Origin of the sequence: Paenibacillus cellulositrophicus (assembly GCF_009363095.1) — a bacterium.
GTDB classification, from domain to species: Bacteria; Bacillota; Bacilli; order Paenibacillales; family Paenibacillaceae; genus Paenibacillus_AQ; species Paenibacillus_AQ favisporus.
Map to the genome: position 1 here is coordinate 4,555,001 of NZ_CP045295.1, position 54,761 is coordinate 4,609,761.

Genomic DNA, 54,761 nt, shown 5'->3' on the forward strand with positions numbered 1-54,761 from the left:
AATAGAGTCGTGGAGGTAGAGCACTGATTGGGTGCGGGGCCCGCAAGGGTTACCAAGCTCAGTCAAACTCCGAATGCCATAGACTTGTAACCGGGAGTCAGACAGTGAGTGCTAAGATCCATTGTCAAAAGGGAAACAGCCCAGACCATCAGCTAAGGTCCCCAAGTGTGTGTTAAGTGGGAAAGGATGTGGAGTTGCACAGACAACCAGGATGTTGGCTTAGAAGCAGCCACCATTGAAAGAGTGCGTAATAGCTCACTGGTCGAGTGACTCTGCGCCGAAAATGTAACGGGGCTAAACACACCACCGAAGCTATGGCTTGATGCGTATGCATCAGGGGTAGGGGAGCGTTGTATACAGCATTGAAGGTATACCGTAAGGAGTGCTGGAGCGTATACAAGTGAGAATGCCGGTATGAGTAACGAAAAGATCAGTGAGAATCTGATCCGCCGAAAGCCCAAGGTTTCCTGAGGAAGGCTCGTCCGCTCAGGGTAAGTCGGGACCTAAGGTGAGGCCGACAGGCGTAATCGAAGGACAACAGGTTGAAATTCCTGTACCACCGTAAACCGTTATGAGTGATGGGGTGACGCAGGAGGGTAGTGACGCGAGCTGATGGATGCTCGTCCAAGCAGTGAGGCTGGTGTGTAGGCAAATCCGCACACTATTAAGGCTGGGCTGTGATGGGGAGGGAAAATTACAGTACCGAAGGTCATGATCTCACACTGCCAAGAAAAGCCTCTAACCAGGTGAAGGTGCCCGTACCGCAAACCGACACAGGTAGGCGAGAAGAGAATTCTAAGGCGCGCGGAAGAACTCTCGTTAAGGAACTCGGCAAAATGACCCCGTAACTTCGGGAGAAGGGGTGCCCCGGTAGTGTGAATAGCACGAGGGGGCCGCAGTGAAAAGGCCCAAGCGACTGTTTAGCAAAAACACAGGTCTGTGCGAAGCCGCAAGGCGAAGTATACGGGCTGACGCCTGCCCGGTGCTGGAAGGTTAAGGGGAGCGGTTAGGGGTTAAACCCGAAGCTGTGAACCGAAGCCCCAGTAAACGGCGGCCGTAACTATAACGGTCCTAAGGTAGCGAAATTCCTTGTCAGGTAAATTCTGACCCGCACGAATGGCGTAACGACTTGGGCGCTGTCTCAACGAGAGATCCGGTGAAATTTTAATACCTGTGAAGATGCAGGTTACCCGCGACAAGACGGAAAGACCCCATGGAGCTTTACTGCAGCTTGATATTGGATTTGGGTACGATCTGTACAGGATAGGTGGGAGCCTTTGAAACCTGAGCGCCAGCTTGGGTGGAGGCGCCGTTGGGATACCACCCTGATCGTATCTAGGTTCTAACCTGGTACCGTAAACCGGTATGGGGACAGTGTCAGGTGGGCAGTTTGACTGGGGCGGTCGCCTCCTAAAGAGTAACGGAGGCGCCCCAAGGTTCCCTCAGAATGGTTGGAAATCATTCGAAGAGTGCAAAGGCAGAAGGGAGCTTGACTGCGAGACCTACAAGTCGAGCAGGGACGAAAGTCGGGCTTAGTGATCCGGTGGTACCGCATGGAAGGGCCATCGCTCAACGGATAAAAGCTACCCTGGGGATAACAGGCTTATCTCCCCCAAGAGTCCACATCGACGGGGAGGTTTGGCACCTCGATGTCGGCTCATCGCATCCTGGGGCTGAAGTAGGTCCCAAGGGTTGGGCTGTTCGCCCATTAAAGCGGTACGCGAGCTGGGTTCAGAACGTCGTGAGACAGTTCGGTCCCTATCTGTCGTGGGCGTAGGAAATTTGAGAGGAGCTGTCCTTAGTACGAGAGGACCGGGATGGACGTACCGCTGGTGCACCAGTTGTTCCGCCAGGAGCATGGCTGGGTAGCTACGTACGGACGGGATAAGCGCTGAAAGCATCTAAGCGTGAAGCCCCCCTCAAGATGAGATTTCCCAGTATGTAAGACCCCTTGTAGACGACGAGGTAGATAGGTTGGAGGTGGAAGTGCAGCAATGCATGGAGCTGACCAATACTAATCGGTCGAGGGCTTATCCTAAAAAGTACCCACCAAAGTGAAGAACAGCGTTGAAGCTGATTCCGAGTACTTTGGCGGGGACCCGATAATTCTTAAAGCGCAGATTCGTTTCGTATCTAGTTTTCAGGTGATCAAACACTTGAATTAAATATTGTTCCCTGATAGCTCAGTTGGTAGAGCACTCGACTGTTAATCGAGTTGTCACAGGTTCGAGTCCTGTTCGGGGAGCCATTATGGAGAGGTGTCCGAGTTGGCCGAAGGAGCACGATTGGAAATCGTGTAGGCGCCAAAAGCGTCTCGAGGGTTCGAATCCCTCTCTCTCCGCCATTATAGTTTGGCCCGTTGGTCAAGGGGTTAAGACACCTCCCTTTCACGGAGGTAACATGGGTTCGAATCCCATACGGGTCACCATTTTCATTGCTTGCATCAGGGATGAGAATCCAAAAAGGGTTCGTCGGAGCGTTACTTCGATAGCATATACATCGCAGTCTCGAACGAAGTGAGAGTATCCCATACGGGTCACCACTTACACTATTATCATTAGGGATGGGAATCCCAACGAAATAGTACTTGCATTTTTAGTGGTTTATCTGCTAAGATATTAAAAGTGTTTCTTATGGAGGCTTAGCTCAGCTGGGAGAGCATCTGCCTTACAAGCAGAGGGTCGGGGGTTCGATCCCCTCAGCCTCCACCATGTATACTCTAAAGAAAATAAATATTTTTTAATGACGCGGGGTGGAGCAGTCCGGTAGCTCGTCGGGCTCATAACCCGAAGGTCGCAGGTTCAAATCCTGCCCCCGCAATTTATCTCCTTACGTATGGAGATACATAATTGGCCGTGGAACCGTGGTGTAGAGGCCTAACATGCCTGCCTGTCACGCAGGAGATCGCGGGTTCGAATCCCGTCGGTTCCGCCATTTATTTTCTTGAGAGTTTAGTTTGTTGCAATCATGCTCTTAATAGAAACAAAATTAGGCTCGGTAGCTCAGTCGGTAGAGCAGAGGACTGAAAATCCTCGTGTCGGCGGTTCGATTCCGTCCCGAGCCACCATGAATTTAATAACAAGCAAAAAAGCCGGTGTAGCTCAATTGGTAGAGCAACTGACTTGTAATCAGTAGGTTGGGGGTTCAAGTCCTCTCGCCGGCACCATATGGAGGCTTAGCGAAGTGGCCAAACGCAGCAGACTGTAAATCTGTTCTCGTACGAGTTCGGTGGTTCGAATCCATCAGCCTCCACCAGTTTTATTATAGGGGCATAGTTTAAAGGTAGAACAGCGGTCTCCAAAACCGTTAGTGTGGGTTCAATTCCTGCTGCCCCTGCCATTCGAAATACAGCTTCATATCTTTTATTATGGCGGTCGTGGCGAAGGGGTTAACGCACCGGATTGTGGCTCCGGCATTCGTGGGTTCAAGTCCCATCGATCGCCCCATAACTTATAATGACAATCTTGTTGGGGATTAGCCAAGCGGTAAGGCAACGGACTTTGACTCCGTCATGCATAGGTTCGAATCCTATATCCCCAGCCAGTTTAAGCGGACGTGGCTCAGCGGTAGAGCATCGCCTTGCCAAGGCGAGGGTCGCGGGTTCGATTCCCGTCGTCCGCTCCATTTGATTTCGGCGCCATAGCCAAGTGGTAAGGCACAGCTCTGCAAAAGCTTTATCCCCAGTTCGAATCTGGGTGGCGCCTCCATTAATTTCATATGCGCCCTTAGCTCAGCTGGATAGAGCGTTTGACTACGAATCAAAAGGTCAGGAGTTCGAATCTCTTAGGGCGCGCCATTTTTTTTAACTGAATATGCCGGTGTGGCGGAATTGGCAGACGCGCGCGACTCAAAATCGTGAGGGAAACCGTGGGGGTTCGAGTCCCTTCACCGGCATCATAGAGAAAAGCCTTGGATATCTTTCCAAGGCTTTTTCTTGTATAGACTAACATTGTAAACCGAGCCATCACTCGTCGTTCGTTAATCTCACTTCCCGCTATATTGCACTTGCACTTCTCCTTCCAATCAGCCACCTGATGATATCCCGCAGAAAGACGGCCATTTTAATTCGTATTGCGTTTATTTGTATGGCTGTATGTCGTTTAATTCGTATCATGCTGTTTTATGTAGGTCCTATCTGCATAGATGTTCTCTTTATATGACGTGCCCTCGTAAGTTGGGAGTAAGAGGGTGTACAACAGCCTTGAACAGGATCCTGAGATCAATCCGTTCGTTCTACCATTACTCCCTTTGAACGTTTTCCCCTCCTTGTTTAACGTTGATAAACCATTCCAGCCGGCTTTACCCGGGCTAAACAGGCTCAATGTTTATTTAGCTAAGTGCTAAATCCCTTGCTCAGAGCCTCCAACGATTCCTGTCCCAAGCTTTGTATGAATAGACTGCTCATTAAAGCTCACAGTGCGTGCCGTTCATGTTTTATTAGCGAGATATTGGAGCTGCCAGTGGGGGATGTGGCTGCCGAATTACATGCAGAAAAGGCTTGCTTCGTCTAAGGTCCGAGCCATCCCCCGACTTAGGTCTAGGATTAAAAACCGTCTGGGGTCCGTTTTGGAAAACCCGGATAGAACCTAAAATAGAGTCATAAGGTTGATACAAACGAAAGGCGGTGACAATGCATGAGAACAAATAAAACTTCTGGTTGGGCGATCGTATTGATCGCAATCGGTGCACTGATGCTCCTGGGAGTATTCGCTCCATTATTCGGCAGGCTGATCGGATTGATCTTCCCGATCCTGATGATCGTGCTCGGCTATTATGGAATTCGCAGAGGTAAGGTGGTCATCGGTACGATTATCCTCGCATTCGGTGTCATGGGACTTCTGGCGAAGCTGTCCTGGATCATCGGACCGCTGCTGGGAATTGCCCTGGTAGTGTTCGGGATTATGCTGCTGAAAGGTAAGAAGTCGTCGAAGTGGATGTAACGGTAACAAAGAATTACCTTCAATAAATACAATCAAACGAATAGGCGATCACAGCTTATAAGGAGGGAGCAAGAACAGATGAGCGTATTTCGCAGGGTACGGGATATCACTGTAGCGACATTAAATGAACGTTTGGAACAAAGTCAGGACCCGGTACGGTTGATCGATCAGTTTTTGGCATCAACGCGTGACGATATTATGGAAGCCGAGAAGCTCGTTCAGCAGTACTCCGCTCATGTGAGACAGCTGAAGCAGCAAGTGGATCAGGCATCTAACATGAAGGAAAAGCGTGAGGAGCAGGCGCTGCTGGCTCTGAAGGCCGGCGAGGATCATCTAGCCAAGCTCGCACTGCAGGAAAAAATCATCTATGAAGAAAAGCTCGAGCAATACGGAGGACTGCTGGATACAACCCGCCAGTCGCTCACCGAGCTGGAAAATCAGCTGAACGACCTGAAATTGGAGTACCAAACCGTGTACAGCAAACGTCAATACTACGCGGCACGAATGGAAACCCTCAGACTTCAGCAGCGGATGAATCAGCGCATGGAAGGTTTTGGCGGACAGGATGTTCCCAAGATGTTCAACCGTCTGGAAGACCGCATTTCCGATTGGGAATTTGAAGCACGCAGTCTGCGCGACCTGCGCCGCGGCGGTCAGGAACTGTTCGAGCAAGCCAGCGGAACGGTATCCAGCGTGCTGGAAAGGGAGCTGGCCCGCCTGAAGGAAAAGCTGAACAACAGCGGAAAGGAGTAACGTCATGAGCAAGCTATACCGATCGACCCGCGATAAAATGGTTACCGGTTTGTGCGGCGGTCTGTCCGATACCTTAGGCATCGATTCCACGCTGCTGCGGATCCTGTTCTTGATCAGTATCCCATTTACCGGCGGGACCACGCTGTTCATCTACTTTATCGCGGCTTTGGTCATCCCTAAAGAACCAACGACACCTTTTAATCCATATGGACCGGGGTCGGGGGTAGCTGGGGGCGGATACTACGGCAATAGTATGGGGTCCGGCAGCTACTACGGCAACGGTCAGCAAGGCAACGGCGCTTATGGTGCCCAATCTTTTGACCCTAGAGCCAAATACAACGGTTCGCCATACGGCGGAGGCAGACCGGGCGGATACAGCTCGTCCGCATCCGACCTGGACGCCATGATGGAAGATATCGAGAAGAAAGCCATGAAGAAAGAGCTTGAGGAATTGAAAAAAAAATTATCTAAGTACGAGAAGGGAGAAGTGTAAAACATGGGAGTATTTAAAAGAATTAAGGATATGACGAAAGCATCGGTGAACGAGGTATTGGATAAAGTTGAAGATCCGGTAATTATGCTGAACCAGTATCTGCGCGATATGGAGGCAGAAATCCATGACGCGGAAGTTACAGTAGCGAAGCAAATGGCCAATGAACGCCGCATGAAGCAACGCGTGGAAGAAGCCGTGAAGATGGCCGGCCAACGTGAGGCTCAAGCTGAACTGGCACTTCGTAACGGCCAGGAAGAAGTAGCGCGCAAGCTGCTCGAGGAAAAGATTTATTTTGACCAAAAACTGTCCGAGTACCAAGAACTGCACGCTCAATCCGAGGCGCAAGCCAAAGAACTGGTACAGCAGCTCCATGACATGAAAGACGAGTTCTACAAAATGCGCAACAAGCGCAATGAGCTCGTAGCCCGGGCGCAAATGGCGAAAGCCAAAAAGCAAATGTCTCAAATCAGCAGCCTGCATACGATCGAAAGCGGCAGCGCGTCCCTTGGATTCCACCGCATGGAAGAAAAGATCATGCAAATGGAAGCTGAAGCCGATGTGATGCGTGCCCCTTACCGTCCGGAAACATCCGCTTTCACCAGCCCGGTCGATGCGGAGAAGCAGCTGAAGGTGGAAGAACAGCTCAGCGCGCTGAAAAGCAAGCTGAACCCGACGGCTGCCGCTCCTTCCAAATCGAATAAAGAATAAGTATTCAATTCTGCGGACAATATGATATGCTAGGAAGAATGGAATAAGGGCGCGAGACCTCATTCACATCTTCCTGGATCCCGGTGAAGCCATAAGGAGTGTGCCCGTCACAACCCTATGGCTTTTCCGGTCTTACTTTTCCGATAAACCAAGACATCATAAGGAGGTGCGGCATGGAAAAAAGAAATCGCTTCATTGCGCTGATTCTCATCGGGATCGGCCTCCTCATGCTCTTCGGCAGGTGGGTCGGCTTTTTTACCATCGTCGCCCTCTTATTCATTCTTATGGGAATTTATACGATTCGCGGCGGAAAAGTGAAGAGAGGCTACCGTCTTGTTGCGGTGGGCGCCATCCTGCTGCTGATTGATCATTTGCTGATCGTGCTGGGGATTGCGCTGATCTCCCTGGGATGGTTTTTTGTAAAGGCAAGGAAGGTACAAAATCGGGACGGGTACCTGCAGAAGCAGGGATTTTCGGGGCATTACAATTGGGATCAGGTCCCTTGGGCTATGAGAAGCCAGAGCGTCTGGCATGTCATCAACGAAGCCGATCTGGATTTGTCGCTTGCGATCCCCGAGGAACACCGTACGGTTATGATGTTTCAAGGCATCATGGGGGATACGGACATCAAAATTCCGGAGTATTACGGGGTGGAGCTTGAAGTGTTCGTCCTGTTCGGCGCGATCGATTTCAGAGGGCACCGGGATAACGGGTTGATGAACCGTTTGAACTGGAAATCCCCTAATTATGAGACCAGCGAATACAAAGTTAAATTCCATATTTCCTACCTGGTAGGAGATGTTGATATTGATCTGTCATAGGAGGTGGGTTCCCTGATGAAAACCAGAAAACCGGCTAATATGGTCTCCCGGAGCATGGGCGAGGGGGCCCTTCTTTCTTTTGTTATGCTCCTGATCATTTTTTACGTACTTTATACATATGGTTATTTGGCCCCGTTTGATTCTTGGCAAAAAACGCTGCAGGCCGGTGCTACGCTGATCCTGGTTCCGATCGGTCTGGGCGCTATCTTCGGGTTCTATCAGAGTTACCGGGTAAAAATGAAGCTGGAACGGCTGCGGGAAACGCTGCTCTCCTGGGAAAAAGGGAACGTCGCCCGCTCCGTGCCGGAGCTTGGCGGCGACGAGGTCGGGCGCCTTGGCGAACAGCTTGGGCGCATCAGCAAAAAGTGGGAGGAGCAGGTGAACTCCCTTCAGCGCTTGTCCACGAACAATGCCCAGCTGGCCGAGCAGGCGCGGATATCGGCGATCATAGAGGAGCGCCAGCGTCTGGCGCGGGAGCTGCATGATGCGGTATCACAGCAGCTGTTTGCGATATCGATGACGGCGACGGCCGTGGGGAGGACGCTTGAGAAGGATTTTGACAAGGCCCAGCGCCAGGTGGCGCTCATCGAAGAAATGGCCGCTGTGGCCCAATCAGAAATGAGAGCGCTGCTGCTGCATCTCCGGCCGGTCTATCTGGAAGGCAAGCCGCTGGAGCAAGGCCTCGGCGAGCTGATCAAAGAGCTCAAAGTGAAGGTCCCGATGGAAATCGTGTTTGAAATGGACAAAGGCATCCACCTGGTAAAAGGAATCGAAAACCATCTGTTCCGCATCATCCAAGAGGCGATGTCTAACACGCTCCGGCATGCCAAAGCAGATAAGATGGAAATCCGGATTCACCAAAAGAAAGACATGGTCTGGGTCATGCTGCGTGACGACGGCCAGGGCTTTGAACTAAACGAGACAAAACAGGCCTCCTACGGCCTTTCAAATATGCAGGAACGCGTCAACGAAATCGGCGGATCGATCCAGATCATTACGGCGCCCGGCAAGGGTACGCGAATCGAAATTACCGTGCCGATTGTATCTGAAGACAAAGCAGGGAGTGAGGATCTTGGAAATGGAAACACCCATGATTAAAGTGCTGCTCGTCGATGACCACGAGATGGTGCGGATCGGTTTGGCGGCCGTGCTGGGGACTGAGGACGGCATCGAAGTCGTCGGCGAGGCAGGCAGCGGTGAGGAAGGCATCCGCCTTGCCCGGGAATACAAACCCGACGTCGTCCTGATGGACCTGGTGATGGAGGGCATGGACGGGATTGAGGCGACGCGGCAGCTGCTGAAGCTGTACCCGGACTGCAAGGTAATCGTGCTGACAAGCTATTTGGACGACGAGAAAATGTACCCGGTTATCGAGGCCGGTGCATTCAGCTACCTGCTGAAGACGTCGCGCGCAAGCGAAATCGCCGACGCCATCCGCGCCGCGGCGCGCGGCCAATCGGTCTTGGAATCGCAGGTCGCCTCCAAGATGATGAACCGGTTCCGCCATCCGGAGGTAGAGGCCCCGGCGCACAAGGAGCTGACTGACCGCGAAATGGATGTGCTCCGCCTATTGGCGCAGGGCAAGTCCAACCAGGAAATCGCCGATGACCTCATCATTGGAATCAAAACGGTCAAGTTTCATGTGACGAACATCCTGGCGAAGCTGGGCGTAGACGACCGCACGCAGGCGGCGATCTACGCTTACAAGAACGGTCTGGCGGAATAGTTGGATAGAATCCATAGCAAATTAATCCATAGCAGATGAAAAGCCCCTGAGGAGCGGATAGCTTCCAGGGGCTTTTTTAGATAATAATGTGTAAGTTTTGAAGACCGCTAAATCAAAAACAGCAGCCCGAGGGTAGCCAGACTTAGCGCCAGGCCAGCCCCATATCCAAACCCATAGCCATACGGATAATAAGGATAGAAGGCGCGGACGGTGGCTTTTTCCGGAGCTTTGGCTACAGGCCCCTTTGCGCGTTTTTTATGGCCGCCCTTTACTTTGGCGCCGTGCAGCTGAGTGCCTTCCGGCCCGTTCAGAATAATATGGCCGTCTTTGCACTCGGTCAGCTTTCCGGTATATACTCTGCCGTCATACATACAGGCGGCGACCATTTTGCCGCAGTGCTGCCGAATATTTTCTTCTGTTAATGGGTAAATAGGGATCATGGAAGTGTGCGAACCTCCCTTATCATTTTTATTAACCAGTGTATTCACCGCCTATGGACGCGGCTATGGTCATTCACCCAATTTCGCCTATCGTTCGGCTTTAGGTATAATCGCCCCGGAAACGGACATCCTTTTAGTAGATTGATAGATTTCCTGGTGAAGGGATGGTTGAGGGATGATGGCAGTCCGGAGATGGGCAGGTCTGGGTTTGGCGGTATGCATAGCGGCTTTGGTATGGATGGGGTATTTGTGGTACAGCGCGAATCAGACGTCGGCGCCGTCCCATCAGGATCCGGAAGAATTGCGCACCCTCTTGAAGCTGGGAAATGAAGTAGTAGACGTGCCGCAGCGTCTGGTTGTGAAGTGGCAGGGAGACTGGGAAGCCAACGGAAATCAGGATGCGTACGAGGCGGCCGAGGGGCTGTCCCAATCGCTGAATCTGCCGGGAGTACAGCAGCTGACGGAAGGCGGTCACTTGACATACCGGGTCGTGGATACGAAAAATGGCGTTAATGTGCGGTTTAACTGGCAGGAGATTTCAGAGGATCGCAGTTATATTATTATTCAACTGGAGGCGGCTGGTGATGAGCAGCTGAGCGCCTTGACCGAACTCCAGTCAGAATACGGACAGGCATTGCACAAAAACGGCATCGATGCTGAATGGAATGCTTCTTTGCAGGGAACGGTTAAAGGGGAGCATCCTGCCGGATCGACCATGAAAGCGGTAGAGGATGGCATTTTCAGACATATGGCGGCGACAAAAGCGGAATCCTACGAGGATGCGACTACGGTCAGCAACGCTTACGAGGTGCCTTCATTGCGGTCAGGCATCCAAAGCGGAGGAAAGGTTCTGAACATGCAGGTGGCGGTTCATGAGGATCAATCGACCGGCAGCAGCCGGGTGACGATCGGGCTTCCGGTCATTACGATTGAGTATTAGACCTGCCTAGCACGCAGAAAGAAATTTTTGATTTACCACCAAGTTAAACGGATAGCATCATGCTGATGAATGTGCTAAAATGACATCAATCATTTTATGCCACCAAATTATGGTGTAAAATCGGGATTTTGAAGAGACCAAAATACGACATAGAAAGAATGAGGAGCCATGACTGAAAATCAAAATCTTGAAGCACTCAAAACACCTGGTGCTGTATTTTTTATTTTCGGGGCAACCGGGGATTTGGCCAAACGCAAACTGTTTCCTGCCATTTATAGTTTGTACCGTGAAGGTAAATTAGCCGAGGATTTTGCGGTCATCGGCGTCGCGCGGCGTCCGCGTACCCAGGAGGAGTTCCGTGAGGACATCTTCCAGTCGATTCAGGAATTTTGCCGTTACAAGGCAGAGGACAACGACAATTGGAAGACGTTTGCGCAGCATTTTGAATATAAGTCCCTCGATATCAACAACGTCGACGGATTCCGTGAATTAAACGAACAGACGGTGAAGCTGGAGAAGCAGTTCGGCATTCCGGGCAACCGCCTGTTCTATCTGGCCCTGGCGCCGGAGCTGTTCGGCAGCGTATCGTTTAACCTGCAAAAGGGTGGCATGCTGGATGCCGAAGGCTGGAACCGCCTCGTCATCGAGAAGCCGTTCGGCTACGATCTGAAATCGGCTGAAGAGCTGAACAAACAGATTCGCCAGGTTTTTAAAGAAGAAGAGATTTACCGGATCGACCACTACCTGGGCAAGGAAATGGTGCAGAATATCGAAGTCATCCGGTTTGCCAACGCGTTCTTCGAGCCGCTGTGGAACAACAAGCATATTTCCAACGTTCAGATTACGCTGAGCGAAACCGTCGGTGTTGAAGAGCGCGGAGGGTACTACGACCATGCCGGCGCACTCCGGGATATGGGACAAAACCATATGCTGCAGATGCTGACGATGATTGCGATGGAGCCGCCTAGCCGCCTGCTGCCGGAGGATATCCGCGACGAGAAGGTGAAGGTGCTTCGTTCGCTCCGGCCTTACGAGACAGCGGAAGAAGTGAAGAAGAACGTCATCCGCGGCCAGTACATCAAGGGCTCTGCCCGCGGTAAGGACCTGCCGGCCTACCGTGAGGAGGACAAGGTCGACCCGAATTCCAATACGGAGACGTATTTTGCGGCGCGACTGTTCGTGGATAATTTCCGCTGGGCGGGCGTACCGTTCTATATCCGGACAGGCAAACGCCTCCCGGTCAAAACGACGGAAATTGTCGTGGAATTCAAGAGCATGCCGAACAACGTGTATTTGGGTAAAAAATACAAGCTCGAACCGAACCTGCTGGTCATCCGGGTGAACCCGATGGAAGGCATCTACGTAAAGATCAATGCGAAGAAGCCGGGCTCCGAAAATGAAATCGAGCCGCTAGCGATGGACTTCTGCCAGAGCTGCATGGTCGGCATCAACTCGCCTGAAGCGTATGAGCGCCTGCTGCATGATGCAGCCCGCGGCGAATCGACGTATTTCACCCGCTGGGATGAAGTGGCGTCGGCCTGGTCCTTCGTCGATAAGATCGCCGAAGCCTGGGCGCAAAACCAGGGCGATATCTCTTATTATCCTGCCGGGTCCTGGGGACCGAAGGAAACGGACGAACTGCTGAAAGCGGACGGCTTCCACTGGTGGCCGGTGAACGGCCAGGAAGAGGACAACGTCGTGTGGCAGATTGGCAAATAAAACCGTTGTACCGGTGCTTGCCTTATGTTTCACTAAAGACATAGCCTGAAATGAAATCATCCTCATGCAGCCTCTGCATGGGGGTGATTTGCGTAGAGAATGTGATACAATAATAGACATGACTTTAGTGATGAAGGGAATAGTGAAATGAGCAAAGCGATAGATGATACGCTGCAGCAGGAAGTGGAGAAGCGCCGGACGTTCGCGATTATCTCCCACCCGGACGCAGGTAAAACGACATTAACGGAGAAGCTGCTCCTGTTCGGCGGCGCGATCCGGCTGGCCGGTACAGTCAAAGCGCGCAAAGCGAGCAAGCACGCGACCAGTGACTGGATGGAAATCGAGAAGCAGCGGGGGATTTCGGTTACTTCGTCGGTGATGCAGTTCGATTATAACGGACACCGGATCAACATTCTGGACACCCCGGGTCACCAGGACTTCAGTGAAGATACGTACCGTACGCTGACCGCTGCCGACAGCGCCGTCATGCTGATCGACGTGGCCAAAGGGGTCGAGGCCCAGACGATCAAGCTGTTCCAGGTTTGCGCGAAGCGGGGCATTCCGATTTTTACGTTTATCAACAAGCTCGACCGGGAAGGCCGGAGTCCGTTCGACCTGATGGAGGAGCTGGAGCAGGTGCTTGGCATCCGCTCCGTGCCGATGAACTGGCCGATCGGGACCGGACGCGAGCTGTGCGGTGTCTACGACCGCATGAAGAATCAGGTCGAGCTCTTCCAGGGGAACGACCATTCGACCATTCAGGTACAGAAGGTGGAGGACTATAACGACCCGGTTATCCGTGAGATGGCGGGGGATTACCTGCACGATCAGCTGTGCCAGGACCTGGAGCTGCTGGACGTGGCGGGGGACCAATTTGACCTGGAAAAGGTACAGAAAGGCGAACTGACGCCGCTGTTCTTCGGCAGTGCGATCAACAACTTCGGGGTGCAGACGTTCCTGGAGAACTTCCTGCAGCTGGCCCCGCCGCCGGAGCCGCGCCGCAGCACGGCTGGGTTGATCGAGCCGACGAACGAGAAGTTCTCGGGATACATTTTCAAAATCCAGGCGAACATGAACCCGGCGCACCGGGACCGCATCGCCTTCATGCGGATCGTGTCCGGCAAGTTCCAGCGCGGCATGACCGTCAAGCATGTGCGGGTCGGCAAGGACATCAAGCTGTCGCAGCCGCAGCAGTTCCTGGCACAGGACCGCGACATCGTCGATGAGGCGTATCCTGGCGATATCATCGGGCTGTTTGACCCGGGCATTTTCCGGATCGGCGACTCGCTGAGCCAAGGCAGCGAAATTGTCTTTGACGAGCTGCCGACGTTTTCGCCGGAGATTTTCTCGAAGGTGACGGTCAAGAATGCCCTGAAGCACAAGCAGTACCAGAAGGGCATCGACCAGCTGACGGAGGAAGGGACCATTCAGGTGTTCCATACGGTCAGCTTCGACGATACGATTCTCGGCGTTGTCGGCCAGCTGCAGTTCGAAGTATTCGAATACCGGATGAAAGGCGAGTACGGTGTGGATGTGCAGCTGCAGCGGATGCCGTACCAGTTCGCCCGCTGGATCGTGGACGATCAGATCGATCCGAGCAAATTCCGCATCAACTCGACGCTGGTGAAGGATAAGAAGGGCAACTATGTCGTGCTGTTCGAAAACGAATATGCGATGCGGACCGCGATGGAAAAAAATCCGACCGCGAAGTTTTTGGAGACGGCTCCTTAAGACTGTTGAAGCTTTTGTAATATAGGAAATACCCCTCCGCTGTTTCCCAGCGGAGGGGTATTTGTCATTGCGGTAAAAGCACCGGCGTCTTTGTTAAGTCAATGGACCCGGCTTAATCGTCTTGAGGTGCTCATGAGCCACATGGACGAGCTCGTTCTGCTGCTTCGTGTCGATATTTTTCCACATCATCTCAAAGATCGCTCCCAAGCCGGGGAGTGCCTGCTCCGGACCGTCGACGGATCCTTCAATCATTTCACGAAGCTCGGCTTCATTGGAATCATGGACCTTATGGACAATAGCTTGGCGCAGGTCGAGAAGAATTGACATGATCGTTTTCCCTCCAGGCTAAAAAGTTTGAACCCTTCACATCAGAGCCGCCCGCTTCCATATAACGTGCGGACGCAGTTCTGCTTCCCAGGGCTCAGTCTGAATTGTAATGATATTCTTTAGTAATGTGCCCCGAGGCGGGTGGCAAAATTCAAGTTTTTCACCCGCTGTGATATAATAATCAGGATAGACTTCTTATAGTCGTGGAGGTTAACATATGGCGAAAAAGCAGTACGCCGTCATCGGTATGGGGCGCTTTGGCTCCAGTGTTGCAAACACACTGAGCGAGATGGGGTTTGACGTGCTTGCCATCGATTCGGATGAACAGCGCACCCAGGCGGTATCGAATATGGTTACGCATGCCGTATCAGCGGATTCAACGGATGAAGAGGCGCTTCGTGCCCTGGGCATCCGCAATTTTGACGTGGTGGTTGTCGCCATCGGCGAAGACATCCAATCCAGTATTTTGACGACGCTCATCCTGAAGGATCTTGGGGTCGGAACGATTATCGTCAAGGCGCAAAATGAGTTGCACGGCAAGGTTTTGCAAAAGATCGGCGCCGATAAAGTGATTTTTCCGGAGCGGGATATGGGTATGCGGGTCGCCCACCATCTCACTTCGCCGAATATTTTGGATTACATCGAGATTTCCGAAGACTACAGCATTTTGGAATTAAAGGCTTCGCAGGACATGGTCGGCAAAAACTTGAGGGAGCTCGACATTCGCGCCCGCTTCGGCTGCAACGTCATGGCGATCAAGCACGGTACAAAGATGGATATTTCGCCGTATGCCGACGCCCCGTTGGGCGAAGACGACGTACTCGTTATCGTCGGCGAAAAAAGCGATTTGACCAAGCTGGAGCTCGCTTATCCGAAGTGATCCGATCCTCAGCGCGAGAACCTCGTGCTGAGGCAGAGGAGCAGTTTGAAGATGAATCATGAGAAGGACGGTTAAGGATGGACATCATTTCACCGCAAAATCCCCGGGTCAAGGAATGGGCACAGCTGCTCGAGAAGAAGCACCGGGACAAGCAGCATAAATATATCATCGAGGGCATTCATCTCGTGCAGGAGGCGCTGACGGCCGGGGCAGACCTGGAGTGCGTCGCTTTTGACCTGGAGCAGGGGGTTCCGTCCGAGCTTGCCCACCTGGCTGGCGGGGAATCTGCGGAGTGGGTCGGCGTATCGCCTGCGGTAATCGCGAAGTGTACGGATACCAAAACGCCGCAGCCGGTTTTTGCCGTTGCCCGGAAGCCCAAGTCCGCGGCAGGGCTTGACGCCCTGATGAGCCGGGAAAGCAGCCTGGTCATCATCCTGGACGGCGTGCAGGACCCCGGCAATGTCGGGACGATCATCCGCAGTGCCGATGCGGCGGGGGCGGACGGGGTCATTCTGGGGCGCGGGTCGGCCGACCTGTACAATCCGAAGACGATCCGCTCGACCATGGGGTCGCTGTTCCATTTACCCGTGGTGGAGGGTGATTTGATGGAGATCCTGCCGGAGGCGAAGCGGAGCGGCGCGCGGGTGATCAGCACCAGCCTGCAGGCGCAGGACACGTGCTACAGCTACGATTTCCGGCAGGGCTCCTGCTGGCTGCTCGTCGGCAACGAAGCCAAAGGGGTATCGGAGCAGGCGCAGCAGCTGGTGGATGACGCGCTCATCATACCGATGCGGGGACAGGCCGAGTCGCTGAACGTGGCGATGGCTTCGACGCTGATGCTGTTCGAGGCGATGCGGCAGCGGCATTTTGCTTGAACCTGCCTGCTCGTGAATATCAAAATAAAAGGCAATTCCGATCGGTGTGCGATGCGGAGCTGCCTTTTTTGCGTTGCGTTACACGCCCGAATAGGCCATAAATCCGCCGTCAACGGGCACCACCGTGCCGGTGACAAAGCCCGAGGTGGTGTCGTCCACCAGCCAGAGCAGGGTACCCAGCAGGTCTTCTGGAACGCCGAACCGGCGCATCGGTGTGTGGCTGATGATTTTATGGGAACGTTCGGTCAGGGACCCGTCCTCGTTCGTCAGCAGTTTTCGGTTCTGTTCTGTCAGGAAAAAGCCGGGGGCAATGGCGTTGACCCGGATGCCCGATTCGGCAAGGTGAACCGCCAGCCACTGAGTAAAGTTGTTAATCGCTGCTTTGGCTGCGCTGTATGCGGGCACCTTGGTCATAGGACTCGGTGCGCTCATGGAGGATATGTTCAGCACAACCGCGCCGGGACGGCCGATCATCTGCCCGGCAAAGACCTGGGTCGGAATGAGGGTGCCGATCATATTGAGGCCGAGCACGTTCTGGAATCCCTGGATGCTGAGATCAAAAAACGTCGTGATCCCTGGCTGTCCAAGGTGCTCCGGCTTATAGATCTCTTCCGTCGTATTAGCACTGGGATGATTTCCGCCCGCTCCATTAATCAGGATGTCGCACGGGCCGAAGGCCTCGCGGACCTGGCGCTCCGCCGCCTGCACGCTGCCGGGCTCCATCACGTCGCAGGCCACGGCAAGCGCCTGACCGCCCGCCTCGCGGATTTGCCGGGCAACGGCTTCGCCCTTTTCCGCCGTCCGATTCAAAATCGCGACGTTCACCCCTTGGCGTCCGAGCTCCAGCGCCATCGCGCTGCAGAGAACCCCGGACCCGCCGGTGACAACGGCTGTTTTTCCGTGCAGGGCAGGGTGGTTAGGCAATGCTTTCATGCGTATCCCTCTTTTCTGCGGTAGGTTGAAGCTTCTGGTAGGCGTCCCACAGCCCCCAGAGATACATAATACCCATGGCGCGGTCATACAGGCCGTATCCCGGCCGGCACTGCTCGCCCCATAAATGTCTGCCGTGGTCCGGGCGGGCATAACCGGTAAAGCCGGTGTCATGATATGCCTTGACGATGCCCGCGATATCGACGGTGCCGTCCTGCGTCCGGTGCGAAGTCTCGATAAAGTCGCCGTTCTCATACACGCGCACATTGCGGATATGGGCAAAAGGAATCCGGTTCGCAAACTCATGGATCATGGCGATGATGTCGTTGTCCGGATTGGCCCCAAGGGAGCCGCTGCACAGCGTAATGCCATTGGACGGGCTGTCCACAAGGGAGAGCAGGCGCCGCAGGCTGTCCTGGCCGGTAATAATACGCGGCAGCCCGAAAATCGGCCATGGCGGATCGTCCGGGTGGATGGCCATCGTAATGCCGCAGCGCTCCGCGGTTGGAATGACTGCCTCCAGGAAATAGGCGAGATGGTCCCATAGGTCCTCTGACGTCACATTCCGATAGGCCTCAAACAGGGAGGTCAGATGCGCAAGACGTTCGGGTTCCCAGCCGGGCATCGTCAGGGAGCTGTTCTGGTTGATCGTCTGTACAAGGTCAAACGGGTCAATGCCGTGGATTTTGGATTTTTCAAAAAAGAGTGCCGTTGAGCCGTCCTCCAGCCGCTTGTAGAGTTCCGTCCGGGCCCAGTCGAACACCGGCATAAAGTTGTAACAAATCACTTTCACGCCGACCTGCGCCAGCTTTTCGATCGTTTTGACGTAATTGTCGATATACTTGTCCCGGGTCGGCAGGCCCAGCTTAATATCCTCGTGGACGTTAACGCTTTCCACCACGTCAATATGAAGGTTATGTGCTGCAGCTTGATCCCGAACAGCGATGATCTTCTCCATCGGCCATTCGTCTCCGGCCGGGACGTCATGAAGCGCCCACACGATCCCTTCGACACCGGGAATTTGTTTGATATGATCCAGCGAAACCGTGTCATTGCCTTCGCCGAACCAACGGAATACCATACGCAATCCCATACACCGCCTTGTCATTATGTTGTTTTGCAGAAAGAAGCTGCTGCCATTTCATCGGCACCATTGCCGGTACCGGTATGGCATGCTCCGGCGGCCTTGCTACACAGGCCAGCATGACTTACTTGAAATATTCCGGGTAGCGCTGTTTCAGGACCGGGAGGTTCGAAATGCTGAGGGTTAGATGCTCCTTCATGATCCGTTCGGCGAGGTCCGCATTCCGGCTGCGGATGGCTTGGATCATTTCCCGATGCTGCTCAAACAGGTTCCCCCAGTGCGGATCCAACGACAGCCATAACACGCGGGTGCGGTTCAGATGCGCGTTCATCTGCTGAATGACGTTCCATGTGCCCATTTTCCGGACGCCCTCAAACAGGATTCGGTGAAAAGCCTCGTCGAGCTCAAACATTCGCTTGCCGTCAAGCTGCTTCATGCTCTCCTGCTGCATCACGAGATTGTTCTCCATCTCCTGCAGCTTGTCTGCGGGAAAGGACTCGCAGGCGAGACGGACGACGGCCTTCTCCAGCTGCTCACGCATGAACCGGGCTTCCTCCACCATGTCCGGATCGATCAGCGAGACACGGGTTCCCCTTTGAGGCAGCACCAGCAGCAGGCCTTCCTGGGCCAGGCGTACGAAGCTCTCCCGAACCGGCGTCCGGCTGACGTGGAAGGTCAGGGACGTTTCTTTCTCGGACAGGGCCGTACCCGGGGGAAGCTCCAGACTGACAATTTGCTGCTTGAGCTGTTGGTACACGAGATTTCCGGCTGAACCGGATTGGAGCAGAGTTTCATCCATTTCATGGATACCTCCTGACACTTCCATACTACCATACAAGTATGGCAGACGAAATGAAAATTTGCAGCTGAACGACCTGGATATTTGAATGAAAAGCCAATAAAATGCAGGCCAATAGGATTCGGCAGGTTCTACAAGCTCTGAAAACCCGTCATGGAAAAGGGCCCACAGGGTTGAGAGCCAGGTTCAGGACAGAAAAAAGCCGGCGGACAAGTCCGTCGGCTTTTTAATCTGGCAGAGCGCTGCAACGATCGTGCGGGCATGAATCTTCTGTGTACATGGTGGTAGTTCGGATAGCCGCAGTTTTTCCGGGCTTACAGTGTTCGATTATTTTACCGGCTGCGTAATGATCCGGTCCACGATGCCGTATTCCAGCGCTTCCTGGGCGGTGAGGAAGAAGTCGCGATTGGTATCCTTCTCAATGCGTTCCAGCGGCTGTCCGGTTCTCTCCGCGATAAAATCGTTGATCTTGCTTCGCAGCTTCAAAATCCGGCGCGCCGTGATATCGATATCGGCTGCGGGACCTTGGGCACCGCCGAGCGGCTGATGCAGCATGAACTCGCTGTTGGGGAGGGCATAACGCATGCCCTTTTCCCCGGCAAGGAAGAGCACCGCACCCATGGATGCGGCAATACCCATGCAGATCGTGGTGACCTTCGGCTTGATGTAGTCCATTGTGTCCAAAATGGCATAGCCTGCCGAGGTAGAGCCCCCCGGGCTGTTGATATACAGGGATATATCCTTCTCCGGATCGTCGGCGGCCAGGAACAGCAGCTGTGCGATGATGCTGTTGGCCACCACGTCATTCACTTCGGAACCGAGAAAAATAATCCGGTCCTTCAAAAGGCGCGAATAAATATCATAGGAACGCTCGCCAAGCCGGCTTTGTTCCACAACGTAAGGAATCGTGTTCATGTTCATGGCCTCCTTTATATGGGAAGGCACAAGGATCTACGCCGCACAGCGCAGGGACATACCCGTTCCAGAGGACATCCGAGTCCGGCCGAAACCGACCACTGGGGCCTGGTCCGTTACCGGCTGCAGAGCTTCCATTAGCCGCTGGAGCAGCTCAGGCTTCTCCTGCCGGATGGCGGTCAGCAGGATATGGCGAAACTCCTCCTGCTCGACGTCCTTCCAGTGCGGGTCCGGTGAAATGGCTTCGCCGGTGTCTCCGCTGATGTTGCGGCGCGCCCTGTGCAGCAGTGATTTGACTGTCGTTTCATTCAGTTCCAGCATGCTGGCGATATCCGACACCCGGCTCTCAAACACGTCCTTCAGCACGAACACCAGCAGCTGCTTTGGCGTCAGCTTCTCCATCAAGGTGTCGAGCCCGGACAGAAGCGTATCGATCGGGTGATCGGTTGATTGCGGCTCAACCATCGGTTCGGCCGACTCACGCGACCTTTTACGGACGAGATCGATCCAATGGTTGCGGGCAATGGTCATCATAAGCGGCAAGCTGGGCTGCCGCGGAGATGACGGGTCTTTCAGGCAGAAGCGCAGCGTTTTATCGATGGTGTCATGTGCCAAATCTTCGGCATCCCAGCGGTTGCGGGTGACGCTCAGGCAGAATTTTTTCAAACTTGGGTACAGCTCCGAAATATCCTCGCGATGATATCCGGTGCCATGGGATTGACGGATTAACATGTTAATCACACTCCTGTAGAGGCCTCTATAGAGATAACGTTTGAACAGGGGGAAAAGGATACGGGATGCTCATTTTTTAAAAATATTATGTTACAAGGGGATAACGATCTTTCTCCAATATTGATACCAGTATAACAAAATACGAAAGTGGCTGCTCCCTGGCAGGAGTGGGGCTTGCTCTTCTTTTTTGCCAAGCCCGGGCATATGCTGATAAGGTAACCTACGGCTTCGAAGGAGGGGTTCCGGCATGAAAAGAAGGGCCAGATGGCGCAGCAGAGGGGCGAGCAGGCCCCGGAGCCGGCGGAGGGTATGGCTGATCGGTGCATTGGTTTTTCTCATTCTTATGCTCCAGGGCTTCGCCTATGTCGAAAATCATCTGAAACCGCCCATCATGTACCTGGCCAAAATCCGCATGAAGCAGATTGCAACCGACGCCATTAACGAAGCGGTGGCTGCGCAGGTGGCGGAGGGCGAGAACGCGGATGACCTGATCGATTGGAAAATGGATACGTCCGGCAAAGTGTCCGGCTTTATGCTGAATTACGCAGAGCATATGAAAATTACCTCCAGCACCTTTAAGGTGGTTCAGTCCACGCTGGAGGACAAACATAAGCTGGCCGAGAGCATTCCGCTGGGCCAGGCGCTCGGCAGCCCAATCATTGCATCCTTCGGCCCCAATATTCCGATTCGGGTCGAGCCTCAAGGTGCGGTCAAGGTAGATCTGAAAACGAGAGAAAAAGATGCGGGGATTAATATGGTGCTCGTGGAGATTTACATTCATGTAACGGTCGAAGTGGGAGTCGTCGTGCCGTTCGACATGGAGCCGGAAATCGTCGATACGGAAATCCCGGTCTCCTACCTGATGGTCGTCGGCAACGTTCCGATGTATTATTACGACAGTAAGGGCACGCCGGTCGGGGAAAACGGGGCCGCGGCGCCAAGCATCGCGCTGCCCGGAGCCGGAGCGCAAAGCCAGCAAGGCGGAAGCCCGGCGGCAGGAAACCCGCCCAGCATCCATCCGGGAGGGGAAAACCCCGGAACAACGGATTCGACGAGCGGGGTAACGGGGGAGGCAGGGAAGCACTAAACGGCCCCAGTATAGCCATAAAAAAAAGGGACCTCCCGAACACGCGGTTCAGGAGGATCCCTTTTTCTGTTTCAGCGCTTTGCGCTCTTCCATTTCCCAGCGCCGGAGGGATGGATAAGGGTCGAACGACCATTCGACCAGGCCGCTGTCACGGTAGATGCCGTAGTGCAGATGCGGAGGGAATTTACCTTGCGTGCCGGGTTTCCCGTAGCCGGAGCTGCCGACCCAGCCGATCGTTTGCCCTGGTGTGACGATATCTCCCTGTTTGATGGACTTTTCAAACCCTTGCAGATGAGCGTAGTAATGGTAATGGTTGTCCAAATCCCGGATGCCGATGCGCCAACCGCCGAACGGGTTCCACCCCTTGAGCTCAACTACGCCATAGCAGGTGCTTCGTACGGGAACGCCGTAGTTCGCAAAGATGTCCGTGCCTTCATGGATCCGGTAACCTCCCCAGCTCCGCCCGCTTCCCCAGGTGCTCCGGTACGAGTAGCTATTGCTGATGGGGAGAGGGAAGGCATGCCCTGATAAATCCAGCGTGCCGAATTTTTCATACAGCTTGGAGAATTGTTCGATCCGTTGAACCGAGCGGCTGTTATGGTAATATTCCCACATCGCGATGTTGAAATCTTCCTGTGATTTGCCGTACCGCTGCAAATAATCCGCCATGCTGTACAGCACGTCAAGGTCGTTGTCGGGATCTGCCCGCCCGTCGCCGGAGCCGTCGCGGCCGTATCCGTCGAAGATGGAAATGGACCGCGGGTTATGATCGTTCAATTCCGGATTGAACACTCCCGACCAGGCCGGTTCCGTAATGAGGATGCCGGTGAGGCGCTCCGGGTGCTTGCGATCCTTTGGATGGGCTTTGGTCAAGGTCCGTTCGTACTGGTCGATCGCGGCAATTCTGTACCAAGGGATGTTGGTGGCCTTGCTGATCTTCGCATAGAGTGCCTTTCTGGACTCCAGGATTTCTGTCCGGCTCAGCTGGTCCAGCGACTTGGCGGCTTGGTTGGGCTCCGGAGCCGCCGGCTCCGCGTCCACCTTGCCGGGAAGGTGAAAGCAGCCCAGCAGCAGCGCCGATGCGAGTACACCTGTCAGCGAACGTTTGAGCCACCGTGTGTGCGGAACAATGTATTTCATCGGTTCTCTACCTCCTGCCAGTTTGATGCAGTCCTCGCTCAATATTCGGACTGGACCGACATAGCCTTAGAGTGAATCAAGAACCTCGAATTTATCCGTGCTTGGAAATGGAAGTATTTTGGCCGATTTCATGATATAATATGGAACATGCAGCAGCTAACCATGATAGCGAAAGAAGGTCAGAACATTGCCTACGAATACCATCAAGGAGCCAAAGCCGGATTGGATTCGCATCAAACTGACAACCGGTGACAATTACCAGGAAATCAAGAGCATGATGCGCTCTAAGACCCTTCACACGGTATGTGAAGAAGCACGTTGCCCTAACATATATGAGTGCTGGGCCAATCGTACCGCCACGTTTATGATTCTCGGCGATATTTGTACGCGGGCCTGCCGTTTTTGTGCAGTAAATACAGGAAAACCGACGGAGCTGGATCTCCAGGAACCGGAACGTGTCGCTGAAGCGGCGGAGAACATGGGTCTACGCCACTGCGTCATCACCAGTGTGGCCCGGGACGATCTGTCCGACGGAGGTGCGTCTATTTTCGCAGAGTCGATCAAGGCTGTCCGCAAGCGTCTGCCGCTGTGCAGCGTGGAGGTGCTGATTCCGGACTTTATGGGCAATTGGGACGCCCTGAAGACCGTAATGGACGCGAAGCCGGATATTTTGAACCATAACATTGAAACGGTGGAACGCATGTCGAATCGTGTGCGCGCCAAAGCGAAGTATGACCGCTCCCTGGAGCTGCTGCGCAGAGCGAAGGAAATGCAGCCGAACATTCCGACGAAGTCCAGCATCATGCTGGGAGTCGGCGAAGAATGGGATGAAATTTTGCAGGCGATGGACGACCTTCGCGCCGTGGATTGCAACATTATGACAATCGGGCAATATTTGCAGCCTTCTCCGCAGCATTTAAATGTGGTTAAATATTATCATCCGGATGAGTTTGCCGCTCTGAAGGAAGAAGGCATGAAGCGGGGATTCAGCCACGTGGAATCCGGACCGCTTGTGCGCAGCTCCTACCATGCCCATGAGCAGGTACAATCCGCTGCGCAGCATAAATAGGCGCCATTATACGATAACCTCAGGCAGAAAGGCAGGGGTAGTTCATTGATTCTGATCGGCGGAAAAAATTATGAGGTGCTTAAAGATCATAAAGACGGTTGGAACCTTGAAGCCTTTCGTGAACGATACAGTGAAGTGCTGGACCGCTACGACTATATTGTCGGCGATTGGGGCTACAGTCAGCTCCGGCTTAAAGGGTTTTACCGGGATAAGCATCCCAAAGCAACCAAAGACACAGCCATTTCCGGTATGATGGATTACATTAACGAATACTGCAACTTCGGCTGCGCGTACTTTGTACTGCAGAAGAGCCGGGAGTCGCAGCCCAAAGAGAAAACAAAAAGCGGTTCCGTATAGGAGCCGCTTTTTGTTATGCAATTTGTCATGCACATAAAGTCTTGATGCTGATCTATCCCAAAAATGCTTCCCGCACCCGGTTCCAGAACGGGAACGGGCGGTATCTCGCAAAGCTGACCTTCTCCTTGGCGACCTGGCAGCGAACCGAGATGAGGTCGTCCACCTGCAGGTTGACATGATCGATGTAGAGTAAGAGCCGCTGCTCTTTGCGGGAGAAAATGTCGCAGTGATGGTGCTTGGGCAGCAGAAGGGGCGATCCCATCGTCCGGAAGACGCGGTTATTGATCGAGGCGATCTCCGCGATCTGCAGCGCCTCGATAGTCGGGTGCACCATGGCGCCTCCAAGACTTTTATTATATGCCGTGCTTCCGGATGGCGTGGAGACGCAGATCCCGTCGCCGCGGAACATTTCAAAGGTTTGGTCGTTGATGTCCACCTGGGCCACTACCGTTCCGTCGACGCCTTTCAGAGTGAACTCGTTCAAGGCGATATAGGAAGCGTTGCCCGATTTTCTATGAATTTCAAGTTCAAGCAGCGGATATTTGACGATTCGCGGACGAATGGAGCCCGAATTGGCCGCAGAGCTCATCAGTTCGATCAGCTGCGGCAGCTCGTCCGCTTTCCAGTCCGCATAGAATCCCAGATGTCCGGTGTGAACCCCTACGAAGGCAATGTCAGGAATATGGTCAATAAACGTATGAAAGGCATGAAGCATGGTGCCGTCCCCGCCGATGGAAATGACAATCTCTGGTGATTCGGCATCCAGCTGAAATCCCCGTTGCGCCGCAAGCTTATGGAACTGCTCGCTTAAATCCACGGATAACTGATCCCCGCGATCCAGAACATAGTATCTCAAGGGTGTAAGCTCCTTTGTAATGGGTTTATAAGAATCATAAACAATATCCGAGGATAACACAACGTCCATTTCATGTTCCGTGATCAGGAGGTCCGGCGAACGCCGCGCCACAAGGATTGAATCCAGCTGATCAGAAGGGAGAGCACCGTCATCCCGGCCAGCAGGATGCACAACAGGACGAGGCAGTCCCGGATGCCTTGGGCCGAGGCCAGAAAGCCGAAGTTTTGGCTTGCGAAGACAGGCGCATCGGTATAACGTCCCATCACTGGTTCCCATAAAAACAAAACGAGGAAAGCAGCCACAAAACCATGGATCAAGCGCGCCATCATGAACGGCAAATAGCGCAGATTGGTGGCGTGCAGAATGCTCGCGATCTGGGCATGCACGGAGAGCCCTCCCCAAGACAGGATAAAGGCCGCTGCAGCTGCCTTAAAGGGCAGCGGAACGGAGGAGGCGGCTTCACCCGCCGAACGGGCGCCCAGGGTAACCTCAAATAAGCCTCCAACGAGCGCTTCCGAGAGGGATGGAGGGAACTGGAGCGCCGTCAGGCCATTTTCCAGCAGACGATAGAAGAACGCCATTACCCCCGCTTCGGTAAGTATCTCTAAAAATACCGAGAAGAATACAACCAGTCCGCCCACGACAATAATAAGCTTCAGCGAAGATTCGACCGCCTGCTGGAGCAGCTCGCCCACGCTTCGGCCGTCGTTCATTCTGGCTTCATGCATGGCGTTGAACGCCCGCCGCAGCCGGCTGCCGCGAACCGGGGCTCCGGAAGCCGGAATTTCGGTCACCGAGCCCCGTTTGCCATGGAAACGCATGAGGAGGCCGATCAGAAAACCGCCGCCGTAATGGGAAAGCGCCAGAATGGTCGCGATTTTGGGATAATGAAAAAAACCGACCGATACGGCGCCGATCAGAAATATCGGGTCAGAAGAGGTTGTAAAGGCCACCAGCCGCTCGCCTTCCTCCCGGTTGAGCATTTTCTGTTCCCACAGCTTGGCCGTCAGCTTGGCCCCGATGGGATAGCCTGACACATACCCCATCGCGGCTACGAATCCTCCGCTTCCGGGAATGCGGAACAACGGCTTCATCAGCGGATCGAGCAGCGTGCCGAACAAGTGAACGATGCCGAAGCCCAGCATCATTTCGGAAATGATGAAGAAGGGAAATAACGACGGAAACAGGACGTCCCACCAAATGGCCAAGCCCCGCAGGGCAGATTCCAAATAAGGGCCGGGGTAACACAGCATCAGCACTAACAATCCGGCCATAGACGCAATCATGAGCGGTAAACCCAGCCTTTTTACGGACAAATTCGCAGCCTCCCTTCCGAATATGGGACATGAGAATCACACCTATGTTCCTAGATTTTATGAATGTCATCGGACAAACAGTACAAAAAAGTTGGGAAAGCGTTTACAATAAATGCTGTATTTTTGGTGGAGATATGGTAAAATATACAGTACAACAACTAACTTCATTTCAAGTTTAAAATATATGGATGGAGTGATGAGAACATGAGTATTGTCGCCGGTCTCCTTGTCTGCGCCTTCGTGTATGTCATTCGCGAATCACTGGTCCATCCCGGCGAAGAGGATTGGAGCAGTTACTGAAGATGTCCTAAGGTGCTAAACTTACGTTTAGCGCCTTTTTTTGTGCATTGGGACTTGTCCTTCCGCCAGGCAAATGCAGAGGATCTGCGACCCTGCTTTAAGCTCAGAGCCCACATTGTGGGGTTATTTTGTTTTTGGTTTTTGATATAATGGAAATCATATGTACTTTGCATGTTGATGATTCATTCGAGTAAGCAGCGTTGGAAGGCCCAGAAAGAGACAAGCAGCGATGAGGACACTGGGCATGAAAGGAATGTATGGATGTGGCATTGGAACCTCTTTACTCCATTAATGTAGTATGCTGTAATTGCGAGCATCAATTTTCCACGTCACGGGTGCGTCCGAGCTTTAAGAAGGCCGTGCGTACGGATGCGGATTTTTGTGCTTATTATAACAACGAGAATCCCGACTATTATGTGGTCAGGGTATGCCCGAAGTGCGGTTTTGCGTCTACGGAGCATTCAACGGAACGGCTGAGCGATGTGCAGAAAAAGCAGTTTGCCGAGAAAATCGGCAAGCGCTGGATCGAGCGGGACTACAGCGGACACCGGGATTGGGAAATTGCGCTTGAGACCTACAAGCTCGCCTTGCTGTGCGCGCAGACGATCGGAGAGAAGGATCGGATTATCGCAAGCCTTCTGCACCATATTGCCTGGCTCTACCGGTATAAGGGCGACGAGGAGCAGGAGCAGCGCTTTCTGAAATACTGCCTGGATTCTTATATCCGGGTGTATGAGCTGGAAGGCGTAGGAGCGAACAACGCGCGCTTGCTTTATTTGATTGGGGAACTGAACCGCCGGACAGGCGATTTCCATCAGGCGGTCAAGTGGTTCTCCAGAGTCATCAATGATAAACATATCGTGGATTCAGCCATGATTCACGCTTCACGCGAGCAGTGGGGCGTGCTGCGGCAAGAGATGCTGGACAAGCGAATGGAGCTGCCGGGCGAGATGAATCCCGCCTGAACGTAAAAACACGCCAAGGAGACCGTGTCCATCACGGTATGCCTTTGCGTGTTTTCTTTCCGGAGCAGATCAGCCGGTTCGATCAGCGAATATCCTGGTCGAACAGCAAATAATCGTTGTCCGTGTCAATGATATGGAGTCTGTTGTTGCAGCAGGGAAAGACGAGCAGCTTTTTCTTTCCTTCATGAATGCTGCGAAGCTCAGCCGGCTTAAGGGGCAGCCTCACATTGTTCGTTCCGCAGAACGGACATTCATGTACATAGATATCGCCCATCACTTTGTCGTAAGGCCAGGTTCTGGAGAACGGAATCATGATTTGGTTCCTTCATCGCCGTCCTGCTTGCCGGCTTCTTCCTTGGCGAGCTCCGCCAGCTTCTGCAGCAGGATATGCTGCGGCATGTGCATCAGGTGTTCCAGGGGAACCCCCAGCTTCTCGGATAGTTTCACGGCGGTCTCCGGTGAAATTTGCAATGGTCTCATGGTGAGTATCCCTCCTCTGTATGAATAAGCCTGTTTTGCCGGGCAGAAACATAAGGGTTTCGTCTTTATAGTTATACACCTTACCATGAGGCCAATCAAATAAAATAAAAATGATGATGAGAAAGGTGATTCGAACATGAACAAAGACCTGAAATTAACTTGGAATCTTGAATCCGTATTTCCAGGCGGCTCCGCTTCCGCCGAGTTCGATACCTTCCTTCACTCCCTGGAGCAGGACCTGAAGAGCCTTCAGGGCGAAATCAAGGCAGCCAAGGCGCCGGCGAGCCCAAAAGAGACCGAGTCGTTTGACGGGTTTATTGAAGCGCTGCAGGGCACTATTGCCCGCTTCTCCGAAGCCAGCGCGTTCGTCAGCTGCCTGCAGGCACAGAACCAGCAGGATAAGAAGGCCGTTCAGCTGGGCGGCCGCCTGGCGACCCTTCGGGCGCTCATTAGTGGAATCATGACCGACTTTGACCACATTCTCCGCTCGACCGATGACGAGACGTTCGCGCAGTGGATCGGCCGGGATCAGGTGCGGCAGCTGGCCTTCGTCCTTAGTGAGAGCCGCGATCAAGCCCGCGAAATGATGAGCCCGGACATGGAGAGCCTCGCGCTCGATTTGGCCATCGACGGTTATCATGGCTGGAGCAGCATGTATGATACGATCGTCAGCCATATTCAAATTCCGTTTGAGGAAAACGGCGAGACCGTGTCGCTGTCGGCTGGACAGGCGGCCAATAAGCTGGACAGTCCGGACAAGGAGACCCGCGAGTCGATGTTCGTGAAGTGGGAACAGGCATGGTCGGACAAAGCCGACTTCTGCGGGGATACGCTGAATCACCTCGGCGGATTCCGCCTGAAGCTGTACGGACGCCGCGGCTGGGACGAAGTGCTGAAGGAGCCGCTTGAAATCAACCGCATGTCGCGTGAGACGCTGGATGCCATGTGGAATGTCATTCAGGACAACAAGCAGATGCTGCTGCAGTATATGGAGCGCAAGGCCAAGCTGCTCGGCCAGGACCGTCTGAGCTGGGTGGATGTAGAAGCGCCGATCAGCAAATCCACGGGCAAGATTTCTTACCAGGAAGCGGCGGAAACGATCGTGGAGCAGTTCCGCAAGTTCAGCCCGCGCCTGGCCGACTTTGCCGAGATGGCCTTCGACAAGTCTTGGATCGAGGCGGAAGACCGGCCGGGCAAGCGTCCAGGCGGCTTCTGCACCTCGCTGAAGCTCAGCAAGGAGACGCGGATCTTCATGACGTTTAGCGGAACCGCTTCGAACGTCTCGACGCTGGCGCATGAGCTCGGACACGGCTATCACCAGCACCTGATGAACGAGCTGCCGATCTTGAACCAGCGGTATGCAATGAATGTTGCGGAGACGGCTTCTACCTTCGCGGAGATGATCGTATCGGACGCGATGGTAAAATCGGCTGCTGATGAGCAGGAGCAGCTGGCGCTGCTTGAAGACAAAATCCAGCGGAGCGTCGCATTCTACATGAACATCCATGCGCGCTTCCTGTTCGAGACCCGGTTCTATGAGAAACGGAAGAGCGGTCTGCTCAGTGTTCAGGAGCTGAACACGCTGATGGAAGAAGCGCAGAAGGAAGCGTACTGCGACGCCCTGTCGTCTTACCATCCGCATTTCTGGGCGTCGAAGCTGCATTTTTATATTACGGGTGTGCCGTTCTATAACTTCCCGTATACTTTCGGCTACATGTTCAGCACGGGCATCTACGCACGCGCGCTGCAGGAAGGCGCAGGCTTTGCCGATAAGTACGACGCCCTGCTGCGCGATACCGGCGTCATGACGGTGGAGGAGCTGGCCAAGAAGCACCTGAATGCCGACCTGACGGGCCGCGATTTCTGGCAGAGCGCGGCGGATCTGACGGCAGAGGATGTCAAGCAGTTCCTGGCCATGACCGACCATCTGGTGTAATCCAGACGGACGGTTCGGATAAGTGGAATAGATCACACCACACAAAAAGCAGTCCCTAGGGGTTCATTACGCCTCAAAGGGACTGCTTTTTTGATGATACATTAGCTTGGGAGACACAGACTTGTTATATCGCATCGCAAGAAGACGACCGCTAAATGCACTCTTGTGGGACTGGATAGCAACATGGAATCGCTTTGTCAGATGCCCGCCCTCCGCAAAGTGCATCAAGCGGGGCATAGGTTAGGAACGTCCGCGGATTTCCTGACGCAGGAACATGACGTACGAGATCGCAAAGCAGACCAGCGTCAGGGCGATCAGCCCGGTGACCTGCGGCCAGATCAGCAGCAGGCTCTGCCCGAAGGGGAGCGGGCTGTCAATCGCGCCGTAGGCCTGCTCCGTCGTGAGCGGACCCAGTGTACGCACCGTCGGCATCAGCAGCGTCGAGGTCGCCTCATTGAACAGCGTATACGGTGAAATCCGGCTCAGCCCGAGCATAAAGCTGACATGGTGGACCATGTCGTCCACCGAAGCCGTGTCACTGTTAGGCGCAAGGCCCGAGGAGATCAAATTCAGGATCATATCGTAAAAGAAGCTGAAGAATAGCCAGACGGCGATGCCCGACAGCGCCGATGTGGCAGGCTGGCGGAACTTAACCGAGAACAGGATGGATAAGTTCAGCCAGAATCCGATATAGACGATCGTGACGACCAGGAAGCTGAGGATTCTCAGCAGCTCCTCGAATGACGGCGGCAGTCCTACGATCAGAAAACCGAGGGCCAGAACGAGTAGCCCGAGGGAGAGAAACATGAAGCCGATGATGGTGAGCGATGCGATAAATTTGGCATTCAGCAAATCGTCACGGTGAATCGGCTGCGCCATGATGCGGCTCAGGGTGCCTTTGTTCCGCTCGCTGTTGACGGCGTCGAAGCCGAGGCCGATGCCAAGCAGCGGGCCCAGGAAGCCGATGAATCCGATAAACGACGGCAGGGTGCCGTCGGAGGTGGTGAACAGCTTCAGGATGACGAAATCGCTGTAGCCGTCCGTGGATTTGATAGCGTCCTGCAGGCTGTTCAGCGCCGTATACAGCGAGGCGACGCAAGTCAGGAAGATGATCGCCAGGAGCAGCAGGAAGCGCCAGCTCCGGACATGATCGGAAATCTCCTTGCGCACCAGGACACGGAATGCCGCCGGGTTCGTATTCGCCCGGCTGAACCGCTCCCGGTCGGAGGGAACAGTGCCCCGCAGCCGGCCGATGCCGTCCTTAAATGGGGAGCGGACCGTGTCCCAGGCTTTATTTAGCTGCTCTTTTAGAACGCTTGCTTCCAAGTTCCTCACCTCCCGCAAAATATCGCCGGTAGATTTCATCCAGGCCGTATTCCTTGCGCTGCAGCCCGTAAAGGGCCGCTCCCGACGCGACGACCGTCCGGGCGATCTCCGGACTGCAGTCGGCGTTGACGCCGATCTCCAGGCGCGTCCGGTCCTCCACCGGTCTCATCGAGTCCTGATCCCCGCTCGCGATCCGGACAGAGCTGACCCCTTCCACGCTCTGAAGGTCAGCCAGCAGCTCATCATCCGCCCGGTTCACCTCGGCGGTGATCAAGAGCGGCGTGTCGGTCAGCAGGACGCGGGACAGCGTCTCCAGGTTTCCTTCGGCCAGCAGCCTGCCGCTGACGAACAGACCGACGCGGTCGCAGATTTGCTGTACCTGGTGAAGCTGGTGCGAGGAGAGGAGCACCGTCAAGCCCTGGTCCCGGCTGAGGCCGTGGATCAGGCCGAGGAGCTCATCGATCCCTTTGGGGTCGATGCCGAGCGTCGGCTCATCGAGGATGATGATTTCCGGCCGCTTGATCAGGACGTCCGCGAGTCCAAGCCGCTGCCGCATACCGCGGGAGTAATTCCCGGCCTTCTTATGGGCGGCATCCTGCAGCCCTACCTCCTTCAGCAGATAGAGCGAACGATCCTCCGCCTCTTTGTCGGAAATGCCGTTAAGGCGGGCGGTCAGCTTTAAGTTCTCGAGGCCGGTCCAGTCTTCGTAAAAACCGACGTCGTCCGGCAGGTAACCGACGCGGCGTTTGACTTCAATCGGCCGCCGCGTCGGATCCAGTCCCAGCACGTTGATGCTTCCGCCGTCCGGTTCGCTCAGGCCAAGAAGCATCAGAATGGTGGTCGATTTGCCTGCGCCGTTTGGGCCGAGCAGGCCGAAGATTTCCCCGCGGCGGATTTGAAGGGACAGATGGTCCACGGCTTTATGGGTGCCGTAGCTTTTGGTCAACTGCTGAATGTCGATGACTGTCTCCGCCAACGTTATCTCCTCCCGTATTTACGAATGAGTACATAGATGCCGCCCAAAATGAGCAGGATGATCAGCACGCCGATCCAGCCCCATAGGACGGAGCCTTTGACGGCGACCCGGAAAGAGGCGTTGGATGAAGATTCCGCGGCCTGAGCGGTAATATCGGTCACATAGTCCCCGGCGATGGCTTTGTCGCTTGCGGTCAATTTGGCTTCCACCGTGGTGGACTTGCCGGCGGCGAGCTTATCAACCGTTTTGGGATTAAAGCTGACTTCCCAGTTGGTTGGCGCCGTGGAGGTGAAGTTAATGTTGGTCAGGTCGGCGGTACCGGTATTTTTGACCAGCAGCTCTACGGTTTTATCTCCACCTGCCTTAATGTCGGTGCTTAACAATCCGCTTGGCGTCGTCAGTTCCATGCTGTACTTGCCGGTAATGACGGCTTCGAGCTCCAGCTCGGAATTCGTCGTCTGGTTGGAAGCGCGGATCGGTATTTTAAAGGTACCCTGCGTCACGTTTTCAGCCGGCTTTACATCAACGGTAATGGATTTGTCAGCCCCCGGGTCCACTTCGACAGAAGAGACCTGTTTGCTGTCGGCCGTAAATGTTACGTCCCATCCCTTCTCAGCCTGGGCGGTTAACGCATACGTCTGCTTTTCGGCGGTGCGGTTGGACAGGTTCACCGAATAGGTAAAGGTCGCGTCGGAGTGTCCCTCCAGGTTGGCCTGATCGGTCGTCAGTTCGGTTTGATACGTGCCCTTTTCCGTAATGTTGACCGAAAGTGGTAGAGACGCGAGGCTGCCCGCCGACAGCGTAAAGCGATAGGTTCCCTTGTCGATTTGCATCGGAACCGTCACGTCCAGGGAGATCGTTTGCGATGAATCCGGCATGACCGAAATTTCGTTCAGGTCCCAGCCGCCGCCCGAAATTTTGGCCGTCCAGCCTTCGGGCAGATCGGTAACGGATATCGGGGCTGTAATGACGCTGCCGGAGTTGTTTTTCAGCTCCACGCTGTAATTCAGTGATTCTCCGGGAGGCACGGAAATGGAAGTGTAGGTAGTGTACAGCGTCAGACCTCCGGCTGCATGAACCGGACTTCCCGTGCTGGCAATCAGGAAACCGATGCAGAGCATCAGCGCCAGGCCGGCATGTGTGATGATCCTCAAGAAACGTGTCATGAAACAGAACCCTCCTCAAGTGTGTTGGTGATCATCTGGAATACGAATGAAGGGCCGCCACCGGATTTACCGGAAGATTAAAAGAAGATAAAAATTTGCTTAAAAAGGGATAAAATCACGGAAGAGGGGAGTCCGAACGCCAAATTCTTTTGCTAGAATGTTGCTGTAAAAATGGCGGCCAGCGCTCTCTTCGGGACCCTGGGTGCAGGGGGCAGGCCGGATCAAGGGAATGAAGAGAATAAGGGGGGATACTCCATCATGCAGGACCGTCCTGAAGCGTGGTTGAAGGAAATTGCAGAGGGCTCGGCTCCGGCTTTCGACCGGTTCTATGATGCGTTTGCTCCGATGGTTTACCGGCTTGCGGAATACTGGATGAAGGACCGGGTGGAAGCGGAAGATGTCTGTCAGGAAATTTTTATCGAAGTGATGGAAAAAGCGGGGCACTACGATCCCGAAAGGGGCAGTGTGGAAGCGTGGCTGGCGGTTCGTGTCCGAAGCAGGGCGATGGACCGCCTCCGGCAAAAGCAGCGGATGGCCGCCCTGCAGCGGACACAGGAAGAGTCGGCCGTTATGCGCTGGCAGCGGACGTTGGAATCGGCGGAGCTCGAAGCGTTCCGGCATCTGGATCAGGAGCAGGTGAGGGCGGCGCTGCGCAGCATCCCGCCCATGCAGCGAATGGCGCTCTACGGGAGCTATATGATGGAGCTGACGCACCGCGAGCTGGCTGAGAAGATGCAGAAGCCGGTCGGAACTGTGAAGTCGCTGATCCGCTACGGCATCCGGAATTTGCGCAGCAGACTGGAGCAGGGCCAGGTTACACAGGCCGGCGAGGGAGGTGAACCGCATGCGGTTGTCCATTCGGGAAAATGGGAGCAATAATCCTGAAGGCTGTGCGGAGCTGCCCGAGGAAAAGCTGGTCGATTACGCGATGAAACAGCTGGAAGAGCCGGAGCGTCTCCTCGTCGAGGAGCATACCGCCGCCTGTCCCCACTGCAGGGAGCGCCTTGCCGAGTGGGAGACGGTGATGCAATCCGTTGAGCTGGTCGGCCCGGTAATGAGCGAGCCAGCCTCGTCTTTGGAGAGCCAGCCAACCGCTGCAGCGTTGAGCACGCCGCTGCCCGAGTCGCCGATACGGGCTGTGGGTACCGAAGAGAAAACCGCATCAGAGGCGGATTGGCAGGCCTCCAGCGACGTAGCTGACCCGTTCGCGGCCTCTTCCGCAGCTCCTGGCCCTTCCGCCCGTCTTGGCCGCAAAATGCGGCTTCTGGCCCGGCTCCGTTCCCTGGAAAAAGGATTTGTCCGCCGGCGGCGTTACCTTGTACCTGCCGCAGCGGCAGCGGTTGTTGCGGGCTGCGTCGTTGCAGGACTGTTTTCCTTCAAGCATCGGGAGATGCCGTCCGCCGATTCTATCGATCAAGCCTTTACATCCAAAATCGCTGTGATGCAGTCGGCCAATTACGATCAGTACCGGATTCCGCCGCTTCCGCCGCTCCACGGATCAGGCGGCGTGTGGATCGACCGGGATTCGGGTGAGATGCTGATCGTGATCGAAGGCCTTCAGCCACCGGAGGAAAAGGCTTACCAGGTATGGCTGCAGCATGAGCAGCGGTCGGTCAGTATGGGAATGCTGATGACGGGTATGGCCGAGGGTAAAGGTTATTATTACGGATACGGGAACATGGACCCGGACCAAATTGTGATCAGTCTGGAACCTAAGGGCGGAAGCCGGGTTCCGACCGGACCCGAAGCACTAAGGGTGTCTGTCGATGATAACAGGGAGTAGCGCCAGCCTGGGGGATCTCAAATGCCCTCGGGCTTTTTTTCTTTTCAGGTTTCGCGTTAGCCCGGGATAGTCGCTTTAAGCCGACTGTTTTTAGGGTGACGGGATCATCGAATTGGATTTGGGGTAGCGTTCATTGGAGTGGATTCGTGGTTTTTCGCGCACTTCTTGGAATATCCTTGGGGAAATCACATTTTGTCAAAATAACCAGAAATATAGCGATTTGTTGCCGAAAATAAAATTGCTTTAACGAAAATAATAGGAATTATTACCCAATTATGTTTGATGTTGTTGTATGATACTACATGCTGTCTTATAATGAGTCATAAGCCCTATGAGTTTTGGCGAATTTTGGAGAGGGGGAAAAAGATGATCAAAACCGAGCAGTTATCTTTGGCAAGGCAATTGGATTTAGTGTTTAAGGAACTGGAAGAAGAGCTGTCAGGACTATCATCCGGCACGGTGTTTGTGCAAATACGAAATAATGTCATTGGTAAATTTGGTATCCGGCATCATCCGCTGGAAGGACGGAACGGGGAAATTCATTCCCAGGATTCCGGACTGACTCCAGTACAGTACTCGTCTTTTCGTCTCATGGCTTTAGAAAGTTTAAAATACAAGCGCCACTGGACTCACGGTGAAATCAGCTACGAATTTACGATCCGGCAGGGGCTCATTGCGGTGGATGCCATCTTGGAATCCAACTATAACATGGCTAACCTGATGATCCGGTATCCGAGACATACATATCCTGAAACAGTAACAGAATTGTCGTAGTTCGTCGTGGACTTATTTTTATCATCCCTTCTTGCTTTTGTAGTATGACTTTATCCATGAATATCCGAATAGTTTGATTAGCACAGAAGACAGACCAGGCTTAGCGGAAGTTTTTCTTGCGATGATTGACTGGTTAGCTCCGCTGAAAATTTTATAAATTCGATAATTAGAAAAAGGCAGCCCTTGGAATAATCCAGAGGCTGCCTTTTGTAGGCGGGGACGGCTCGCGCCGGGCCCGGCATCATGATATCAACGTATACAAATGCAGATTATTGGCCGGAACGACCCGATAATTGCTGCTCTGCCAGTTGTACCAGACGTTTTGTGATGTAACCTCCCAAAGAACCAGTCTCACGGGAAGTGTAGTTGCCCATGTATCCGTCTTGTGGCATTTGAACGCCAAGCTCTTGTGCAGCTTCAAGTTTCAGTTGTTGAAGAGCAGCGTTAGCTTGTGGAACCACCAGGTTGTTCGAGCGGTTTCCGCGTCCTTGGTTTTGACCTTGACCCATACCCATGTTTGTCACCTCCTTTGAACTTTATGGTGTTATTATGGTGCGAAAGATTTGAAAACATGCAGCAAGAAGGGAGATATAAATTGGTAAATAGAGGATATCGCAAAAAGGGCCGCACGCTTCAAGCAGCATGCAGCCCTGTTATTTTGTAAATTTGAAAATCCGCGTTTTCCTATGCCTGATTCTAAGGAGTCGGCTTAATGGTCTTCAGAAGGATAGATCATGTCCAGCGTCAGGTCCATCTCGATCGATGCCTTCGGCTCGATCCTGATCAGACCCGTCAGGTCCGGTCCCGCGGCAAGATTGGGCGCATCCGGCAGCCAGGTATATGGCTCGATGCACAAAAATTCGTCCGCTTTGCCTTTCGTATAGAGAACCCAATGCTTATAGTACTTCGGATCCGCAGAATACTTCAGTCCGTACCCGTCACTGCGCATCAGCAGGGCTTCCGCAGGCTGTCCTTCCCCGATCCGGAGCGGAGTGTCGAAGTTGGTCCCGGCCAGATTGAGTCCTTGATTGAGCTGATCGAGCGGTCCAAGCGGGAGGAGCTCGCCGGTCGTAATTAAATCCTTATCCAGTGCATATTCTGCGCTTACAGGCAGGGTAAGCGTCCACTCTCCCGGCTGCCCGTCAAGCAAAAACCATGTATGAAAACCGATGCCGAAAGGTATCGGATGGTCCCCCAGGTGGGTAACCTTTAAATGTTGGGTCAGTTTGGACCCTTGAAGGCGAAGCGTCATTTCCAGCTTCAGCGGTGCGGGAAACTGCTCCATCCAGTGTGGATCGTCTGAGGTCAGGAACTCCGAGGTCACTGCACAGCCTTCTTCGTCTTCTTCGATATCGCTGACTCTCCAGGACTGCGTCCGGTGGAGACCGTGAATATGGTTGTCACCGGCGGTATTCCGGTCGAACTGATACGATCTGCCTTCGTATTCAAAATGGCCGCCGCGGATCCGTCCCGGGGGGATCAGCATAGGCATGCCAAAATGGTAAGGTTTTTGCAGGTAGAATTCCAGATCGTTGTCATCAGGTCTCCGAACGACCTGCCGATTTAGGGTATGGTCCAAAATGGAAATGACATTGTTTCCAAGCGATGGCAGCAGTGTGACTTCAAGCTCACGGCTATGCAGGATATAGGTATCGTATCCGTTCCATTGCCCTTTGGTCACTTGTTTCATATCGTTGCTCCTTTTTCCTCTAAATTCATTTAGCCTTCAAATATCTAACCCATATCATAACAGATTTGATGGCGTTTCGTAAAAAAAGGGGTTTGACAATTCGACGATCTGAGCTTTATCATAGGCATTGCAAAAGGCTTTCAATGATTATGTAAACACGATGACAGGGACAAGTAAGCAAAGACGGCCTAACCTTCAGAAAGCCGGTGGGTGATGTGAACCGGTGGAGCCGATTTTGCCGAATGGACCCTTGAGTGCCGCGTTGAACGGAAGCAACCATGACTTCCTGCGTAGACCGGCCGGCGATTCCACGTTACGGAAGCAGAAAGGCTGACAATTGTCGCTTCCACATGGGCGGCTTGCAGCAAATAAGGGTGGCACCACGGTCTCACGTCCCTTGCGGGCGTGGGGCCTTTTTTGTTTTTACCATTTTTAAAGTTGGAGGGATTGTTGATGAAAACCGTACTTTCCGGCATTCAACCCAGCGGCAAACTGACGCTCGGCAACTATATCGGAGCCATGAAAAATTTTGTGAAACTGCAGAACGACTATCAGTGCAACTTTATGGTCGTCGATCTTCACGCGATTACGGTACCCCAGGAACCCGAGGCGCTCCGGGAGCAGTCCGAGGCGGTAGCCGCCTTGTTTATCGCAGCGGGCATTGATCCAAATAAGGCGAACGTGTATATGCAATCGCATGTTCCGCCGCATGCCGAGCTGGGATGGCTGCTGACGACGCTCACCTCGATGGGCGAGCTCGAGCGTATGACCCAGTTTAAAGACAAATCGGCCGGCAAGGACTCCGTAGGCGCCGGATTGTTTGTCTATCCCGCGCTGATGGCGGCAGACATTCTGGTGTACAATGCGGATCTGGTTCCCGTAGGCGAAGACCAGAAGCAGCACTTGGAACTTGCCCGCGACCTGGCGGGACGTTTTAATCACCGCTTCGGCGACTATTTTACCATTCCGGAACCGTACATCCCCGAAGTGGGCGCGCGGATTATGTCGCTGGACGACGCTTCGAAAAAAATGAGCAAAAGCAATCCAAACCCGGGAAGCTATATCGCCCTCTTGGATCCGCCGGATGTCATCCGCAAAAAGATCAGCCGGGCCACGACCGATTCGGGAAAAGAAATCCGCTACGCACCGGATGAAAAACCGGAAATCAGCAATTTGATGAGTATTTACTCGCAATGCTCCGGCATGTCGCTGCAGGAAATTCAAGATAAATACGAAGGACAAATGTACGGCGGATTTAAAAAGGACCTGGGAGAAGTCATCGTAGCGACGCTCGAGCCGCTTCAGCAAAAATATGACGAAATCCGCAAGTCCGGTCAAATTCATGATATTTTGGCGCAGGGCGCAGAAAAAGCCATGGAGAAGGCATCCCGCACCGTGGCCGAAGTCAAGGAAAGAATGGGATTTCTCCCGGCCAAAAAATAACTTCCCCGGCGGCAGCAATGCCTAGCGCATTACTGGTTGCCGGGCTGCTGAAGCCGGTTCTTGCGGGCTTTGACCACAAAGCCCCACCCGATATTGAGAATTGCGAGAATGCCGAGCAGCACGGCTACCCAGCCGTTATAGCTGATGGAGACGGCGCATGCCATCAGAAGCAGGATAGACGAGGCAGCAAACCATAAAGACAAGCCTTTACTCATTGGCAAAAACCTCCATTTCATATATAGAAACTTTCTTGTATAACTGTGTCGCTGCGAGCCATACTAAGCTTGCAAGCTTGCATTTCAATAAGACGCAGAATTGAAGGGAGACTCTTATTATGGCTAGATCTCGTTCCAACAATCTGGTGGTACCTCAAGCAAACGCTGCACTGCAGCAATTGAAAATGGAAGCGGCTCAGGAGCTTGGCGTTCAAATGCCGCAAGACGGATACATGGGCAACTACACTTCCCGTGAAACCGGTTCTCTCGGGGGATACATTACGAAACGTCTGGTTCAATTGGCTGAGCAGCAACTTTCCGGCCAAGGCAGATAGTTCCATACAGGAAAGTATTTCGGGTCCGGAGCGCCGACAGGTGCTTCGGTCTTTGTCTTGCAACTACCGTGATTCTCTCTTATCCGGCAGCATCCGTCAAGAGGCAGGCTGTTTCCCGAACGGCGGGGCAGCTGAAAAACATGACGACGGAAGGATAAAAGGCGTTACGGTAAAAAAAGGGATCTGCGGAAAAATTCCGCAGATCCCTTTTTATTATGCATCCCCGCGGCACTCAGCCTGAATTGATGGAGAGCCGCTTGTTCATTTTCTTGGAGCTCAGCCAGCCAACGTAAGTATTGATCGGCTGATAATTTTTATCCATGACGAGCACAGCGACGAACGGATACTGTCTCCGGTGCCGGTAGCGCACATCTGCCCAGCGGACCACATAGCCCCAGGGCAGCGGCTCGACTTCGGCCACCGCGAAGGAGGAGAAGTACAGGAAGGCTTCCACATCGGGATGCTTCCGCGAATGCTCGACCGCCGGATGGGACTCCGTGACGGCATGCTTTCTCCATTCGAGGGCATGCCCGTTCAGTACGCCGATCTGATAGCTGCCGTCTGGATGAGACTTGACGACATGCCACTTATTATAGGAAATGGTCGGAATGACGAAGTAACGTTCTCCCGGCTTACGGCTCTCATCCAGCCGCATCACTTCCCGGGTGCGCATCGAATGGGCGCCGGTCCGCCAAATATAATAAAACACCGTCAGGATATATACGACAGTGAACAGAGGTGCAGGATGTACCGCTCCCGTACTCCAGAGCAGAACAGCCAGGGCGTGCAGCGCGAAAATAAACGGGTCAAAAATATGAATGATGTTCCACGAAATCCACTTTTCCGTCACGGGCCTGAAGGCCTGGGTTCCGTACGTGTTGAACAGATCGCTGAACACGTGCAGACAGACGGCGATGCCGGTCCAGAGCACGATATGCCCGGATGGGACACCGCTGAACAGAAGGGACAGGATTCCGCTGATCAGAGCGGTCCAGATGACGAGAAACGGCAGGGAATGAGTAATCCCCCGGTGATTTTTTACATAGAGGGCATTGCTCTTGAACCGCAGCAGGCCGTCGAAATCCGGAGCCTGCGAACCGATGACAGTGCCCAGCAGCACCGCGGCGGCAAGCGTGGGACTCGCGGCAACCGCCGGATCGACGTAGGCGAGACCGGCCAGGCTGAGTCCAATCACAAAATGTGTGGCAGTATCCATTTACCATGTCTCCTTCTTGTTGTTCTTTATTCTATTGTAACAAACCCGGAAGCTGATTTCCTTTCCGGCAGAATGCCTCAATATAGTTACTACCCAATATTGGATGAATTTATTAGTGTTTGACCATACTATTACGTGTCGCTAATACGTGTCACTAAATTGTCAAAATGGTGAATGATTTTGGAGAGGATTGTCAAACACTTTTACCTTTTGATATGATAAACTTTATAGCGGAGGGCAAGTTCCTCCATAATGACAGAACTAAGGAGGATCTTAAGGCGTGGATAATCACTTGACTTACCAAGCTCCTTCGGATTCCGCAGCGCTTTCCATCAATCAAACGCCACCCAATCCATCGGCAACTTGGAAAGATTTTATCACATTAACTAAACCCGGTATTCTCCGGTCTAACTTAATTGCTGCATTTGCAGGTTTCTGGGTCGCATCCCAATGGGATATTCATATAGGCAAGATGATTCTGACTCTATTGGGAACCATGCTGGTTATGGCTTCCGCCTGTGTCTATAACAATTATTATGATCGTGAACTGGATATGAAGATGGAACGGACGCGTAAACGTACGCTTCCGGCCGGCCGCATAAAGCCAGCAGTTGTACTCTGGTATGCCTTTATTCTAGGTGTGCTGGGACTCGCTGACCTTTTTATTTTTTCAGGGGTTATGGCCGGCATCTTCGGGGTTATCGGTATGTTCGTCTATGGAGTCGTTTATACGATGTGGCTGAAACGGACGTCCACCTGGAGTACTTCCGTCGGCGCGATTTCGGGGGCTATGCCGCCGGTAATCGGTTATGTTGCCGTAACGGGTACGGTAGATATGGGCGCTGTTCTGCTGTTTGCGATGCTGTTCTTGTGGCAGCCGCCTCACTTCTGGGCTCTCGCCATCCGGCGTGTCGAAGAATACAGAGTGGCGGGATTCCCGCTGCTGCCGGTCGTCAAAGGCGTTAAGCGTACCAAGATTCAATGTATTCCTTACCTGGTATTGCTTGTTCCGGTACCGGTATTAATGTATGCATACGGATATGTGGGCATTTACTTCATGATCATTTCGCTTTTGCTGTCCCTGATCTGGCTGTACTATGGCATGAAGGGATTTACCGCCAAAGACGATGAAGCATGGGCTAAGAAAACATTCTTCTTCTCGATAAACTACTTGACCTTGAGCTTGATCGCAATGATTTTGAACACAACTCACTAAGTTCTTACCCAGAATCCCATGGAATCATGGGATTCTTTTAAAAGGAAGAAATGAAAGCCTGTTCACCCGGGCACAAGCGGGTCACCCGGCCGTCAGGGCGGATGGTCCGCGTCGGTGTTACATAACAAACTACTGCCTGTAGTCCTGGGGAGGCAGGGCGGCATCTGAGATGTCCGCCGGCATAAGGGACAGCAGGAAGCGTGATTAGGGAGAGGGGAACGAATTTCGATGTTGAAGCGCTACAAATGGACATGGATTTTGCTGGTGGTGATCGTGATTGGAGCAGGGTACCTGGTATATAACGCCATGGGATTCGGCAAAGAGAAGCTGCCGGTCATCAGCCAGGTCGGAGATTTTTCGTTTGAAAATGTGGATGGCAAAACGGTAAGCCTGGACGATACCAAAGGCAAGGTCAGATTGTTCTACTTCTTCTACACCAGCTGCCCGGACGTATGCCCGGTAACGACCTTCATGCTGTCGCAGACGCAGAAGCAGCTCGTCAAGGACGGAACCTTCGGCAAAGACGCCGAGTTCGTCTCGATCTCCTTCGATCCGAAGGTAGATACCCGGGAGAAGATCAAAGAGTTCGGGGACAAGTTTAATGTCGATTACAACGGCTGGTACTTCCTGAGAGGCGAAGATCAGCAGATCCGCGATCTGGCCGAAAAGTCGTTCAAAATCGCCATTATGGGAGACAACAAGGACAACTTCTCCCATGCCAACATTATCGCTCTTGTCGACCGGGACAATCAGGTCCGCAAGCTGTATAACGCCAACAATACGGATGAAGTTACGGCAGAATCCCTTGCCAAGGACGTTGAGTCGTTGGCCAAGGAATAATCAAACAGGAAGGCGCCACGATCCCCGGCATGCTCCGGATGGGTAGGCGCCTTTTTTTAATCTTTGGACCATACGGTGTAGGAATCGGGATAAACGATAAATTCCTCAAGCCCCGCTTTTTCCAGCTGGGAAATGATATATTCATCCGGTGTGCCCTCAACGCCCCGGTATCCCCGTCTTGTGTAGATGTGGCCTGCATCCGGGAAGGCATCCCGGAGAACGCCGCGAATCCTTTTGCCGGAGCTGTCGTTGTCCATAAACAGATAAACCTCGCTGTCCTTAATTTCTTTGCGCAAAGACTCGAGCCTTGTCGTGTTTAACGTTCCGTATGTGCACACAATTTGAATTTCGGGATCCAGCAGGCGGCGGACCTTACTGCGGTCGTTTTTTCCCTCGACAATAATATAAATCGGCATGGTGGCTCACCTCGGACTAAGAGAAGGATGTTTGTCTCGAAATTCCCCGGGAAATGTTGAAGCTTAGGTCCGGGTAATTCTAGTGTAGCTTTTTTTCGGCAAGCCATGCAAAAAAAGTAAAACGATCTGTCCAGCAGGGTAGACAGACCGTTTAATATGGGAAGATCGCCGTTCTAGCACCAGAATGCACGCAAAATGATGACAAGCAGGATAAACAGTACCAGTACGATGCCTACGTTACTGTGAGGCACACACGGAGCTACCGCCACTGGAGCTACCTTGGTTGCAGGAGCGGCCACCGGTGCTACTACAGGACCACAGCCGCAGTGAGAATACAAACCCATCGAGATCACCCCTCTTTCTTCCTGGTCGGTTAACACAATCCATCTTATGTGGGTGAGTGCAGGAATTATTGTGCAGTGGCCTATCTCTCGATTTTTAGGCTTATGTCTACACCGGATTCTCGTTCATATGGGGATGAATCGCAGACCCCTTGCGGTTGATGGGGATCATCATAAGTCCCGCCATGAGGAGGACAAAAGCAATGTAGTACGGTGACACGGATCCTCTCAGCTGGCCGGCGGCGATCGGACCGATGAAGGAGCCGATGGACATGGCGATGGACTGGAGCGAAAAGATCCTCCCCAGCTTGCTGCCGCCGCTGAGCTGGATAAACATGGAGGCAAGTCCAGGGAAGATGATGCCTTTTGCCGAACCGAGAATAAACAGGATAACGACCAGCGGCACATGAGGAAACGCGGCCATGCCAAAGAAGCAAAGAGCCATCAATAGAACGCCTGCGATGACCCTTTTGTAGGGTGAATAGCGGTTGATAAACAGCATGCTCAGCGTAACCAGGGCGCCGATGCTCAGGACGGAAAACAGGATGCCGGTCGATTTGATGCCTTCCACCCCAGTATCGCGCAATGGCAGCTCGAAGAACAGGATCCCTTGGGAACAGGAAACGACAAAGGGGAGGATAAAATAGCGCCAGGATACGCTGGGGGCAGGGGACGACATTGCAGCTTCTTCATTACCGCCATGGGCATCCGTCATCGCCTTGACCGGTTTCGGGACGCTGAAGACCGCCATGACGCCGGTTGCAATCAGCAGCCACCCGAGACCCTGGAACGTTGTCGAATAACCGGTATGTGCCACGATAAAGGCTCCCGCAGCCGGCGACACGACCGAGGCCAGGGTATGCACGACGCCATGACCGGACATATACTTGCCCTGGGTCACTTCGTTTTTGGACAGGGATGCGAGCAGGGCAAGGCAGGCCGGCGACAAGAAGGCCAGCACAAAGCCGCTGATTGACCGCAGGACCAGCAGCTGCCAAGGGTACTGCACATGCGCCTGCAGCAGGAGGACGATGCCGGCCGATACGAGGCTGAAAATGATATAGCGCCGGCTGCCATGCTTGTCGATGACCGTACCTGCAATCAAATTGCCGGGCAAATGGGTGAGTGCGTAAATGCCCATCATCCACCCGATAAAGACCGGCGCTGCTCCCAAGGAGACCGCGAATGGCGTGAGTATGGGGTACTGGGCGTGAAGGTCGAAGAAGGCGAGAAACAAAAACATGTACAGCCAAATAGCAGTTTTCACGTGAGCAGCTCCTTTTTCGCAGATTCATCATCTGTACGTTCGGTGGAACGGGTTGGCCCGCGGATGAGACAACCATTCGTTCATCAATCTACGTGTACGTTTCTACTTGGCGGCTTAGACCCTCTTTTTTGGGACGGGCAAATCGATAGCTTGGCAGGTGACGTAAGACTGGACTGCTGTATGCCGGGCAGGTTGTGGATTTCTTAATATTGGAGGCACCTACTCCCCGGGAACGACGGAAAGCCCCGTCTAAGGGCTGGCTGACAGCCGATGTCCGGATCATGTATAATCGAATGGTAGTTTCTAAATCACTTGATAGGGTGGCTTAAGCCCTTCAGGTCGATGGGAGTGTGTTTTTGAAATGGATATGCAGGTATGGTCCGATTTTCTGCAGCAAAACTGGTTGGTGATCGTGATTGCCCTTGTCGTGCTGTTTATTGTCCTGAATCTGGTCAAGACGATGGTCAAATGGGCGCTCGTCATCATCATCGTGCTGGCGCTTGTCGTATACAGCGGCATCTCCTTGGAGCAGATCAATCAGGTCGTAACGACGGTGAAGGACGAGACCGTAGATACGCTGAAGAACGAGGCTATGGATGTCATGATGAAGGAAGCCAAGGATGCCAAGTATGCAGACAACGGGGACGGAACGTTTACGATCACGACGCCGAACCTGGAAATGAAGGGAACCAAAGGAAGCGACAAAGTGGATGTCACGTTCCGCGGCGTACCCCTCGGGCAGTGGAAGATCAACGACACGGTCAAATCGTTTATCTCCGAATCCCAGAGCCAGGCGGGCGGTTCAAATGGAAAATAAAGGACTTAATCCATGCACCAACGTGGAGGGGGTCATCTTATGCTGCAATCATGGATAGAAAGTCTTAAGGAATTTAACATCATCAGCATCCTGCTGCTGCTGATCCTGCTGGTGTCCCTGCTTCAGGGCTGGGGACGGGGCGCATCCCGCTCTGCGGGAAGGCTGCTGTCCCTGCTGAGGGAAAGCGTCTTTATTCTGCTGGGGCTGGTGCTTGCGGTTCCTTTTACCTTGTGGGTATCACCCAGAGTTCAGGAATGGCTTGCCGATTATGCCAGCCAGCTCCCGAACCGGGATTTGAAAATGTGGGAGCAGATTTACTATACGTTCATTACGGCGATGGCCGATTTTCCGCTGATGCGGTTTGCGGTCATCTTTATCGTGAGCTATAGCATCATCCGTATCCTGATCCGTTGGTTGACGGTGCTGATCTTCGGCGGGAGCAGCGCGCTCTTTAACCCGGGCGGGAAGTCCTCTGCTTCGCTGCTGAGCCGATTGGCCGGTGCGTGCATCGGCCTCTTGATCGGGGCAGGACGGTGTATCGTCGTCGTTGCGCTGCTGTTCGTGTACGTATCGCTGTATCCGCACACCTCGTTTACCCAATACGTGGAGGCGTCGCCGATCTATAAAGAAGGGGCGCAGCGGGTCATCGAGCCGTTGTCGGGTCACTTGGTAAAAGACAAGCTTCCGGTATTCACGAAAGCTGTCGAAAAAGAGCTGAACGGCATCATGCAGCGCAAATACGAGGTGATCGACCACGCGATTCCTTCGGATATCGAGGCGGCCGCCGCCGAGATCGTCAAGGGCGCGGATACCGACGAGGAAAAGGCGCGTAAATTGTATGATTGGGTCGGCACCCGGGTGCAGTACGATTACGGCAAGGTCGATGATTACGAGCAGCGGGGCATTTGGCATGAACAGACGCCGCAGGATACGTTCAACACGAAAAAGGGCGTCTGCATCGATTATGCCAGACTGTATGCAGTGATGGCCCGGTCCCAGGGCCTGCAGGTGAAGGTGGTCACCGGCCAAGGCTATGACGGCCAGGGCGGATATGGACCGCATGCCTGGAATGAAGTGTATTTGCCTGAAAAGAACAAGTGGGTGCCGCTGGATCCGACATGGGCGCAGAGCGGCGACTGGTTCAATCCTCCGAAGTTTGCGGAGACGCATATTAAGGAGCAGATGCTGTAATTCAAGCTGGTATATCTAATGGTATAGGATCATTGAAAAAAATCCCCTTGCCCGTTCTGGGCAAGGGGATTTTGTGCTTTGATAAGTGGTGCTTTGAAGCTGGATGCTGGGCTTCATTCCCGAGTTTCGCAGCTTCCTTAAGGTTGCCGTCAAGGTTACGCAGGCAGCTTGATTTGCTGGCCGGGATAAATCCGGTTGGCGTTCTTGATATGATTCAGGTCGCGCAGCGTCTGCCAGGTCGTGTCGTATTTCAGCGAGATGCTGTACAGCGTGTCGCCTTTCTTGACGATATAGACCTTCGCGGCTGGAGCAGGGGCCGGTTTGACTTCTGGCTGCGGCTTGGCTGGCGCTGCCGGCTTCGAAGGCGTCGACGTTTCCGGTTTGGCCGGCGTTGGCGCAGCTTCGGACGGTGCCGGCGCTGTCGTTGCCGCAGGGGCAGGGCCTTCGGTAATCCGACCGGCCGGTCCTTCCGGAATCAGCTTGCCCTGCTGGATATAGTTGATCAGGGCTTCGTCAAGGGCGCCGTACATGCCGGCTTGCGGATACTTCGTGAACATCGTGTATTCGTCGCCGCCGACAGCCATAAAGTCATTGGTCGCGAGCGAATACGTGGCGTCCGGATCGAGCGCTTTATCGCCGATCTTCACGGAGTGAACACGGCTTCCTTTCGGCTTGGACGTATCAATCTTAAACGTCACCCCGGAAACCTGGGAGAAGCCTCCCTTGGACTGCGGATAGTCGGATACGCCGTTCTCGAGGGCCGCCTTAATATCAGAGCCTTTAACCTTCAGCTGCACGATTTGGTTGCCGAATGGCAAAACCGTAACGATGTCGCCTTTGGTGATTGTGCCGGCTTCGATCGACGCGCGGATGCCTCCGCCGTTCGTGATCGCCACATCCGATTGGCTCACATCGCGCATCGCATCGGCTAGCAGGTCACCGAGGTTAGTTTCGCCGGTGCGCGCTTTCTCGCGGGAACCCTCCAGCTTCACAGGCGTCTCGCCGACTTTTTCCTTCAGAATCGGCTCCTGCTCCTTCTGAATGGATGCGACCAGATCGGCGACCTTCGGGTCGGCCTTGATATCGGCAGCTTCCTTCTCATCGATCAGCGTGGCTTCTTTCTTCACCACTTTATGGTTGTCGACCCACAGATCGACGACGCCGACATATTTCGTGTATTCGCCGGCGCTGGCGATCAGCGTGTTGTTGTCGGCCATCAGGCCGTTTTCCAGAACCGTATGGCTGTGTCCGTCGATGAAAATGTCGATGCCGGGCACTTCCTTAACGACCTTAAGGCTGGTGTCGACACTCGATTTGTCCTGACCGAGGTGGCCAACTACGACAACGACGTCGACCTGCCCGCGGATTTCGTTCACCCATTTCTTGGCTTCAGCCGATGGGGCGGCGAACTTCAGCCCGGTGACGTTGGTCGGGTTCGTCTTATATGCGGTCTCCGGCGTGCTGAGGCCGATAATGCCGAACTTGACGCCGTCGACTTCCTTGATTATGTAAGGCTTGAAGAGGGTAGTGCCGTCAGACTGGATGACGTTCGCGCTCAGCATCGGGAACTTTAACTCCTTGGAGAGTTCCACGAGATGCTTCCAGCCGTAGTTGAATTCGTGATTGCCCGGAACCATGGCGTCATAACCCATTTCGTTCATGACCTTCACGATGCTCTCGCCTTGAACGAGCGTGGCAAATGGCGTACCGTGTACGGCATCACCCGCATCAAGAACGAGCGTATCCGGATTTTTGCTGCGGTATTGGTTAAAGATTCCTGTGACCTTGGCAAATCCCATTTCAGGGGATGCTTCTACCGCACGGCCGTGCATATCATTCGTGTGCAAAATCGTAATATGCTTGCCGGACGGGGCGGATGGCTCCGGGGTATTCCCGGTTGTACCCTCTGCCGCTGCTGCCGCCTGGGCCGAACCAGCCAACAGCACCGCGCTGAACAGAAGGGAGGTGAACCATTTCCTTGTGATCATGAATCTCATAACCTCCTAAATCATATTGGATAAATTTTCCTTCCCTATTATTCTAATAAACTATCGGAATGGTGAAATAAGACTTATGAATCATTTATTGGCCTAAGGTTGAATATAAGTGTGCATTTCCGGCGGAATGCCGACACGCTTGCAGTAGGTTTCAGCCGTTTCGCCCTGCAGTATCGCCGTCCCAGCGGACAGAAGGCCGACGGCAAACCGGTTGGCCTGCCGCTCCAGCTTGCCGGGGGCAAAGTAGGAATGCTCCTCCAGAAAAAAACGGTTGATCCCCTTATGGAGCCGGTCATGGCCGAGCTCATGCGCGCAGACAAACCGCTGCCACTCGGGGGACAGCTCGCTGTGAATCACAATGAACCGCCGTCTCAGTTTCCGGTAATAGAGTCCCTTGGTGGATTTGCCGAGATCCAGGTAACGGATATGAATGCCAAGGGACCGGGAAAGTTCGAAAGGGCAGCTGGTCTTATATTTTCGGATTAGCTTTCGAATCATTTCATCCATAGGATTCACCTGCAAGTTGTGGATTGTTCGTCCCACCCATCACGAAGAAGAGGGGCTGTCCGGAGAACCTGGCTCCTTCTTCTTCCGTTTATTCATCTGCTTCGCTTCCCAGAACAGCCCGGTGAGGACATCCTTGATGCGCTGCTTGTCCTCGGCGTCCAGCGGAATTCCGTCGAACATCAGCTCTCCGTCTTCCTCCAGCATTTTCTTGAAATCCCGCTTGTCCTTATAGGTCGCCCATGCCGGCGCTTCCTCCCGTAATCCTTTGGGAGCCCCGTCTGCATCCCAAAACCCTGCTGCGCTCATCAGTTCGCCGTAAGGAACTTCCAGCGCGTCCGCGAGCTTCCGGATGGTCGGCGGTTTGGGCACGCCCCGAATCCCGTTCTCCATGCGGGAAATTTGCGAATTGCTGATGCCCGAGGCTTCGGCAAGCTGGTTGATCGTCATGCCCTTCTGCTCGCGCAGCCGCTTAAGCACGGCTCCGAATTCTTTTTCCACGGTTTAGCCACTCCCTCTATGACGTTGATCTATTTCTATCCGTTACTATAATCGAATGTTGCCAAAAGGTAAAGAAAATGATGTTATAATTACCAAATGGCATGAAAGAAAAAGGAATCCGGAGTGAAATGGTGGTTAAGCCGGGATTTCCGGGTTTTACGGGATACCCAAAAAGTGGTATGTTAACATCATTATACGAACAAAAATGCGAACAAGCCACAGTTTTTTTAGGTGAACATCCATGAAGGAGCGTGTTTGAATATGGATCAAATGCTGCCGCAGCTGGACCGCCGCAAGACCCAGGCCGCCGTTGAAGCGATTTTGGAGAAATACCGGATCTATAAAACGATTACGTTTGAAGTCAGGGAAGCGAGCGTTACCGCCTCTTATACCGAACGGTTTCACGGACCGACCAACGTGACCTCGGACCAGACGGCGCAGGTCGCCGTCTACAATGTGGACGCGCCTGCGGCCCGCCAGGCATACTGCCGGATGATCGAGTCGATCGTGGAACGGCTGGGCGAACGGGAACAGACACTGATCCGCGAACGGTATATGAAGGAAGATGACGTCTTCGATTATAAAGTCTACAATTACGTGCTCGACCCGCCGGTCAGTAAGGACACGTACACGAAAATACGAACGCGAGCCTTCTATAAAATGGCGCTGGCGTTTGCAGACCGCGGGCTGCTGACGTTATCCGAGCTTCAAAAAGCCAAAGCCTGCAATTCCAAATAAAGCCCGCTCATAAGCGGGACAAGCCGGGGACCGGAAAGGTCTTCGGCTTTTTTCTTATCTAATGGGAAACGGGAGTTTCGGGGGATGAATCGGCCGTAGAAGTACTGATCCTAACCATTCCTATTTGGAATAAAAAGGATGTAAAAATACGAACATATATTCGTACTATTTTCCGCCGATAACCGTCCGAACTGCCGTCAGCGTTTTCGAATCCGGGGTGTAAGATTATATCATCGGGAATGAAGCAAAGGGACGTACCGAACACAATCAGTGGATGTTAAGCCGGCCGGAAGGGCCGGTTTTTTTTGCGGACGTGTACCTGCTCATTGCCCGGTAAGCTTTGATCAGAGAGAAAGGAGGGGGCCGAGTTGATTGAACTGCGGTCATCTTAGTAAAAAACTATGATATTCGAACCTTAGCATGAATCACACTAAACAATTGGGAGGTTTACAAATGAAAAAATTAACTGTTGCAGCTATGTCCGCAATTCTAGCGCTTACGCTTACCGTCCCTGGTGCTTTTGCTTCCGAATCAACATCAGCGAAACTTGATATTTCAGCGATAGCAACGAAGAAAATCGCCGAGCGGGTTCAGTTGGGGCACGATGACTTTGTGGGAGTTACAATTGGCAAAACCATTGGAATGAAAGATGAAAATGAACAAGTTACTAAAACTCTTGTTGTGCTTCAACGGGGAAATGAAGTAGCGGGATACTTCGTCATTGATAATGAAAAGGGACTACTTCTAGAATTTGCTACCGGTAGTGTATATCCTGGGCAAGGTGAGAATGAGGGTAACCTTTATTATTTTGGTCCGCTTTTTTATGCCAACAAGATCAATGACACAGATTTCAAAGATTTAAAAACCAAAAAGTCATTTAACAAAAAGGTATTGGCCGAAGTAAAGTCAAAAAAAGATAAAGCCAAATCTATTTTGGAGCCATCTCCAGCGATCGCGCCGCCAGCAGAGAATGGTGAAGTTGGGACTAATACAATTATAAATTATGAATACGGTTATATTAACGGTGTGCCAGATTATCAGCAAAACGATAACCCGAGTATGGATAATGACTGCGTTCCCACATCCGGTGCTAATACAATCATGTACTGGCGAGGCCAAGGGTACACAGCTCTTTCCTCCAGCGGGATTTGGACGAATGTTGCGGATCGTCTAGGCGTACTTATGAAGCATAATAATACTTATGGTGTTTACAGTAGCGATATTGCTCCAGGATTGAACGCTTATTTTAAAGAAAAGGGATATACTAACTTCAGTACAACACGAGATACATCGCCAACTTTCGGGGAGATGAAGACAGAGGTAAATGCAAAAAGTCCGGGGTTTTTAAGGCTGGAACACTATGGATATATCCCGGAGGGCTCGGATGGCGGGCACTTGGTCAACTTGGTCGGTTATGAGACTTATACTCAGACTGATGACTGGTCTAATCCGCAATATGCAATTGTGCATGACAATTGGAAAACGACAGGAACCGATGTGTATTTGCTGTTGGGGCAATACGGTTCAATAACGGATATGTGGAAAGTTAGGGATTAAACGTTTAGATCAGCGAACGCTTGGATATATCCAAGCGTTTGCTTGTTTTTTGCGTACGGATGAAACTTTATTAGTAAAATAATCGTTTGTAAAAAAAAGGAGGGATTATTTATGAAAAAAAAGCCATTGTTGTTGCTTTCATTAATAACTATTCTATTACTCTTATGCAGTGGCTGTAACAAAGATAGTTCATCAAATAAGGAAGTAATCGATTCATCACCAAGAGAACTGCAGGCTTTCTATCCGGGTGACATTACCAAGGTTGATGCCATAAAAATTGTTAGTGGGAGCGACGGAATTCCGAAGACCATCAGTGATCCAACACAAGTTAAGAATTGGATTGAACATATTCGTCATTTAACAGTCGTCCCTGATATAAATCCACAAGACTCAAGTGGCGTTTTATTCCATGTTACTTTGTTGGAGCAGAAACAAGAAAAGTTAAATGTAACGCCAACCAATATTGATCATACTCCTATAAAGCCAAACACACAGTTAGCTGAACTCATGAAGGAACTTTATGGGAATGCTGATTAGCAAGCAAACCAAGGGACAGAGAAATTACTAAAAAATGCAGTTTAAAGAATACAAAGAGTGAGACCTGCCGGCCAAAAGAGGCCGGTTTTTTCGAGTTTCAAGAAGTTATGGAACGAAGTGGTAGTAGGAATTCGTTTGCCTTACACGGGTCATTTTTTCAATCAAAGGAGGTCATCCCCATGGAAGAGCGCATCGCCCTGACGTTAAAGGCACTGTCAACGGCATTTGGCGCGATTGCCGGGTATTTGTTCGGAGGCTGGAACGTCCTGATCAACCTGCTGCTCATTCTCGTTGTGGTCGATTGGCTTACCGGATTTGGCGTAGCGTGGGTGAACGGACAGCTAATGAGCCGGAAGGGATTTTACGGCATTGCCCGTAAGATCGCCGTGTTTATGATGGTTACCGTTGCCCACTTTATTGATGTCGTGCTGGGAAACTTGAAGTATTTTCAGAACGCAGTGATCTTCTTCTATCTGGCTAACGAGTTGCTCAGCATTTTGGAGAACGTAGGCCGTATGGGGCTTCCAATCCCCAAGGTGTTCCAGCGGGCCATTGAAATATTGGAAAGTAAGTCGGAAGAGGAGGAGTCCGCCACACATGAACCCAAATGAATTCATCGCCACCCTCGCCCCCTGCGCCATCGCTGACATGCAGGCCACCGGTGTTCCAGCTTCCTTAACCATCGCCCAGGCGATTCTGGAATCCAACTGGGGGACAAGCGGTCTTGCCCGGCAGGCAAACAACCTGTTCGGCATCAAAGGAAAGGGCACAGCGGGAAGCGTAGAAATGCCCACCACAGAGTATGTCAACGGCAAGGCGGTGAAGGTGGCGGCATCTTTTCGCAAATACCACTCCTGGACGGAGTCCATTGCCGACCATTCCAAGCTTTTGCTGAACGGCACCAAGGACAAGCCGACGCGGTACCACGGTGTGCTGCGCGCAGATTACCGGCAAGCGGCCGAAGCAGTTTGGAAAGGCGGCTACGCGACCGATCCGAAGTACCCGTCCAAGCTGATCGCGATTATGGAGCAGTATGGGCTGCCTCAATATGATACATGGAGAGGAGATCACACCGAAATGAGTGTTAACATTACTGAGCTCGCACAACAACTGGATGACTTGAAGAAAAAAGCGGAACGCCTGACCCAACTTGAGATCCTTCTGCAAAAGGTGGAGCAGCGAATTACCTCGCTGGAGGCGCGGCAACAGATGGAGGTTCCGGCCTGGGCGGAATCCGCGGTAAACGCGGCGGTTGAGGCGAAGATCATAAGCACCCCGGTGAACGGAAGCTACGATCTGTACAGGGTGCTGACGATTTTACAGCGGCTGAAGGTGCTCTAACGAGAACGCTAGTACCAACCATATAGAGATAAGTCAGGCAAGAGGGAAATCATAATTTTTTCATACTAAAAGGGAGGCATCGCTATGCTGATTTATGAATACCAACCGACCATACAGACGTTTTCGCTGCTGGAGCCGCTTCTGCCGGGCTGCGTGCGGGAACGCATCAAGGCGATTATGGACGCCGCCCCGGAAGCGATGTTTTTTTGTAAAATCGAGGACCTGAACCCGAGCATCCGCGTGTATCTCCTGGAA

General features: G+C 53.1%; 56 protein-coding genes, 16 tRNA genes, 1 rRNA gene and 1 pseudogene (2 of these 74 running past the window's edge). 49 read left to right on the plus strand and 25 right to left on the minus strand.

Annotated features, from left to right (window positions below; translation table 11 throughout):
• The 24 genes from GCU45_RS20435 to GCU45_RS20550 all read left to right on the plus strand — a co-directional run.
• Positions 1 to 2,038, plus strand: a 23S ribosomal RNA gene (locus tag GCU45_RS20435); it begins 893 nt to the left of the window's first position.
• A 134-nt stretch (positions 2,039 to 2,172) separates the two neighbouring features.
• A tRNA-Asn gene (locus GCU45_RS20440) sits at positions 2,173 to 2,248 on the plus strand.
• A gap of 4 nt (positions 2,249 to 2,252) precedes the next feature.
• Positions 2,253 to 2,344 (plus strand) — tRNA-Ser (locus tag GCU45_RS20445).
• Positions 2,345 to 2,353: 9 nt separating this feature from the next.
• Positions 2,354 to 2,428, plus strand: a tRNA-Glu gene (locus tag GCU45_RS20450).
• Between the two features lie 207 nt (positions 2,429 to 2,635).
• Positions 2,636 to 2,711 (plus strand) — tRNA-Val (locus GCU45_RS20455).
• A 35-nt stretch (positions 2,712 to 2,746) separates the two neighbouring features.
• Positions 2,747 to 2,820, plus strand: a tRNA-Met gene (locus GCU45_RS20460).
• 37 nt (positions 2,821 to 2,857) lie between these two features.
• Positions 2,858 to 2,934: transfer RNA gene (locus GCU45_RS20465), tRNA-Asp, on the plus strand.
• Between the two features lie 57 nt (positions 2,935 to 2,991).
• Positions 2,992 to 3,067: transfer RNA gene (locus GCU45_RS20470), tRNA-Phe, on the plus strand.
• Between the two features lie 23 nt (positions 3,068 to 3,090).
• Positions 3,091 to 3,166: transfer RNA gene (locus tag GCU45_RS20475), tRNA-Thr, on the plus strand.
• A 3-nt stretch (positions 3,167 to 3,169) separates the two neighbouring features.
• Positions 3,170 to 3,255, plus strand: a tRNA-Tyr gene (locus GCU45_RS20480).
• 10 nt (positions 3,256 to 3,265) lie between these two features.
• Positions 3,266 to 3,339, plus strand: a tRNA-Trp gene (locus GCU45_RS20485).
• A 31-nt stretch (positions 3,340 to 3,370) separates the two neighbouring features.
• Positions 3,371 to 3,446 (plus strand) — tRNA-His (locus tag GCU45_RS20490).
• A 22-nt stretch (positions 3,447 to 3,468) separates the two neighbouring features.
• Positions 3,469 to 3,543, plus strand: a tRNA-Gln gene (locus GCU45_RS20495).
• A 6-nt stretch (positions 3,544 to 3,549) separates the two neighbouring features.
• Positions 3,550 to 3,624 (plus strand) — tRNA-Gly (locus GCU45_RS20500).
• Between the two features lie 9 nt (positions 3,625 to 3,633).
• Positions 3,634 to 3,707: transfer RNA gene (locus tag GCU45_RS20505), tRNA-Cys, on the plus strand.
• A 12-nt stretch (positions 3,708 to 3,719) separates the two neighbouring features.
• Positions 3,720 to 3,796, plus strand: a tRNA-Arg gene (locus GCU45_RS20510).
• A gap of 18 nt (positions 3,797 to 3,814) precedes the next feature.
• Positions 3,815 to 3,894, plus strand: a tRNA-Leu gene (locus tag GCU45_RS20515).
• 740 nt (positions 3,895 to 4,634) lie between these two features.
• Positions 4,635 to 4,940 carry a LiaF transmembrane domain-containing protein gene (locus GCU45_RS20520; RefSeq protein WP_076175192.1) on the plus strand — a complete coding sequence of 102 codons (306 nt, stop codon included), beginning with the start codon at positions 4,635 to 4,637 and terminating at the stop codon, positions 4,938 to 4,940.
• A 78-nt stretch (positions 4,941 to 5,018) separates the two neighbouring features.
• On the plus strand, positions 5,019 to 5,693 hold the full coding sequence (locus tag GCU45_RS20525) for a PspA/IM30 family protein (RefSeq protein WP_076175189.1): 675 nt from the start codon (positions 5,019 to 5,021) through the stop codon (positions 5,691 to 5,693).
• A 4-nt stretch (positions 5,694 to 5,697) separates the two neighbouring features.
• On the plus strand, positions 5,698 to 6,186 hold the full coding sequence (locus tag GCU45_RS20530) for a PspC domain-containing protein (RefSeq protein ID WP_152400169.1): 489 nt from the start codon (positions 5,698 to 5,700) through the stop codon (positions 6,184 to 6,186).
• A 3-nt stretch (positions 6,187 to 6,189) separates the two neighbouring features.
• Entirely contained in the window at positions 6,190 to 6,894 is a 705-nt protein-coding gene (locus GCU45_RS20535) for a PspA/IM30 family protein (protein ID WP_145137200.1), read from the plus strand.
• A gap of 173 nt (positions 6,895 to 7,067) precedes the next feature.
• Positions 7,068 to 7,715, plus strand: coding sequence for a cell wall-active antibiotics response protein LiaF (liaF, locus tag GCU45_RS20540; protein WP_076175183.1), 648 nt, complete (start codon positions 7,068 to 7,070; stop codon positions 7,713 to 7,715).
• Between the two features lie 15 nt (positions 7,716 to 7,730).
• Positions 7,731 to 8,813: a sensor histidine kinase gene (locus GCU45_RS20545; RefSeq protein ID WP_152400172.1), complete on the plus strand. Its 1,083-nt coding sequence runs from the start codon at positions 7,731 to 7,733 to the stop codon at positions 8,811 to 8,813.
• On the plus strand, positions 8,794 to 9,441 hold the full coding sequence (locus tag GCU45_RS20550; RefSeq protein ID WP_076175243.1) for a response regulator transcription factor: 648 nt from the start codon (positions 8,794 to 8,796) through the stop codon (positions 9,439 to 9,441). Before GCU45_RS20545 ends, GCU45_RS20550 begins: the two co-directional genes overlap by 20 nt.
• Before the next feature lie 107 nt (positions 9,442 to 9,548).
• Here the strand turns inward: GCU45_RS20550 and GCU45_RS20555 are convergent, their stop codons facing one another.
• Positions 9,549 to 9,881, minus strand: a complete 333-nt coding sequence (locus GCU45_RS20555) for a hypothetical protein (RefSeq protein ID WP_152400173.1) — start codon at positions 9,879 to 9,881, stop codon at positions 9,549 to 9,551.
• Between the two features lie 175 nt (positions 9,882 to 10,056).
• Between GCU45_RS20555 and GCU45_RS20560 the strand changes: the two genes are divergently transcribed.
• The 3 genes from GCU45_RS20560 (at position 10,057) to GCU45_RS20570 (ending at position 14,271) form a co-directional block, all read left to right on the plus strand.
• Complete coding sequence (locus GCU45_RS20560) at positions 10,057 to 10,821, plus strand: YwmB family TATA-box binding protein (RefSeq protein ID WP_152400175.1); 765 nt, start codon at positions 10,057 to 10,059, stop codon at positions 10,819 to 10,821.
• Positions 10,822 to 10,989: 168 nt separating this feature from the next.
• On the plus strand, positions 10,990 to 12,540 hold the full coding sequence (zwf, locus tag GCU45_RS20565) for a glucose-6-phosphate dehydrogenase (protein ID WP_152400176.1): 1,551 nt from the start codon (positions 10,990 to 10,992) through the stop codon (positions 12,538 to 12,540).
• A gap of 147 nt (positions 12,541 to 12,687) precedes the next feature.
• Positions 12,688 to 14,271 carry a peptide chain release factor 3 gene (locus tag GCU45_RS20570; RefSeq protein WP_105442011.1) on the plus strand — a complete coding sequence of 528 codons (1,584 nt, stop codon included), beginning with the start codon at positions 12,688 to 12,690 and terminating at the stop codon, positions 14,269 to 14,271.
• Between the two features lie 93 nt (positions 14,272 to 14,364).
• Here the strand turns inward: GCU45_RS20570 and GCU45_RS20575 are convergent, their stop codons facing one another.
• Entirely contained in the window at positions 14,365 to 14,598 is a 234-nt protein-coding gene (locus GCU45_RS20575; protein ID WP_076175171.1) for a small acid-soluble spore protein SspI, read from the minus strand.
• A 217-nt stretch (positions 14,599 to 14,815) separates the two neighbouring features.
• Here GCU45_RS20575 and GCU45_RS20580 point away from each other — a divergent pair, with 217 nt between their 5' ends.
• Positions 14,816 to 15,478, plus strand: coding sequence for a potassium channel family protein (locus tag GCU45_RS20580; protein ID WP_152400178.1), 663 nt, complete (start codon positions 14,816 to 14,818; stop codon positions 15,476 to 15,478).
• Between the two features lie 77 nt (positions 15,479 to 15,555).
• Complete coding sequence (locus tag GCU45_RS20585) at positions 15,556 to 16,353, plus strand: TrmH family RNA methyltransferase (RefSeq protein WP_152400180.1); 798 nt, start codon at positions 15,556 to 15,558, stop codon at positions 16,351 to 16,353.
• 78 nt (positions 16,354 to 16,431) lie between these two features.
• On the opposite strand, the gene GCU45_RS20590 is transcribed toward GCU45_RS20585, so the two are convergent.
• From GCU45_RS20590 to GCU45_RS20610, 5 genes are all read right to left on the minus strand, one after another.
• Positions 16,432 to 17,286 (minus strand): SDR family oxidoreductase, encoded by an 855-nt coding sequence (locus GCU45_RS20590; RefSeq protein WP_152400181.1) that lies wholly within the window; start codon positions 17,284 to 17,286, stop codon positions 16,432 to 16,434.
• Entirely contained in the window at positions 17,270 to 18,370 is a 1,101-nt protein-coding gene (gene uxuA / locus GCU45_RS20595; RefSeq protein ID WP_152400183.1) for a mannonate dehydratase, read from the minus strand. The genes GCU45_RS20590 and uxuA overlap by 17 nt, the downstream gene beginning before the upstream one ends.
• Before the next feature lie 121 nt (positions 18,371 to 18,491).
• Positions 18,492 to 19,166 carry a GntR family transcriptional regulator gene (locus tag GCU45_RS20600; protein WP_152400185.1) on the minus strand — a complete coding sequence of 225 codons (675 nt, stop codon included), beginning with the start codon at positions 19,164 to 19,166 and terminating at the stop codon, positions 18,492 to 18,494.
• Positions 19,167 to 19,493: 327 nt separating this feature from the next.
• The gene (clpP, locus tag GCU45_RS20605) at positions 19,494 to 20,087 is read right to left on the minus strand and encodes an ATP-dependent Clp endopeptidase proteolytic subunit ClpP (RefSeq protein ID WP_280117416.1); all 594 of its coding nucleotides are present in this window, start codon (positions 20,085 to 20,087) and stop codon (positions 19,494 to 19,496) included.
• 30 nt (positions 20,088 to 20,117) lie between these two features.
• Complete coding sequence (locus GCU45_RS20610) at positions 20,118 to 20,813, minus strand: sigma-70 family RNA polymerase sigma factor (RefSeq protein WP_152400189.1); 696 nt, start codon at positions 20,811 to 20,813, stop codon at positions 20,118 to 20,120.
• A gap of 247 nt (positions 20,814 to 21,060) precedes the next feature.
• On the opposite strand from GCU45_RS20610, the gene yunB reads away from it, so the two are divergent.
• Positions 21,061 to 21,900, plus strand: a complete 840-nt coding sequence (gene yunB, locus GCU45_RS20615) for a sporulation protein YunB (protein ID WP_145137179.1) — start codon at positions 21,061 to 21,063, stop codon at positions 21,898 to 21,900.
• A 48-nt stretch (positions 21,901 to 21,948) separates the two neighbouring features.
• Here yunB and GCU45_RS20620 read toward each other — a convergent pair whose 3' ends face one another.
• Positions 21,949 to 23,040 (minus strand): M23 family metallopeptidase, encoded by a 1,092-nt coding sequence (locus GCU45_RS20620; RefSeq protein WP_145946605.1) that lies wholly within the window; start codon positions 23,038 to 23,040, stop codon positions 21,949 to 21,951.
• Between the two features lie 187 nt (positions 23,041 to 23,227).
• Here GCU45_RS20620 and lipA point away from each other — a divergent pair, with 187 nt between their 5' ends.
• Both lipA and GCU45_RS20630 read left to right on the plus strand, forming a co-directional pair.
• Entirely contained in the window at positions 23,228 to 24,109 is an 882-nt protein-coding gene (gene lipA / locus GCU45_RS20625; RefSeq protein ID WP_234489770.1) for a lipoyl synthase, read from the plus strand.
• 45 nt (positions 24,110 to 24,154) lie between these two features.
• Positions 24,155 to 24,466, plus strand: coding sequence for a YutD family protein (locus GCU45_RS20630; RefSeq protein WP_076175150.1), 312 nt, complete (start codon positions 24,155 to 24,157; stop codon positions 24,464 to 24,466).
• Positions 24,467 to 24,518: 52 nt separating this feature from the next.
• On the opposite strand, the gene GCU45_RS20635 is transcribed toward GCU45_RS20630, so the two are convergent.
• Both GCU45_RS20635 and ylbJ read right to left on the minus strand, forming a co-directional pair.
• Positions 24,519 to 25,322 (minus strand): NAD kinase, encoded by an 804-nt coding sequence (locus GCU45_RS20635; protein ID WP_076175238.1) that lies wholly within the window; start codon positions 25,320 to 25,322, stop codon positions 24,519 to 24,521.
• 83 nt (positions 25,323 to 25,405) lie between these two features.
• A complete protein-coding gene (ylbJ, locus tag GCU45_RS20640; protein ID WP_152400190.1) occupies positions 25,406 to 26,638 on the minus strand; it encodes a sporulation integral membrane protein YlbJ in 1,233 nt (410 codons plus the stop codon).
• A 563-nt stretch (positions 26,639 to 27,201) separates the two neighbouring features.
• On the opposite strand from ylbJ, the gene GCU45_RS20645 reads away from it, so the two are divergent.
• Positions 27,202 to 27,903 carry a DUF2225 domain-containing protein gene (locus tag GCU45_RS20645; RefSeq protein ID WP_208837059.1) on the plus strand — a complete coding sequence of 234 codons (702 nt, stop codon included), beginning with the start codon at positions 27,202 to 27,204 and terminating at the stop codon, positions 27,901 to 27,903.
• Between the two features lie 82 nt (positions 27,904 to 27,985).
• Here GCU45_RS20645 and GCU45_RS20650 read toward each other — a convergent pair whose 3' ends face one another.
• Positions 27,986 to 28,216, minus strand: coding sequence for a hypothetical protein (locus GCU45_RS20650; RefSeq protein WP_076175144.1), 231 nt, complete (start codon positions 28,214 to 28,216; stop codon positions 27,986 to 27,988).
• The gene (locus tag GCU45_RS20655) at positions 28,213 to 28,383 is read right to left on the minus strand and encodes a YycC family protein (protein WP_076175142.1); all 171 of its coding nucleotides are present in this window, start codon (positions 28,381 to 28,383) and stop codon (positions 28,213 to 28,215) included. The genes GCU45_RS20650 and GCU45_RS20655 overlap by 4 nt, the downstream gene beginning before the upstream one ends.
• A gap of 136 nt (positions 28,384 to 28,519) precedes the next feature.
• On the opposite strand from GCU45_RS20655, the gene GCU45_RS20660 reads away from it, so the two are divergent.
• Positions 28,520 to 30,319 (plus strand): M3 family oligoendopeptidase, encoded by a 1,800-nt coding sequence (locus GCU45_RS20660; RefSeq protein WP_152400194.1) that lies wholly within the window; start codon positions 28,520 to 28,522, stop codon positions 30,317 to 30,319.
• 240 nt (positions 30,320 to 30,559) lie between these two features.
• Here the strand turns inward: GCU45_RS20660 and GCU45_RS20665 are convergent, their stop codons facing one another.
• The 3 genes and pseudogenes from GCU45_RS20665 to GCU45_RS20675 form a co-directional block, all read right to left on the minus strand.
• Entirely contained in the window at positions 30,560 to 31,645 is a 1,086-nt protein-coding gene (locus tag GCU45_RS20665) for an ABC transporter permease (RefSeq protein ID WP_425281207.1), read from the minus strand.
• Positions 31,611 to 32,564, minus strand: a pseudogene (locus tag GCU45_RS20670) (ABC transporter ATP-binding protein); the annotation flags it as partial. The pseudogene GCU45_RS20670 and the gene GCU45_RS20665, both read right to left, overlap by 35 nt.
• Positions 32,565 to 32,623: 59 nt before the next feature.
• Positions 32,624 to 33,787 (minus strand): COG1470 family protein, encoded by a 1,164-nt coding sequence (locus tag GCU45_RS20675; protein WP_152400200.1) that lies wholly within the window; start codon positions 33,785 to 33,787, stop codon positions 32,624 to 32,626.
• Positions 33,788 to 34,045: 258 nt separating this feature from the next.
• Here GCU45_RS20675 and GCU45_RS20680 point away from each other — a divergent pair, with 258 nt between their 5' ends.
• The 3 genes from GCU45_RS20680 (at position 34,046) to GCU45_RS20690 (ending at position 36,344) form a co-directional block, all read left to right on the plus strand.
• Positions 34,046 to 34,666, plus strand: coding sequence for an RNA polymerase sigma factor (locus GCU45_RS20680; protein ID WP_076175134.1), 621 nt, complete (start codon positions 34,046 to 34,048; stop codon positions 34,664 to 34,666).
• Positions 34,632 to 35,570: an anti-sigma factor gene (locus GCU45_RS20685; RefSeq protein ID WP_152400202.1), complete on the plus strand. Its 939-nt coding sequence runs from the start codon at positions 34,632 to 34,634 to the stop codon at positions 35,568 to 35,570. The genes GCU45_RS20680 and GCU45_RS20685 overlap by 35 nt, the downstream gene beginning before the upstream one ends.
• 366 nt (positions 35,571 to 35,936) lie before the next feature.
• Complete coding sequence (locus GCU45_RS20690) at positions 35,937 to 36,344, plus strand: O-methyltransferase (RefSeq protein WP_076175130.1); 408 nt, start codon at positions 35,937 to 35,939, stop codon at positions 36,342 to 36,344.
• 269 nt (positions 36,345 to 36,613) lie between these two features.
• Here GCU45_RS20690 and GCU45_RS20695 read toward each other — a convergent pair whose 3' ends face one another.
• Both GCU45_RS20695 and GCU45_RS20700 read right to left on the minus strand, forming a co-directional pair.
• Positions 36,614 to 36,853, minus strand: coding sequence for an alpha/beta-type small acid-soluble spore protein (locus tag GCU45_RS20695; protein WP_152403228.1), 240 nt, complete (start codon positions 36,851 to 36,853; stop codon positions 36,614 to 36,616).
• A 200-nt stretch (positions 36,854 to 37,053) separates the two neighbouring features.
• Positions 37,054 to 38,034 (minus strand): aldose 1-epimerase, encoded by a 981-nt coding sequence (locus tag GCU45_RS20700; protein WP_152400204.1) that lies wholly within the window; start codon positions 38,032 to 38,034, stop codon positions 37,054 to 37,056.
• Positions 38,035 to 38,487: 453 nt separating this feature from the next.
• Here GCU45_RS20700 and trpS point away from each other — a divergent pair, with 453 nt between their 5' ends.
• Positions 38,488 to 39,477, plus strand: coding sequence for a tryptophan--tRNA ligase (trpS, locus tag GCU45_RS20705; protein ID WP_145026224.1), 990 nt, complete (start codon positions 38,488 to 38,490; stop codon positions 39,475 to 39,477).
• 29 nt (positions 39,478 to 39,506) lie between these two features.
• Here the strand turns inward: trpS and GCU45_RS20710 are convergent, their stop codons facing one another.
• Positions 39,507 to 39,692, minus strand: coding sequence for a hypothetical protein (locus tag GCU45_RS20710; RefSeq protein ID WP_116231828.1), 186 nt, complete (start codon positions 39,690 to 39,692; stop codon positions 39,507 to 39,509).
• Between the two features lie 119 nt (positions 39,693 to 39,811).
• On the opposite strand from GCU45_RS20710, the gene GCU45_RS20715 reads away from it, so the two are divergent.
• On the plus strand, positions 39,812 to 40,027 hold the full coding sequence (locus tag GCU45_RS20715) for an alpha/beta-type small acid-soluble spore protein (protein ID WP_076175122.1): 216 nt from the start codon (positions 39,812 to 39,814) through the stop codon (positions 40,025 to 40,027).
• A 232-nt stretch (positions 40,028 to 40,259) separates the two neighbouring features.
• Here GCU45_RS20715 and GCU45_RS20720 read toward each other — a convergent pair whose 3' ends face one another.
• A complete protein-coding gene (locus tag GCU45_RS20720) occupies positions 40,260 to 41,243 on the minus strand; it encodes a metal-dependent hydrolase (protein ID WP_152400206.1) in 984 nt (327 codons plus the stop codon).
• Positions 41,244 to 41,523: 280 nt separating this feature from the next.
• Between GCU45_RS20720 and cyoE the strand changes: the two genes are divergently transcribed.
• Together cyoE and GCU45_RS20730 are read left to right on the plus strand one after the other, a co-directional pair.
• Positions 41,524 to 42,459 carry a heme o synthase gene (gene cyoE, locus GCU45_RS20725; protein WP_116231830.1) on the plus strand — a complete coding sequence of 312 codons (936 nt, stop codon included), beginning with the start codon at positions 41,524 to 41,526 and terminating at the stop codon, positions 42,457 to 42,459.
• 228 nt (positions 42,460 to 42,687) lie between these two features.
• Positions 42,688 to 43,299, plus strand: coding sequence for an SCO family protein (locus GCU45_RS20730; protein ID WP_341874520.1), 612 nt, complete (start codon positions 42,688 to 42,690; stop codon positions 43,297 to 43,299).
• Between the two features lie 56 nt (positions 43,300 to 43,355).
• Here the strand turns inward: GCU45_RS20730 and GCU45_RS20735 are convergent, their stop codons facing one another.
• The 3 genes from GCU45_RS20735 to GCU45_RS20740 all read right to left on the minus strand — a co-directional run bounded on the left by GCU45_RS20735 (position 43,356) and on the right by GCU45_RS20740 (position 45,323).
• Positions 43,356 to 43,715, minus strand: coding sequence for a toprim domain-containing protein (locus GCU45_RS20735; protein ID WP_076175114.1), 360 nt, complete (start codon positions 43,713 to 43,715; stop codon positions 43,356 to 43,358).
• A gap of 173 nt (positions 43,716 to 43,888) precedes the next feature.
• Positions 43,889 to 44,059 (minus strand): hypothetical protein, encoded by a 171-nt coding sequence (locus GCU45_RS33835; protein WP_167527032.1) that lies wholly within the window; start codon positions 44,057 to 44,059, stop codon positions 43,889 to 43,891.
• A gap of 106 nt (positions 44,060 to 44,165) precedes the next feature.
• Positions 44,166 to 45,323, minus strand: coding sequence for an MFS transporter (locus GCU45_RS20740; RefSeq protein ID WP_152400209.1), 1,158 nt, complete (start codon positions 45,321 to 45,323; stop codon positions 44,166 to 44,168).
• A 361-nt stretch (positions 45,324 to 45,684) separates the two neighbouring features.
• On the opposite strand from GCU45_RS20740, the gene GCU45_RS20745 reads away from it, so the two are divergent.
• Both GCU45_RS20745 and GCU45_RS20750 read left to right on the plus strand, forming a co-directional pair.
• The gene (locus tag GCU45_RS20745) at positions 45,685 to 46,140 is read left to right on the plus strand and encodes a hypothetical protein (RefSeq protein WP_076175110.1); all 456 of its coding nucleotides are present in this window, start codon (positions 45,685 to 45,687) and stop codon (positions 46,138 to 46,140) included.
• A 39-nt stretch (positions 46,141 to 46,179) separates the two neighbouring features.
• The gene (locus tag GCU45_RS20750; protein WP_145946617.1) at positions 46,180 to 47,331 is read left to right on the plus strand and encodes a transglutaminase domain-containing protein; all 1,152 of its coding nucleotides are present in this window, start codon (positions 46,180 to 46,182) and stop codon (positions 47,329 to 47,331) included.
• 155 nt (positions 47,332 to 47,486) lie between these two features.
• On the opposite strand, the gene GCU45_RS20755 is transcribed toward GCU45_RS20750, so the two are convergent.
• From GCU45_RS20755 to GCU45_RS20765, 3 genes are all read right to left on the minus strand, one after another.
• Entirely contained in the window at positions 47,487 to 49,319 is a 1,833-nt protein-coding gene (locus GCU45_RS20755) for a 5'-nucleotidase C-terminal domain-containing protein (protein WP_152400211.1), read from the minus strand.
• A 102-nt stretch (positions 49,320 to 49,421) separates the two neighbouring features.
• On the minus strand, positions 49,422 to 49,835 hold the full coding sequence (locus GCU45_RS20760) for an ImmA/IrrE family metallo-endopeptidase (protein ID WP_089549896.1): 414 nt from the start codon (positions 49,833 to 49,835) through the stop codon (positions 49,422 to 49,424).
• A 39-nt stretch (positions 49,836 to 49,874) separates the two neighbouring features.
• Positions 49,875 to 50,333, minus strand: coding sequence for a helix-turn-helix domain-containing protein (locus GCU45_RS20765; RefSeq protein ID WP_152400213.1), 459 nt, complete (start codon positions 50,331 to 50,333; stop codon positions 49,875 to 49,877).
• 261 nt (positions 50,334 to 50,594) lie between these two features.
• On the opposite strand from GCU45_RS20765, the gene GCU45_RS20770 reads away from it, so the two are divergent.
• The 6 genes from GCU45_RS20770 to GCU45_RS20795 form a co-directional block, all read left to right on the plus strand.
• Positions 50,595 to 51,071, plus strand: a complete 477-nt coding sequence (locus GCU45_RS20770; protein ID WP_116231834.1) for an ArpU family phage packaging/lysis transcriptional regulator — start codon at positions 50,595 to 50,597, stop codon at positions 51,069 to 51,071.
• A gap of 453 nt (positions 51,072 to 51,524) precedes the next feature.
• Positions 51,525 to 52,628, plus strand: a complete 1,104-nt coding sequence (locus tag GCU45_RS20775; RefSeq protein ID WP_167527175.1) for a C39 family peptidase — start codon at positions 51,525 to 51,527, stop codon at positions 52,626 to 52,628.
• 111 nt (positions 52,629 to 52,739) lie between these two features.
• Positions 52,740 to 53,165: a hypothetical protein gene (locus GCU45_RS20780; RefSeq protein WP_152400217.1), complete on the plus strand. Its 426-nt coding sequence runs from the start codon at positions 52,740 to 52,742 to the stop codon at positions 53,163 to 53,165.
• A 179-nt stretch (positions 53,166 to 53,344) separates the two neighbouring features.
• Positions 53,345 to 53,776 (plus strand): phage holin family protein, encoded by a 432-nt coding sequence (locus GCU45_RS20785; RefSeq protein ID WP_152400219.1) that lies wholly within the window; start codon positions 53,345 to 53,347, stop codon positions 53,774 to 53,776.
• Complete coding sequence (locus tag GCU45_RS20790; protein WP_152400221.1) at positions 53,763 to 54,506, plus strand: glycoside hydrolase family 73 protein; 744 nt, start codon at positions 53,763 to 53,765, stop codon at positions 54,504 to 54,506. The genes GCU45_RS20785 and GCU45_RS20790 overlap by 14 nt, the downstream gene beginning before the upstream one ends.
• Positions 54,507 to 54,590: 84 nt before the next feature.
• On the plus strand, positions 54,591 to 54,761 hold the 5' portion of the coding sequence (locus tag GCU45_RS20795; protein WP_094595183.1) for a hypothetical protein. It continues 147 nt past the right edge of the window; only the first 171 of its 318 coding nucleotides appear in the window; its start codon is at positions 54,591 to 54,593; its stop codon lies off the right edge, out of view.

Coding starts and splice junctions, on each gene's coding strand:
- GCU45_RS20520 (WP_076175192.1), top strand. CDS start 4,635: ATGAGAACAAATAAAACTTCTGGTTGGGCGATCGTATTGATCGCAATC.
- GCU45_RS20525 (WP_076175189.1), top strand. CDS start 5,019: ATGAGCGTATTTCGCAGGGTACGGGATATCACTGTAGCGACATTAAAT.
- GCU45_RS20530 (WP_152400169.1), top strand. CDS start 5,698: ATGAGCAAGCTATACCGATCGACCCGCGATAAAATGGTTACCGGTTTG.
- GCU45_RS20535 (WP_145137200.1), top strand. CDS start 6,190: ATGGGAGTATTTAAAAGAATTAAGGATATGACGAAAGCATCGGTGAAC.
- liaF (WP_076175183.1), top strand. CDS start 7,068: ATGGAAAAAAGAAATCGCTTCATTGCGCTGATTCTCATCGGGATCGGC.
- GCU45_RS20545 (WP_152400172.1), top strand. CDS start 7,731: ATGAAAACCAGAAAACCGGCTAATATGGTCTCCCGGAGCATGGGCGAG.
- GCU45_RS20550 (WP_076175243.1), top strand. CDS start 8,794: ATGGAAACACCCATGATTAAAGTGCTGCTCGTCGATGACCACGAGATG.
- GCU45_RS20555 (WP_152400173.1), bottom strand. CDS start 9,881: ATGATCCCTATTTACCCATTAACAGAAGAAAATATTCGGCAGCACTGC.
- GCU45_RS20560 (WP_152400175.1), top strand. CDS start 10,057: ATGATGGCAGTCCGGAGATGGGCAGGTCTGGGTTTGGCGGTATGCATA.
- zwf (WP_152400176.1), top strand. CDS start 10,990: ATGACTGAAAATCAAAATCTTGAAGCACTCAAAACACCTGGTGCTGTA.
- GCU45_RS20570 (WP_105442011.1), top strand. CDS start 12,688: ATGAGCAAAGCGATAGATGATACGCTGCAGCAGGAAGTGGAGAAGCGC.
- GCU45_RS20575 (WP_076175171.1), bottom strand. CDS start 14,598: ATGTCAATTCTTCTCGACCTGCGCCAAGCTATTGTCCATAAGGTCCAT.
- GCU45_RS20580 (WP_152400178.1), top strand. CDS start 14,816: ATGGCGAAAAAGCAGTACGCCGTCATCGGTATGGGGCGCTTTGGCTCC.
- GCU45_RS20585 (WP_152400180.1), top strand. CDS start 15,556: ATGGACATCATTTCACCGCAAAATCCCCGGGTCAAGGAATGGGCACAG.
- GCU45_RS20590 (WP_152400181.1), bottom strand. CDS start 17,286: ATGAAAGCATTGCCTAACCACCCTGCCCTGCACGGAAAAACAGCCGTT.
- GCU45_RS20600 (WP_152400185.1), bottom strand. CDS start 19,166: ATGGATGAAACTCTGCTCCAATCCGGTTCAGCCGGAAATCTCGTGTAC.
- clpP (WP_280117416.1), bottom strand. CDS start 20,087: ATGAACATGAACACGATTCCTTACGTTGTGGAACAAAGCCGGCTTGGC.
- GCU45_RS20610 (WP_152400189.1), bottom strand. CDS start 20,813: ATGTTAATCCGTCAATCCCATGGCACCGGATATCATCGCGAGGATATT.
- yunB (WP_145137179.1), top strand. CDS start 21,061: ATGAAAAGAAGGGCCAGATGGCGCAGCAGAGGGGCGAGCAGGCCCCGG.
- GCU45_RS20620 (WP_145946605.1), bottom strand. CDS start 23,040: ATGAAATACATTGTTCCGCACACACGGTGGCTCAAACGTTCGCTGACA.
- GCU45_RS20650 (WP_076175144.1), bottom strand. CDS start 28,216: ATGATTCCGTTCTCCAGAACCTGGCCTTACGACAAAGTGATGGGCGAT.
- GCU45_RS20655 (WP_076175142.1), bottom strand. CDS start 28,383: ATGAGACCATTGCAAATTTCACCGGAGACCGCCGTGAAACTATCCGAG.
- GCU45_RS20660 (WP_152400194.1), top strand. CDS start 28,520: ATGAACAAAGACCTGAAATTAACTTGGAATCTTGAATCCGTATTTCCA.
- GCU45_RS20675 (WP_152400200.1), bottom strand. CDS start 33,787: ATGACACGTTTCTTGAGGATCATCACACATGCCGGCCTGGCGCTGATG.
- GCU45_RS20680 (WP_076175134.1), top strand. CDS start 34,046: ATGCAGGACCGTCCTGAAGCGTGGTTGAAGGAAATTGCAGAGGGCTCG.
- GCU45_RS20685 (WP_152400202.1), top strand. CDS start 34,632: ATGCGGTTGTCCATTCGGGAAAATGGGAGCAATAATCCTGAAGGCTGT.
- GCU45_RS20690 (WP_076175130.1), top strand. CDS start 35,937: ATGATCAAAACCGAGCAGTTATCTTTGGCAAGGCAATTGGATTTAGTG.
- GCU45_RS20695 (WP_152403228.1), bottom strand. CDS start 36,853: ATGGGTCAAGGTCAAAACCAAGGACGCGGAAACCGCTCGAACAACCTG.
- GCU45_RS20700 (WP_152400204.1), bottom strand. CDS start 38,034: ATGAAACAAGTGACCAAAGGGCAATGGAACGGATACGATACCTATATC.
- trpS (WP_145026224.1), top strand. CDS start 38,488: ATGAAAACCGTACTTTCCGGCATTCAACCCAGCGGCAAACTGACGCTC.
- GCU45_RS20710 (WP_116231828.1), bottom strand. CDS start 39,692: ATGAGTAAAGGCTTGTCTTTATGGTTTGCTGCCTCGTCTATCCTGCTT.
- GCU45_RS20715 (WP_076175122.1), top strand. CDS start 39,812: ATGGCTAGATCTCGTTCCAACAATCTGGTGGTACCTCAAGCAAACGCT.
- GCU45_RS20720 (WP_152400206.1), bottom strand. CDS start 41,243: ATGGATACTGCCACACATTTTGTGATTGGACTCAGCCTGGCCGGTCTC.
- GCU45_RS20730 (WP_341874520.1), top strand. CDS start 42,688: ATGTTGAAGCGCTACAAATGGACATGGATTTTGCTGGTGGTGATCGTG.
- GCU45_RS20735 (WP_076175114.1), bottom strand. CDS start 43,715: ATGCCGATTTATATTATTGTCGAGGGAAAAAACGACCGCAGTAAGGTC.
- GCU45_RS33835 (WP_167527032.1), bottom strand. CDS start 44,059: ATGGGTTTGTATTCTCACTGCGGCTGTGGTCCTGTAGTAGCACCGGTG.
- GCU45_RS20745 (WP_076175110.1), top strand. CDS start 45,685: ATGGATATGCAGGTATGGTCCGATTTTCTGCAGCAAAACTGGTTGGTG.
- GCU45_RS20750 (WP_145946617.1), top strand. CDS start 46,180: ATGCTGCAATCATGGATAGAAAGTCTTAAGGAATTTAACATCATCAGC.
- GCU45_RS20755 (WP_152400211.1), bottom strand. CDS start 49,319: ATGATCACAAGGAAATGGTTCACCTCCCTTCTGTTCAGCGCGGTGCTG.
- GCU45_RS20760 (WP_089549896.1), bottom strand. CDS start 49,835: ATGGATGAAATGATTCGAAAGCTAATCCGAAAATATAAGACCAGCTGC.
- GCU45_RS20770 (WP_116231834.1), top strand. CDS start 50,595: ATGGATCAAATGCTGCCGCAGCTGGACCGCCGCAAGACCCAGGCCGCC.
- GCU45_RS20775 (WP_167527175.1), top strand. CDS start 51,525: ATGAAAAAATTAACTGTTGCAGCTATGTCCGCAATTCTAGCGCTTACG.
- GCU45_RS20780 (WP_152400217.1), top strand. CDS start 52,740: ATGAAAAAAAAGCCATTGTTGTTGCTTTCATTAATAACTATTCTATTA.
- GCU45_RS20785 (WP_152400219.1), top strand. CDS start 53,345: ATGGAAGAGCGCATCGCCCTGACGTTAAAGGCACTGTCAACGGCATTT.
- GCU45_RS20790 (WP_152400221.1), top strand. CDS start 53,763: ATGAACCCAAATGAATTCATCGCCACCCTCGCCCCCTGCGCCATCGCT.